This window comes from Rhizobium sp. YJ-22 (assembly GCF_029601685.1).
GTDB lineage: Bacteria > Pseudomonadota > Alphaproteobacteria > Rhizobiales > Rhizobiaceae > Metarhizobium.
In genome coordinates this window covers 1-43,191 of the sequence record NZ_JARRIR010000021.1, presented here as the reverse complement: position 1 = coordinate 43,191, position 43,191 = coordinate 1, and the positions used below count along the sequence as shown (strand labels likewise).

37 protein-coding genes are annotated in these 43,191 nt (G+C 60.5%); 15 read left to right on the top strand and 22 right to left on the bottom strand.

All coding sequences use genetic code 11. The features are described from left to right. Nucleotides 1-53: 53 nt before the first annotated feature. From P7F60_RS27930 to P7F60_RS27910, 5 genes are all read right to left on the bottom strand, one after another. Nucleotides 54-263 carry a hypothetical protein gene (locus P7F60_RS27930; protein ID WP_277920874.1) on the bottom strand — a complete coding sequence of 70 codons (210 nt, stop codon included), beginning with the start codon at nt 261-263 and terminating at the stop codon, nt 54-56. 22 nt (nt 264-285) lie between these two features. Continuing rightward, entirely contained in the window at nt 286-546 is a 261-nt protein-coding gene (locus P7F60_RS27925; RefSeq protein ID WP_277920873.1) for a hypothetical protein, read from the bottom strand. A gap of 106 nt (nt 547-652) precedes the next feature. After that, the gene (locus tag P7F60_RS27920; RefSeq protein WP_277920872.1) at nt 653-844 is read right to left on the bottom strand and encodes a hypothetical protein; all 192 of its coding nucleotides are present in this window, start codon (nt 842-844) and stop codon (nt 653-655) included. An 84-nt stretch (nt 845-928) separates the two neighbouring features. Beyond that, a complete protein-coding gene (locus tag P7F60_RS27915) occupies nt 929-2,326 on the bottom strand; it encodes a hypothetical protein (RefSeq protein WP_277920871.1) in 1,398 nt (465 codons plus the stop codon). A 187-nt stretch (nt 2,327-2,513) separates the two neighbouring features. After that, the gene (locus tag P7F60_RS27910; RefSeq protein WP_277920870.1) at nt 2,514-3,425 is read right to left on the bottom strand and encodes a hypothetical protein; all 912 of its coding nucleotides are present in this window, start codon (nt 3,423-3,425) and stop codon (nt 2,514-2,516) included. 292 nt (nt 3,426-3,717) lie between these two features. On the opposite strand from P7F60_RS27910, the gene gmd reads away from it, so the two are divergent. From gmd to P7F60_RS27885, 5 genes are all read left to right on the top strand, one after another. After that, nucleotides 3,718-4,689 (top strand): GDP-mannose 4,6-dehydratase, encoded by a 972-nt coding sequence (gene gmd / locus P7F60_RS27905; protein WP_277920869.1) that lies wholly within the window; start codon nt 3,718-3,720, stop codon nt 4,687-4,689. A 62-nt stretch (nt 4,690-4,751) separates the two neighbouring features. Beyond that, nucleotides 4,752-5,687 (top strand): GDP-mannose 4,6-dehydratase, encoded by a 936-nt coding sequence (locus P7F60_RS27900; RefSeq protein WP_277920868.1) that lies wholly within the window; start codon nt 4,752-4,754, stop codon nt 5,685-5,687. A gap of 144 nt (nt 5,688-5,831) precedes the next feature. Then, nucleotides 5,832-7,310 carry a methyltransferase domain-containing protein gene (locus tag P7F60_RS27895; protein ID WP_277920867.1) on the top strand — a complete coding sequence of 493 codons (1,479 nt, stop codon included), beginning with the start codon at nt 5,832-5,834 and terminating at the stop codon, nt 7,308-7,310. Then, nucleotides 7,310-8,404: a glycosyltransferase family 4 protein gene (locus tag P7F60_RS27890; protein ID WP_277920866.1), complete on the top strand. Its 1,095-nt coding sequence runs from the start codon at nt 7,310-7,312 to the stop codon at nt 8,402-8,404. Before P7F60_RS27895 ends, P7F60_RS27890 begins: the two co-directional genes overlap by 1 nt. After that, nucleotides 8,401-10,809, top strand: coding sequence for a glycosyltransferase (locus P7F60_RS27885; protein WP_277920865.1), 2,409 nt, complete (start codon nt 8,401-8,403; stop codon nt 10,807-10,809). The genes P7F60_RS27890 and P7F60_RS27885 overlap by 4 nt, the downstream gene beginning before the upstream one ends. On the opposite strand, the gene P7F60_RS27880 is transcribed toward P7F60_RS27885, so the two are convergent. The 6 genes from P7F60_RS27880 to P7F60_RS27855 form a co-directional block, all read right to left on the bottom strand. Further along, the gene (locus tag P7F60_RS27880; RefSeq protein ID WP_277920864.1) at nt 10,810-12,042 is read right to left on the bottom strand and encodes an ABC transporter ATP-binding protein; all 1,233 of its coding nucleotides are present in this window, start codon (nt 12,040-12,042) and stop codon (nt 10,810-10,812) included. Continuing rightward, complete coding sequence (locus tag P7F60_RS27875) at nt 12,039-12,836, bottom strand: ABC transporter permease (RefSeq protein ID WP_277920863.1); 798 nt, start codon at nt 12,834-12,836, stop codon at nt 12,039-12,041. Before P7F60_RS27875 ends, P7F60_RS27880 begins: the two co-directional genes overlap by 4 nt. 41 nt (nt 12,837-12,877) lie before the next feature. After that, nucleotides 12,878-14,041 carry a glycosyltransferase family 1 protein gene (locus tag P7F60_RS27870; RefSeq protein ID WP_277920862.1) on the bottom strand — a complete coding sequence of 388 codons (1,164 nt, stop codon included), beginning with the start codon at nt 14,039-14,041 and terminating at the stop codon, nt 12,878-12,880. Between the two features lie 114 nt (nt 14,042-14,155). Next, a complete protein-coding gene (locus P7F60_RS27865; RefSeq protein ID WP_277920861.1) occupies nt 14,156-15,469 on the bottom strand; it encodes an HlyD family type I secretion periplasmic adaptor subunit in 1,314 nt (437 codons plus the stop codon). Between the two features lie 125 nt (nt 15,470-15,594). Then, nucleotides 15,595-17,325, bottom strand: coding sequence for a type I secretion system permease/ATPase (locus P7F60_RS27860; RefSeq protein ID WP_277920860.1), 1,731 nt, complete (start codon nt 17,323-17,325; stop codon nt 15,595-15,597). Between the two features lie 239 nt (nt 17,326-17,564). Then, complete coding sequence (locus tag P7F60_RS27855; protein ID WP_347276903.1) at nt 17,565-17,966, bottom strand: helix-turn-helix transcriptional regulator; 402 nt, start codon at nt 17,964-17,966, stop codon at nt 17,565-17,567. Nucleotides 17,967-18,304: 338 nt separating this feature from the next. On the opposite strand from P7F60_RS27855, the gene P7F60_RS27850 reads away from it, so the two are divergent. Continuing rightward, the gene (locus P7F60_RS27850) at nt 18,305-20,017 is read left to right on the top strand and encodes a DUF4214 domain-containing protein (protein ID WP_277920859.1); all 1,713 of its coding nucleotides are present in this window, start codon (nt 18,305-18,307) and stop codon (nt 20,015-20,017) included. 155 nt (nt 20,018-20,172) lie between these two features. Here the strand turns inward: P7F60_RS27850 and P7F60_RS27845 are convergent, their stop codons facing one another. After that, entirely contained in the window at nt 20,173-22,164 is a 1,992-nt protein-coding gene (locus tag P7F60_RS27845; RefSeq protein WP_277920858.1) for a DUF4214 domain-containing protein, read from the bottom strand. A 306-nt stretch (nt 22,165-22,470) separates the two neighbouring features. Between P7F60_RS27845 and P7F60_RS27840 the strand changes: the two genes are divergently transcribed. From P7F60_RS27840 to P7F60_RS27820, 5 genes are all read left to right on the top strand, one after another. Then, nucleotides 22,471-24,054: a M10 family metallopeptidase gene (locus P7F60_RS27840; protein WP_277920857.1), complete on the top strand. Its 1,584-nt coding sequence runs from the start codon at nt 22,471-22,473 to the stop codon at nt 24,052-24,054. Nucleotides 24,055-24,260: 206 nt separating this feature from the next. Continuing rightward, the gene (locus P7F60_RS27835) at nt 24,261-25,379 is read left to right on the top strand and encodes a helix-turn-helix transcriptional regulator (RefSeq protein ID WP_277920856.1); all 1,119 of its coding nucleotides are present in this window, start codon (nt 24,261-24,263) and stop codon (nt 25,377-25,379) included. A gap of 83 nt (nt 25,380-25,462) precedes the next feature. Then, nucleotides 25,463-26,542 carry a helix-turn-helix transcriptional regulator gene (locus P7F60_RS27830; RefSeq protein ID WP_277920855.1) on the top strand — a complete coding sequence of 360 codons (1,080 nt, stop codon included), beginning with the start codon at nt 25,463-25,465 and terminating at the stop codon, nt 26,540-26,542. A gap of 400 nt (nt 26,543-26,942) precedes the next feature. After that, nucleotides 26,943-28,052 carry a CsgG/HfaB family protein gene (locus P7F60_RS27825; protein ID WP_277920854.1) on the top strand — a complete coding sequence of 370 codons (1,110 nt, stop codon included), beginning with the start codon at nt 26,943-26,945 and terminating at the stop codon, nt 28,050-28,052. Beyond that, a complete protein-coding gene (locus P7F60_RS27820; protein WP_277920853.1) occupies nt 28,052-28,489 on the top strand; it encodes a curli assembly protein CsgF in 438 nt (145 codons plus the stop codon). Before P7F60_RS27825 ends, P7F60_RS27820 begins: the two co-directional genes overlap by 1 nt. 6 nt (nt 28,490-28,495) lie before the next feature. On the opposite strand, the gene P7F60_RS27815 is transcribed toward P7F60_RS27820, so the two are convergent. Then, nucleotides 28,496-29,029 (bottom strand): hypothetical protein, encoded by a 534-nt coding sequence (locus P7F60_RS27815; protein WP_277920852.1) that lies wholly within the window; start codon nt 29,027-29,029, stop codon nt 28,496-28,498. Nucleotides 29,030-29,053: 24 nt separating this feature from the next. Further along, nucleotides 29,054-30,007, bottom strand: a complete 954-nt coding sequence (locus tag P7F60_RS27810; protein WP_277920851.1) for a hypothetical protein — start codon at nt 30,005-30,007, stop codon at nt 29,054-29,056. A gap of 299 nt (nt 30,008-30,306) precedes the next feature. Here P7F60_RS27810 and P7F60_RS27805 point away from each other — a divergent pair, with 299 nt between their 5' ends. Then, nucleotides 30,307-31,392, top strand: coding sequence for a LuxR C-terminal-related transcriptional regulator (locus P7F60_RS27805; protein WP_277920850.1), 1,086 nt, complete (start codon nt 30,307-30,309; stop codon nt 31,390-31,392). 105 nt (nt 31,393-31,497) lie between these two features. Here P7F60_RS27805 and P7F60_RS27800 read toward each other — a convergent pair whose 3' ends face one another. Then, nucleotides 31,498-31,911 carry a hypothetical protein gene (locus P7F60_RS27800; protein WP_277920849.1) on the bottom strand — a complete coding sequence of 138 codons (414 nt, stop codon included), beginning with the start codon at nt 31,909-31,911 and terminating at the stop codon, nt 31,498-31,500. Between the two features lie 320 nt (nt 31,912-32,231). Here P7F60_RS27800 and P7F60_RS27795 point away from each other — a divergent pair, with 320 nt between their 5' ends. Beyond that, a complete protein-coding gene (locus tag P7F60_RS27795) occupies nt 32,232-33,458 on the top strand; it encodes an NAD(P)/FAD-dependent oxidoreductase (RefSeq protein WP_277920848.1) in 1,227 nt (408 codons plus the stop codon). Between the two features lie 52 nt (nt 33,459-33,510). On the opposite strand, the gene P7F60_RS27790 is transcribed toward P7F60_RS27795, so the two are convergent. Together P7F60_RS27790 and P7F60_RS27785 are read right to left on the bottom strand one after the other, a co-directional pair. Next, entirely contained in the window at nt 33,511-34,668 is a 1,158-nt protein-coding gene (locus P7F60_RS27790; RefSeq protein WP_277920847.1) for a GNAT family N-acetyltransferase, read from the bottom strand. 122 nt (nt 34,669-34,790) lie between these two features. Further along, nucleotides 34,791-35,897: a glycosyltransferase family 4 protein gene (locus tag P7F60_RS27785; RefSeq protein WP_277920875.1), complete on the bottom strand. Its 1,107-nt coding sequence runs from the start codon at nt 35,895-35,897 to the stop codon at nt 34,791-34,793. Between the two features lie 186 nt (nt 35,898-36,083). Between P7F60_RS27785 and P7F60_RS27780 the strand changes: the two genes are divergently transcribed. Continuing rightward, a complete protein-coding gene (locus tag P7F60_RS27780) occupies nt 36,084-37,241 on the top strand; it encodes a DUF4214 domain-containing protein (RefSeq protein WP_277920846.1) in 1,158 nt (385 codons plus the stop codon). Nucleotides 37,242-37,723: 482 nt separating this feature from the next. On the opposite strand, the gene P7F60_RS27775 is transcribed toward P7F60_RS27780, so the two are convergent. From P7F60_RS27775 to P7F60_RS27755, 5 genes are all read right to left on the bottom strand, one after another. Further along, nucleotides 37,724-38,725 (bottom strand): replication initiator protein A, encoded by a 1,002-nt coding sequence (locus P7F60_RS27775; RefSeq protein ID WP_277920845.1) that lies wholly within the window; start codon nt 38,723-38,725, stop codon nt 37,724-37,726. Then, a complete protein-coding gene (locus tag P7F60_RS27770) occupies nt 38,718-38,909 on the bottom strand; it encodes a hypothetical protein (protein ID WP_277920844.1) in 192 nt (63 codons plus the stop codon). The genes P7F60_RS27775 and P7F60_RS27770 overlap by 8 nt, the downstream gene beginning before the upstream one ends. Nucleotides 38,910-39,678: 769 nt before the next feature. After that, entirely contained in the window at nt 39,679-40,890 is a 1,212-nt protein-coding gene (locus tag P7F60_RS27765) for a replication initiator protein A (RefSeq protein ID WP_277920843.1), read from the bottom strand. Between the two features lie 149 nt (nt 40,891-41,039). Continuing rightward, the gene (locus P7F60_RS27760) at nt 41,040-41,324 is read right to left on the bottom strand and encodes a hypothetical protein (RefSeq protein ID WP_277920842.1); all 285 of its coding nucleotides are present in this window, start codon (nt 41,322-41,324) and stop codon (nt 41,040-41,042) included. Beyond that, on the bottom strand, nt 41,321-41,995 hold the full coding sequence (locus tag P7F60_RS27755) for a ParA family protein (protein WP_277920841.1): 675 nt from the start codon (nt 41,993-41,995) through the stop codon (nt 41,321-41,323). Before P7F60_RS27755 ends, P7F60_RS27760 begins: the two co-directional genes overlap by 4 nt. A 397-nt stretch (nt 41,996-42,392) precedes the next feature. On the opposite strand from P7F60_RS27755, the gene P7F60_RS27750 reads away from it, so the two are divergent. Continuing rightward, a complete protein-coding gene (locus P7F60_RS27750) occupies nt 42,393-42,986 on the top strand; it encodes a recombinase family protein (protein ID WP_277920840.1) in 594 nt (197 codons plus the stop codon). The last annotated feature ends 205 nt before the right edge of the window (nt 42,987-43,191 follow it).

The following is a 43,191-nucleotide window of genomic DNA, read 5'->3' as shown; positions in this document are numbered from 1 at the left end:
AAACATCCATCCTCGCAGCGTGATCACCATACGTTCTCAAAAGTCGGACAGATTCAACACTTTCGTGTCGTGACGCCTATATCGACCTTTCCGGCAAGTTTGGGATCGGTTGTCAGGACATCGATGACACGGCTCAAGTCATGTGGCCGTTCCCACAACTTCGCGGCCTGATCCGCATCCTTGTTAAAGGTCGTCGTCCCAGGATGGTCCGGAGCGGCCACAATATAGCCTTGCTGGGCAAGCTCGGTCGCAAGCCAGTTCAAGTTGCGCCAGCTCCCTCCATAACTATGCGAGAGAACCACCAGAGGATGGGTGCCGGCGTCGGGGGAGTGCTTCTTTTACGGCAGAAGTACCTTGAAAAACGCGGTTCTCGCCAATGGTTACGGCATTTGCCCCATCTTCAGTGGGGTACCAGAACGCAACATGGAGCGACCGGGCAGTGTCTTGGTCCAGCTTGGCCTCTCGAAAGCCGACACTCTCGGCAGAATAAGCAAGCGTTGTGATGGACAGCCATAATCCGGCAGTCAAAAAGGAAAACTTCAGCATGAAGGCCTCTCGGTTGATCGAACATGGCTCACATGCTGCAAAATCAGGTCACCGGAGACCTCGAACGCGATTCAGGACGTGCATATGATCGCTGTTGCCGGGGCAATTATGCCGGGCCTTGCCGGCCGGTCCAGATCGCGACGCCACCGATGATGGCGTGCTTGCGCGCGAGTTCCTTCCCGTGACGCACGGCGGATTCACCGAGGTCGTTTGCCTTCTCTGGAAGAGTTATCCCGCAGACGCGATAAAGGCCGATCGCGCGGCGGGGATATATGCCGATGCCACGCGGATCGCGCATGTGGGCAGGCATCTCCGCGTCAAGGGGCGGTTGACCTTGCCGGAGTTCGGCAATGGACGTGTTCCGCTCATCCAGGCGGGCGCACTACGAGAAGAATGTCAGCACGTCATCGATCAGGCTGGCATGGCCGATCACCGACAGGGTGCTGCCGTCGCCGAGCACATTTGTCCAGATGCCGACATCATGAACGGAGAGATTGGCGATGTTCTTTTCTTCGATGAGAACCTGGCCGCTTGCATAATCGAAGTCGTACTGACCCATGGCCTTGGCGAAATGTTCCATCAGGGCATACATCTTGGCCAGGTCGAGGTTGGTCTTCATGAAGAAGCCGACCTTATTGTCGAGCGTCGGCACGCTGGTCGCGGTGACGTTGCCGAGTTCAGTCGTCGTCTTGGTATCTGTCTTGGTGCTCGTCTTCTGGTCGATGGCCGCAGTCCGGCTGGCGTCCGTCTTCTTGAGGAACTCGTCCATAGCCTGCTTTGCATCGGTGCTATTGCTGCTGAGTTCGGCTGCCTGCTCCTGAGCGCGAGGGGAGGCAGCCTGAGCTTTCAAGGCCTCGTTGATGGTGATCTTCTGGCCAAAATCGAACTTGACGGCCAGTGGAGCTTCCTGGGGAACGCTCTTGATGGCAAAAACCTGCTGGGTAAAGGTGACGTCTTTGGCGAGGGAATCGTCCTTCGTCTTGACCTCGATCGGCACATCCGCCTTTTGCTGTGCCGCATGCTGCTCCTGCGTCGTCGAAACGACGACCTTCCGCTCCCCTTCCGACTGCAGATTCAGTTTCACGTCGTTGATGGGATCGAGATCGGCCGAGGGCAGCTTCTGCGAAGAAGATGTGTCATGAGCGGTTTCGGAGTGCAGGACCGAAAGCTCGCCGGCCAGGATGATGCTGGCAACGATGGCGGCACTGGCCGGTGCATCGACGGTTTCGAAGGCGCGCGCGAAAGCCGATTGCGCCCGCGCGATCGATGCGGTGGATTTTTCGGTCGGACGCACCGCGCCGCCATCGGTCTGGGGCAGCGGGCTTTTTTCCGACAGCGCCTTCGCATGGGCTTCGCTATTGCCAAGCTTGAACAACAGGAAGACCGCCGAGATGGACATGATGATGCGCGCGGCCGGATGCAGCACGACCTTGGAATTGCGCTCGGCACGAATCGAAAGATGACCCCGCACGCTGTTTTCGAAGCCGGCGATCAGCGCTTCGATGTTGGCGGCCGACAGCTTCAGGCCCAGCGTATCGCAGATCAGGTGGCAGACACCGTCGATGCGCGCCACATGCATGAAGACATCCTGGCTGGCGGTATCGAAGAACACCATCCACGGCTCGCCGATATCGCTGACGCCGCGGTCGATTCCGATCATGACGCCATTTTCCGCCAGCAGCCGGTGGGCGCGGTAGAAATCGGCAATTTCCTGCTGGGACCAGTCCTGGGCCTTGGCTTCGGTTTTCTTCAACTGGCTCGGAAAGGGAATGATCCGCATCTGCTACAGGCTTCCTCAGAGATCGAACGATCGGCAGGGCGCAACACGGAGAAAATGCGCCTGCAAGGCAGGGCGGCATGAGCCGCATCGGACAAATTAATATTCGACTTCCACGGCGAATGCAATGCGCCGCCGCCTGGAGCATCCTGCCGTCAGGCGGCTTCGCCTGACGGCAGGATAAGGCGCTTTAATCGATATTGGCGTGGCGGCCATGGCCGCGCATGCCGACGGCGCTGAAGCGTGGCGGTTGGTAATGGGCCTCGGCCGTGAACGGTGCCAGGAATTTCTCTTCCGAACACAGGTCGTCGCGCACGAAGAAGGCGTTGACGCCGAAGATATCGCAGCCCACCAGGCTGTAGCCGTTTTCGCGGCCGATCCGCTCCAGCGCCTTGAGGCTGGCCCCGAAACGGGTGGTGCCGACCCATTGCCCGTCCGCACGATAGGGAACCTCGTAATCGACGCTCGGAGGATAATGGCCGTTATATTCGACGCAGAGCAAACGCGGCTTCAGCGTCATCAGCCGACGCAGCACATGCGAGGTGTTGTAGTCGATATCGACAGAAATATAATCGGGTGCGAAATCGATCCGGCTCATCAGGACCTCGTCGAGGTTTTCCAGCGTGATCATGCGATCGACGAGAACGAGGCGCCCGCTCTCCAGCGGTTCGCGGGCGATATTGCGGATGCAATCGAGCTCCCTGTCGCCGGCCTCCACCCAGATGCCGCTCCAGCCGAGGTCGATCAGCAGACGGGTGGTGTTCTCGATGCCGTCGCCGGCGGCGATCTCGACGAATGTCTTCGTATCGGTGCCGATGCGGGCCAGGATCTCGGCGATGATCCCGTCCTCGTTGTTCTGGCTGTAGACCTGGCCGGGCGCGCAGGAAATGGCGCGCCTGTCCTTCGGCCCACCCATGCCGGCGATGATGTCGACATACATTTCGGACATCGTCCGGCGCAGCGCCTGGAGGTTGGCATTGGTCTGCGAGAAACCGCCGGCGAGATCACGCAACAGGGCTTCGGCCTGCGCGTCGTCGACGGGCGCACGGTCCGGTTCCGATGCAAGCTTGCGGAGGAGATCGGAAATGAGGGAATTGCTCATGGGGCGCGATACCGTTCGTTCCAGGGGTTCTATCCCGGGTCCACCGACCCGGATCGTCTGGTCCGACCCTTAAACGAAGAGCAAAAGACCGACCAGTGCCGAAAGACACGAAAATGCGGCAGTTTTTCCGGACAATGCTCAACTATAAAGCCGGCTTTCTTGGTTTATCCGGCGCGAAACTGCCCCTTTGCCTGCTTGAATCGCATGACTTCATCCGTTACAGGCATGGCGCAAAGGCTCTTGGCATCAGGCGAAGGGCGATGTCCGGCTTGCGAAAGATGAGGAGCGTCATATGACCAAGAGAGCGCTGATCACGGGGATTACGGGGCAGGACGGTGCCTATCTGGCCCAGCTTCTGTTGTCCAAGGGCTATGAAGTGTTCGGCATGGCGCGCCGCTCCAGCTCCTCCGACATCAATACCAGCCGCCTGAAGTGGCTCAAGATCGACCGGGACGTGCGCATCGTCGACGGCAACCTGCTGGATCTCTCCGGCCTCATCCGGCTCGTGCAGGACATCAAGCCGGACGAAGTCTACAACCTCGCCGCCCAGTCCTTCGTCGCTTCCTCCTGGCAGCAGCCGATCCTGACCAGCCAGGTGACGGCGCTCGGCGTCACCAACGTGCTCGAGGCCCTGCGCCTCGTCCGTCCGGAGGCGCGTTTCTATCAGGCGTCCTCCTCGGAAATGTACGGTCTCGTGCAGAACCCGATCCAGTCGGAAACGACGCCTTTCTATCCGCGCTCGCCCTATGCCGTCGCCAAGCTCTACGGCCACTGGATCACGGTCAACTACCGCGAAAGCTTTGGCCTGCACGCCTCCAGCGGCATCCTGTTCAACCATGAATCGCCGCTGCGCGGCATCGAATTCGTCACCCGCAAGGTGACGAACGGCGTGGCGCGCATCAAGCTCGGCCTCGAGCGAGAGCTGCGGCTCGGCAACATCACCGCCCAGCGCGACTGGGGCCATGCCAAGGATTACGTCCAGGCGATGTGGCTGATGCTGCAGCAGGACAAGCCGGACGATTACGTCGTCGCCACCGGCCGCACCAGCACGGTGCGCACCATGTGCGAAATCGCCTTCTCCCATGCCGGCCTCAACATCGACGAGCATCTCGTCATCGATCCGGCCTTCTTCCGCCCGGCCGAAGTCGAGCTGCTGCTCGGCGACCCCTCCAAGGCCAAGGCCAAGCTCGGCTGGGAGCCGACCACCTCGATGGAAGACATGATCCGCGAGATGGTCGACGCCGATCTCGAGCGCCTGAAGTAAGCAACACCGGATCGGCCCTGCGTGACCGCAGGGCTTCGTCCTGATCGCGAATGGTGGATGGCATGGCGAAACGTCGGCTCTTGGTGACGGGATCGAACGGCTTCGTGGGCGGGCATCTGCTGTCCGCCGCCGCTGGCGACCCGCAGGCGCGTTTCGAGCCGGTCGATTTCATCGATCCTGCGACGGGAACGCGGCCGGACTTGCGCAACGGTGAGGCCGTTGCCCGGGCGATCGCTGCCGCCGCCCCCGATGCGGTCGTGCATCTCGCCGCGATTGCCGCGCCGCGCGAGGCGCAAAAGGATCCCTCGCAGGCCTGGGCCGTCAACCTGACCGGCACGCTCAACCTGGCGCAGGCCATTCTCGCCCATGCCCCCTCCTGCCGGCTGATCTGGTCGGGCAGTTCCGAGGTCTATGGCGCCTCCTTCAACCGCGAAACGCTGCCCATCCGCGAAACCGCGGCGCTGGAGCCGTTGACCGCCTATGGCGCCACCAAGGCCGCCGGCGACATCCTTCTGCGCCAGATGGCCGAGGACGGGTTGCAGGTCGCGATCTTCCGGCCCTTCAACCATACCGGACCGGGCCAGGCGACCGACTATGTCGTGCCGGCCTTCGCCGCCCAGATCGCCGGGATCGAAAAGGGCGTTCAGGAGCCGGTGCTCAAGGTCGGCAATCTCGACGCAAGGCGCGATTTCCTCGACGTGCGCGACGTGGTGGCGGCCTATCTCGCCGCGGCCGCCGCGCCGGGGATCGTCCCAGGCGGGCGCTATAACCTGTCGACGGCGGATCCGGTCTCGATCCGGGATATTCTCGACCGGCTCATCGCCCTGTCGTCGGTCGAGGTCGAGGTGGTCGTCGATGCGGACCGCTACCGGCCCAACCATGTCGAGGTCGCATCCGGCGATAATGGTCGCGCCTTCGAAGCCTTCGGCTGGACCCCGCGCATCGCGCTCAACGACACCTTGCGCGACGTTCTGGACTTTCAGCGCAGCCTTCTTTGAGCGCCCGGGCGCTTGGTCTCTCCTGTTTATGCTTGCCTGCCCCAAGGCGCTTAATTAAAGCCTTTCGCTGAGCTCAAGAGCAATTCCCGGTGGTCGCCAGCGATTGACCGGTCGATGCCGCACTACACCCAGGAGGCCTGTTGCATGTCGCGCGACGCCAGCGATCCGACGATTGAGGAAATTCTGGCACGCGTGCGTGCCGAGACGGTGAGCGTCGAGACAGCCGCGCCCGTCGTTGCCGGACGACGGCAGGGGATCGGCACCATTCCGCTAGTGGCTGAGCCGGATGACGGCGACAAGATCGCCATCGGCCGGCCCTTCTACAGCATCGAGGAATTCGCCGCCCTCGATGACGAGGATTTCTTGCGCAATGCCTACCGGGTGGTCCTCGGCCGCGAGATCGACGGCGTCGGTCGCAGCTATTACCTGCCAGCCCTTCGACAAGGCCATATCGGCGTCGTCCGGATCCTGAGCGCCTTGTCGCGCTCGGCCGAGGGCAAGGCGCGCGGCGTCAAGATCCGCTGGCTGATGCCGGCCGCCGTGCTCGATCGTCTCGCCGGCCTGCCGGTCGTCGGCAAGTTCTTCGAACCCTTCATGCGCTTCCTGGTGCGCTCGACCACCAACCGGCGCCTGTCGGTCCTGTCCGAGCGCCATCACGACCTGATCGTCGAGGTCAATGCGGCGCTGTCGGCGGTGCGCAAGAACCAGGCCGGCCTCGACATGCGCATGACGCTGGCCGAACAGGATGCCGAACTGACCAAGCTGCGCATGGAAGAGGCCGTGGGGTCGGCCGCCAACGCGCTCTCGGAAATCCGCGCCATCCGCTATGAGATCGCCGGCGAGCGTGTCGCGCTTGGCCAACTCATCCAGTCCGCCCGCGATACGCTGCCGGCCGAGAAGCAGGCTGAAGTCGCGGCACTTGAGGATCCCTCGCTCGACAGTCTCTATGTCGCCTTCGAAAACCGCTTTCGCGGTTCGACGGCCGAGATCGGCCGCCGGTCGGAACGCTACCTGCCGATCTTCCGGCAGTCGCAACCGGTTGCCGCCGGCGCGCCCGTGCTCGATATCGGCTGCGGCCGCGGCGAATTCCTGTCGCTGCTCAAGCGCAACAACATCGCCACCCTCGGCGTCGATCTGAACGGCGCCATGGTCGAGGAGGCGCGCGGCCTCGGCCTCGATGTCACCGAAGGCGATGCGCTCGCCTATCTGCGGGCGCGGCCCGACAACAGCCTGGCGGCAATCACCGGTTTCCATATCGTCGAGCATATCGGCTTCAAGGATCTGGTGCGCCTGTTCGATGAGGCGCGGCGGGTGCTGATGCCCGGCGGTATCGTGCTTTTCGAAACGCCGAACCCGGAAAACCTCGTTGTCGGCGCCTGCACCTTCCATTACGACCCGACCCACAACAAGCCGCTGCCCCCGGATTACCTGCGTTTCGTCGCCGAGGCGCGCGGCTTCGATGCGACCCGCATCATCCGCATCGCCGAGGATTGCGACCTGTCGCAGCCGGAAAGCGGGTTTGCGCCCGCCGAAATCAACGACTGGTTCCGCCAGCCGCCGGATTACGCGCTCTATGCCCGCAAGCCGCTGGAAGATGGCCAGATCGAGATTGGTTTGGCCTGATGCGCGTCGGGATCGCGACGGTTCACACGCCCGGCATCCATGGCGGCGCCGAATTCCTGGTCGACGGGCTGGTGGAGGCCGTGCGCGCCGCCGGCCATAGCGTCCACAAGATCAGCGCGCCCTTCTTCTTCGAGCCGATCGACGCGGCCGGCCGCACCATGGACCAATGCGAGGCTGCGAATTTCCTGCCCTTCGGCGGCGGGCGCATCGACCGCATGATCTGCCTGAAATTTCCCGCCTATATGATCCGCCATCCCGACAAGCGGGTCTGGCTGCTGCACCAACACCGCTCGGCCTATGACCTCTATGGCACGCCGTTCGGCTGGCTGCCCGGCAAGCCGGAAACCGACGCGCTGCGCGCCCGGATCATGGCAGCTGACAAGGTCGGCCTCGATGGCGCCGCGGAGGGAAGCGCGCGTGCCGTCTATACCATCGCCGAACGGGTGTCGGCACGCCTGCGCAACTATAACGGCATCGAATCCAGGGCGCTCTACCATCCGCCCGCCAATGCCAATGAATTCCGTTGCGAGGAAGCGCTGCCCTATGTCTTCGTGCCCAGCCGGCTGGAGGGGCTGAAGCGTCAGGATCTGATGCTGAAGGCGCTGGCGGCCTGCAAGAGCCCGATCAAGGCCGTGTTTGCCGGATCGGGCGGCATGCGGCTGCATCTGGAGGCCATGGCCGAAAATCTCGGGCTTTCCGACCGCGTCCGCTTCGTCGGCGCCGTCAGCCGCGAAGATATGCTGAGCCTCTACGCCCATGCCGGCGCCGTCTTCTTCGGGCCGCTGGACGAGGATTACGGCTATGTGACGCTGGAGGCGATGCTGTCGGCCAAGCCCGTCATCACCTGCCGCGATTCCGGCGGGCCGCTGGAATTCGTGCGCGACGGGGAGACCGGTTTCGTAACCGAGCCGACGCCGGAGGCGATCGCCGCGGCGCTGGAGGCGGTCATGGGAGACAGCGCCGGCGCTCGCCAGCTGGGGCGCAACGGGCGCGAGCGCTACGAGGCCATGAACATCACCTGGGCGCATGTCGTCGAGACCCTGCTGGCCGATATCCCGGCAGGAGGCAGCCAGCACATGGAAGCACGCCCATGAAGATCGCGATCGTCACGCCGCATCCCACGCCGCTGGCGCTCGGCGGCGCCGAAAACCTGTGGTGGGGCCTGCAGGATCATTTCAACAGCAAGACCGACCATCGCGCCGACATCGTCTCGGTCATGGCGCCGGAAGGCAATTTCTGGGATCTGGTCAGCTCCTACGAGACCTTTTCCAAGCTCGATCTCTCGGCCTATGACTGCGTGATCTCGGGCAAGTATCCCGCCTGGATGGTCGCCCATCCCTATCACGTCTGCTACATGCTCCACCGCCTGCGCGGGCTCTACGACACCTATGGCGGCGCGGGCACTGATGCGCTGCTGGCCCAGCCGAAGCTGCGCAACCTGGCGGAATGGATGACCGAGGCCGGCCGCGATCCCGATCCGGAGCAGATCCCGGAACTGTTCGACCGGCTGCGGGCCTTACGCGACGGCGATCTGCCGGACACGGCCTTTGCCTTTCCCGGACCCTTCAGCCGCGCCGTCATTCACTTCCTCGACAATGCCGCCCTGTCGCCGCGCCGCATCAAGCGCTATGCAGCGATCTCGGCCACGGTTGCCCGGCGCAAGAGCTATTTCCCCGACGATGTCGCGGTCGACGTCCTCTATCCGCCGCCGCATCGCGACAACTACCGCTGCGGCGAGAGCCGTTATTTCTTCACCAGCAGCCGGCTCGACGGCCCGAAGCGGATCGGCCTGATCGTCGAGGCCATGCGGCACGTGCCCCAGGACATTCCGCTGCTGATCGCCGGAACCGGACCGGAAGAGGCGCGGCTGAAGGCGCTCGCCGGCGACGATCCTCGCATCCGTTTCCTCGGTTATGTCGCCGACGACGCCATGCCCGGCCTCTATGCCGATGCGCTGGCCGTCCCCTTCGTGCCGGCCGACGAGGATTACGGCCTGATCACCATCGAGGCGATGAAGAGCGGCAAGCCGGTGCTGACCGTTCCCGATAGCGGCGGCCCCTGCGAATTCGTGCGCGACGGCGAAACGGGTCTGGTCTGCGGCCTGTCGCCAGCCGCGATCGGCGCCGGCCTGTCGCGCCTGGCCGACGATGTCGCCGCCACCGAGGCCATGGGCCGGAAAGCCCTCGACAGCATGGCGGCGATCACCTGGGATCCGGTGGCCGAAGGCCTGCTGCAGCCGCCATCGTCCCTACCGTCGGCCCGCAAGACGGTGCGTCCGAAACTGACGGTCGCCACCACCTTCCGCGTCTATCCGCCGATGAATGGCGGCCAGGCCCGCGTCTTCCATCTCTATCGCAATCTCGCCCGCACCTTCGATATCGACATCGTCTCGCTGGGATCGACCACGAGCGGCCGTTCGGAAGTGGAAATCGCCCCCGGCGTCCTCGAAATCACCGTTCCGATGACCGACGTTCATGCCGAGGCCGAATATCACATCTCGAAACAGGTCGGGAACCGGCCGGTCAGCGATGTCGCCGCCAATGTCCTGCTAGGGCTGACACCAGCCTATGAGGAGGCGCTGGAGCTGTCGGCGCTGACCAGCATGGCCGTCATCGCCAGCCAGCCCTACATGATCGACATCCTGAGACGCGCCGCACCCGGAAAGCCCTTCTGGTACGAATGCCAGAATGTCGAGCTGACCCTGAAGGCCGATGTTTTCGGCAGCCTGCCGGAGGCAGCACCCCTCCTGGAGGAAGTGCGCAAGGCCGAGCGCGACTGCTGGATCAATGCCGAGCGGGTTTTTGCCTGCACGCGCCGCGATCTGGCGGAGCTGGCGCGGGTCTACGGCCCGACGCGCGCCCGGCAATACGAGGTGGCGAACGGCGTTTCGCTTGAGAACACGCCCTTTACCGGCCTTGCCGATCGCCGCCGGCTGCAGAAGGCCGCCGGCCTCGGCGCCCGACAACTGGCGATCTTCATCGGAAGCTGGCATGGCCCCAACCTCGAGGCTGTCGAAGACATTCTGGAGCTGGCCCCGCAACGGCCGCAGACGCGCTTCGTCGTCATGGGCAGCGTCTGCCTGCCGTTCAAGGACAGGGCGCTGCCGGCCAATGTCGATCTGCTCGGCGCCGTCGACATGGAAACCCGTGACCTGATGTTGTCGATCGCCGATGTCGCGCTGAACCCCATGCGCCTGGGCTCGGGGACCAACCTGAAGATGCTCGATTATATGGCCGCCGGCATTCCGGTCCTGTCCACGGGGTTCGGCGCCCGCGGGCTGGAGATCGAGCCGGAGAGGCATTTCGTCCTGGCGGAGAAGCCGGATTTCGCCGCAGCGCTCGAGCGCATGGCCGGCATGAGCGAGGCCGCGCTTGAAACGATGATCCTCGCCGCCCGGGCCGCCGTCGAGGCGACCTATTCCTGGCAGGTCATCGCCGATGCCTTCCTCGCCGAGTTGCAGGCCGACACGCAGGACGGCCGCTTCCTCGTGCGCGCATGATCAGACAGACTGACGCGACACGGAAATCTGCGGCGGCAGGAAGGCCTTGCCGTCGAAGGGCTGCTTGCTGAGATTGGCGACGCTGAAGATGATCGCCAGATCCCGCCATTCGTAGTTTTCGCCGATGTGGTTTTCGCCGCCCACCAGGGCAAGCGCGATCGAATAGGTGCCGACCCCCAGATCGGCGGGAAAGCTGACATGGAAGGCGAGGCGCTCGCCGGCCGCGACGTCCGTCAGGGCCTGGTCGCTGTAGAAGGTGTTGGTGCCGTAGATGGTCTGGCCGAAGCGGTCCTTGATCGCATAGCCGAGAACCAGCTGTTCCAGCGCCTCGTGGGCGGTCGCCTTGACATGCAGATGCACGATGTCGCCGACATCGACGGTATCGACCGGCTGGCCGGCCTCGTCGATCAGCACGGCATCGTCGACGGTCGCCTTGCGCGAGCCGGAAATCGTGCGGATGCGGCCGTCGCCCAGCGCTTCGGTGACGATCGTCTCGCCGGCCTTGTGGCCGAGCAAAGCGTTGTAATAGTCGAGCACGCTTTCCGGCTCGCCGTCGAGCGCCACGCGGCCCTCATGCAGCAGGATGGCGCGGTCGCACAGGCCCAGCATCGCCATGCGATCGTGGGAAACCAGGATCAGCGTCGTGCCGAGCTTGCGGAATTCGCGGATGCGATCGAAGCTCTTGTGCTGGAAATAGGCATCGCCCACCGACAGCGCCTCGTCGACGATCAAAATATCGGGCCGGAAGGCGGTGGCGACCGAAAAGGCAAGCCGCATGTGCATGCCGCTGGAATAGACGCGCAGCGGCTGGTCGAAGTAATCCCCGAGTTCCGAAAAGGCCTCGATATCGGCCAGCGCCGCCAGGATATCGGCATGCTGGTGGCCCATCAGGCCGAGCGAATGGAAGACGTTCTGGCGCCCGGTATAATCGGGATTGAAGCCCATGCCGAGCTCGAGGATGGCCGAGATGCGGCCGCTCAGGCTGACATGGCCGGTGCTGGGGCGCATGGTGCCGGTGATCAGCTTCAGGAGCGTGCTCTTGCCGGCGCCGTTGCGGCCGACGATCGCCAGCGCCTGGCCGCGCGGCACGGAAAACGAGATGTCGCGGAGAACCCATTTCTCCTCGGCCGCCGGCGCCCGGGCGGAAAACCATCTGACGATCCGGTAGAGCTCGTGGCTGTATCGGTAAAAGACCTTGCCGACATTATGCACCGACATCACAGGCGTCGTCATAGAACATCCACCATTTCAGAACTGGATTTCCTGAACAGGAACAGGGCAAGCGACAGGAGCGCCACCGAAAGCAGGGTGAGCGCGCCAAGGGCCGCATAATCGGGCGCCGTGCCGTAGACCAGGACCCGGTGATAGCTGTCGATGATCCAGAACAGCGGGTTGAGCATGACGATCTTCTGGAACAGGGGCGGCAGGATGTTGATCGTGTAGACGATCGGCGTCAGCCAGAACAGGAACTGGATGACGATGCCGCACATCTGCCCGACATCGCGGATGAAGACGTTGACCACCCCGCAGACCAGGCCGAGGCCGGTCGCGAACAGGATGTTGAGCAGGAAGAGGACCGGCAGCCAGACGAAACTGGTGCTGAAGCCGTAGCCGGTCGCAAGATAAACGGCGGCGACGATGACGAAGAAGATGACGTTGTTGATCGTCGAGGAGATGACGACCACGAAAGGCAGCGCCATGCGCGGAAAGGAGATCTTCTTCAGCACATTGGCATTGTCGATGAACAGCGTCAGGCAGCGGTTGAAGATATCCGTGAACAGATACCAGCCGAGGAAGCCGGCCAGCAGGTACAGCGAATAGGAAAAACGGTTGTCGATATTGGGCAGGCGCTGCGACATCAAGGACGACAGCACGAAGGCATAGATCAGCACCTGCGACAGCGGGGCGATGACCAGCCAGAGCAGGCCCAGCCGGCTGCGGGAAACGCGCCCGTTGAAATCGGCCCGGACGGAGGTGTAGATGAAGTAGCGGTATTGCCATACCGCCTTCACCAATGAGCTGAGCACGATCGCATCCTCGCTGGTTGTCGCATCGCTGCCTGACGAAATCAGGCGCCGCTTGCCGCCCTGTATAGGGCAACGGTTTCCTCGGCGCATCGGCGCCAGCTGAATTTTCCGGCCTGCGCCACGCCTTTTTCGATCATGTCGCGCCGCGTCTCCTCGTCGGTCAGGCAGCGCTCGTAAAGGGCGGTCAGGCCTTCGACGTCGCCAGGCGCGACATAGGCCGCCGCCTCGCCGCCGACTTCCGGCAACGAGGCCTGGTCCGAGGCGATCACCGGCACGCGCGAGGCCATGGCTTCGAGAACCGGCAGGCCAAAGCCTTCATAGAGGGAGGGGAAGGCAAACAGCCGCGCCCCGGAAAACAGGTGAGGAAGGTGGTCGTTGGGCACGTAGCCGAGATAGGTCAGCCAGCCCTCCGCCTGCGCACGGGCGATGCGCTCCATGATCGCCTCGTTGTTCCAGCCCTTGTAGCCGGCGAGCACGAGGGGATAGCGCCGGCGCAGTTCGGCCGGCAGCCGTCCATAGGCGTCGATCAGCGCGACGAGGTTCTTGCGCGGCTCGATCGTGCCGGTATAGAGCGCGTATCCGCCGGGCGAAAGCCCGTAGGTCTGGAGCACCGGCGCCAGCTCCTCGGCCGAGCGCGGCCGGAATTCGGACCCGCACGCCAGCTGTGCGACGCCGACCTTTTCTTCCGGAAAGCCGAAATAGGAGAGAACCTCGGCCCTGGTGTAGTGGGAATCGGTGACGATGCGCGTCGCGCGGCGCGCCGCGCTTTCGATTTCCTTGCCAAGATACAGGACGCGCTCGCGCGGATGGAATTGCGGCATAGTCAGGACCGAGAGATCGTGGACCGTCACCACCGTGCGGCCGGGGAATTTCGGCAGGTAGAAATTCGGGCCATGATAGAGATGGTCACCATAGCCCTTGAAGACATCCCGGTCCGTCTTGCTGCGCAGGAACCGATAGGCATCGACGATGAGCTTGCTCCTGGCGATGAAACGCTTGATCTCCTGAATGCGCGATGCGCGCGGGTCCGGCCGGTCGGTTCCTTCGAAGGATTGCGGAATCGTCTCGACGAAGCCGCCGTCGTTATGAAACTTCAGAGCCTCAATGCCGGCCACCTCGGGCAGATTTCTTGCCAGTTCGTACGTATATCGCCCGATCCCGGTCAGGGGATACTTGATGGATTGTACGGACAGGATGACTTTCATCGGGACCTTCTGGCGCAATTCATGACTGGAGCCCAAGACCGTTCGGCCCCGGGCTCCAAAAATGGCTGAAAACTGTGAAATAGCGAGCGATCGGCTCCGCTAGAGCTGGCTGACTTATTTTTCCTTCAGGCTTTTGTGGAAGGAATCGACCAGCGGCTTGACGATATACTGGGCAAAGGTCCGCTCGCCGGTGGAGATGACCACTTCCGCCGGCATGCCGGCGATGAGGCGGCCCTTCAGTTCCTGGGGAATGTCCTTGTCCTCGACCTTGACCAGAGCCAGGTAATAGGGCTGCTGGTTGGCGGCCGTCGGCTCGATGACGTCCTTGCTGAGCACGGTGATGTGGCCGAACATGGCCGGCGTCGTCTTGCTGGAGAAGGACGAGAAGCGGACTTCGACCCTGGCGTCGGTCTTGACGTTGTCGATGTCGATTGGCGACACCTGGGCGCGGATCATCAGGTCGTCGTCGAGGGGAACGATATCCATCAGCGGTTCGGCCGGGCGGACGACGCCGCCATCGGTATAGACCTTGACGTTCTGGACCATGCCGCGCACCGGCGCCGTCACCGTGGTGCGGCTCAAAATATCCTTGGTGACGCGGACCTTCTCGGCAACTTCGCTGAGCTGGTCCTGGGTGTCCTTGTGTTCGCTGACGGCGCGCTCGACGAATTCCTGACGCGTCTGGACGATCTGCAACTCGGCCTCGGAGATGGTTTCCCGGGTCTTGGCCATGTCGGCTTCGATCTCGCCGCGATTGCTCTGCAGGCTGAGGAAACCACGCGTCATCTGCGAATGCTGGTTGGCGGAAACGACGCCCTTGGTCATGCCCGAATCCAGCCGCTCCAGTTCGGCCGTCATGGAATCGATCTGCTTGTCGATGGCGTTCAACTGGTCCTGAAAACCCTTGGTCGCCTGCCTGAGCTGCTCGACGCGCGCATTCAGGATGGCGACCTTGCCATCGCGAGACTTCACACGGTCGTTGAACAGGCTCGTCTGCATCTTCATGGCGGCCTGGGCTTCCGGCAGGTCGCTCTTCAGCACGTTTTCCGGGAAGGTAATCTTGTCGGCGCCGGTGCTTTCGGCGATCAGTCGTGCCTCGGTCGCCTGAAGATACAGGAGCTTGGTGTTCCACAGCGCGTAGTTGCCGCGCGCCTGGGTCGGGTCGAGCTTGAGCAGGACGTCGCCGGCATTGACGATATCGCCTTCCTTGGCGACGATGTCGGACACGATGCCGCCTTCGAGATGCTGGATCGTCTTGCGGTTGCCTTCAAGCGAGACGACGCCCTTGCCGACGACGCCGCTCGCCAGCGGCGCGGTCGCCGCCCAGGTGCCGAAGATACCGAAGCCGAGAAAAACCGTCAGGTAACCCGCGACCATATAGGGGGCGGGGGAAAAGGAACGGCGTGCGTTCTTGTCCGTCTTGGTCATGTCCTGTCCTTTTCGAGGCAAACGGCTTTTCTGACGCTGGTCTGCCCGTTCAAACGCAAGAGCGGCCAAAACTTGTAAAAAGTTTCGAGGCCGCGTCTTTCCTGTCCGGTTCTCTCGCCGCCGCCTTAAATGGTGGCGCTGCGGTTCTGGTTGTAATCCGCGGCTTCCCCTTGCGGGGCGATCGTGGTGACGGCCGGCTTGGGCTGCAAGAGATCGCGGGTCGGGCCGAAGCCCTGCATTCTACCGCCCGCCACGACCAGCGTCTTGTCCGAGACGACGACGAGGCTCATCTTGTGGCTGACGAAGAGGACGCATTTTTCCTTTGCCTTCAACTCGGCGATGACCTGGTTGAGGGCTTCTTCGCCGTCGCTGTCGAGGTTGGCATTGGGTTCGTCGAGAACGATCACGGCCGGATTTTCATACAGCGCGCGGGCAAGGCCGACACGCTGGCGCTGGCCGCCGGAGAGGGAACGGCCGCCGACACCGATCTGGGTGTCGTAACCGTCCGGCATGTTCTGGATCATTTCATGCACGCGGGCGAGCTTGGCGGCCTCGATGATCTTTTCCGGCGTCGCATCGTCGCGGAAGCGGGAAATGTTTTCCGCGATCGTGCCGGCGAACAGCTCTACGGATTGCGGCAGGTAACCAAGATGCTTGCCGAGTTCGTCGGCATCCCAGTGCTGCAACTCCGAGCCGTCGAGACGGATGGAGCCGGCCGCGGTCGGCCAGACGCCGACGAGGGCGCGCACCAGACTGGATTTGCCGGCGCCGCTCGGACCGACGATGGCGAGCGCCTCACCGGGCCGAACCTCGAAGTTGACGCCCTGGATGAGGGGAGCCTTGCCGCCGGGAGCGACGACGGCGACCTGCTCGACGGCCAGGCTGCTCTTCGGGGTGGGCAGCTTCAGCCGGTCGTCTTCCTCCGGCATGTCGATGAAGATCTTGTTGAGGCGGGCATAGGCCTGGCGGGCGCCGATGAACTGCTTCCACTGGCCGACGACCTGGTCGACCGGCTGCAGGGCGCGGCCCATCATGATCGAGGCGGCGATGATGGAACCTGGCGAGATCTGGGCTTCGAGGGCGAGATAGGCGCCGGCGCCGAGGATGATGGTCTGCAGGCCCATGCGCACGAACTTGGAGAGCGACAGCAGTGCGCCCGAACGGTCGCTGGCCAGCGCCTGGCTTTCCAGCATCTTGCGATGCATCTCGTCCCAGCGCTCGCGCAGGCTGCCTTCCATGCCGAGCGCGCGGATGACCTCGACGTTCTGCAGGGTGGAGTTGGAGAAGTGGATCGCCTGCTGGCCGAAGGTGGTCGCCTGCGACAGGTGCTTCTTGGTGGCGAATTCGTTGGCGATCGCCAGCAGGAAGATGATGACGGCGCCACCGACCGAAATCCAGCCGATGAGCGGATGGAAGAAGAAGCAGACGGCGATGAAGATCGGCATCCACGGCAGGTCGCAAAGCGCGATCAGGCCGGAGCCGGTCAGGAATTCGCGCAGCCGGTCGATATCCATCAGCGCGAATTCGGAGCGCGACTGCGGCGACTTCAGCGACGAGGTGATGACGCGGCTGAAGACGTTCTTGGCGATCATCTCGTCGAAGCGCATGCCGGCGCGCACGAGGACGCGCGAACGGATCCATTCGAGCAGGCCGTAGATGCCGAGCATGGCCAGCGCGATCAGCGTCAGCATCATCAGGGTCATTTCGCTGCGGCTGTGCAGCACGCGATCGTAAACCTGAAGCATGTAGAGCGGACTGACGAACATCAGGATGTTGATCGCCACGCTGAACGTTATCGTCGCGACGATGATCGTCCGGTATGTGGTCAATGCCTGCTGGAATGGATTGATTTTCATAAAGCCGTCTTTCGCTTCCGATTAACGCTCGACGAATGCCCGCATTCCCAGAACGTCCTGCAGATTGCCCATCTTCTTAAAATTGGGCAAACATATGTTAAGAGGTGGCTAATTTCTTCTTCTCATAGCGAAGTTTGCCACAAACGCAATGCTTGCACACGTCGACGCCCGCCAGGAAACCCGGCAGGCGCTCTCCATATATCCCGAAACCGTTGCGGCCTTGCGACGCAGGCGGCGCGTCACTCGTTGCCGAGCTTGGATTCCAGCCGGGCGAGGCGGGCGGCGAGATTGGCGATGAAGCTCTTCTCCTCGCCCTTGTCGGCGGGCGCGGCGGCGCTAGCTGTCTGCGGGAACAGGAGGCGATAGGTATGCGGCTCATGGAACTTCAGCATCGTCATCGCGAAGTCGCGCGGCTCGATTCCGAGGGCAAGAGCATAGGATTCATAGCGATCCGGCGGCACGCGGCCGCGGCCGGCCTCGATCTGGGAGATGAAGGTGTAATGCTCCAGCCCCACCCTGTTGGCGAGGTCGCGCTGGCTGAGGCCGGCGGCCTCCCGCTTGCCGCGAACCCATAGACCGGCCTCACGGCGCAGGGCGGCGATATCGTCCTTGTTCGGGCTGGTGTTCGCTGCGGACAGCATTGCTCTTACCCCAATAATCTTACGTGATTCGGCCCCTGCGGCGGTGGATCGTCGGGCCGTGTTGAGTTGTCGCTATATAGAAGTAAATGCTTTACGGTGTAAAGAGCTGTGGCAAAAAAATGACATCACAAACGCGTTTTCCGCCTAATCCCCGCCATTTCAACGAGATTTTCCGTCCTTCCGCATCCCCCAAACAGGGGAGAACGCACCAAATGCGTGCGGTTTGACGAAAAAACATCACTTTCCGTAAAGCTGGTTCTTGACCTTCGCCGGATCCGGGTATAGCTATCCTCCCCGACCGACACATCTGGTCGTTCCAATCGAGAGGAATTTTCACAATGGCTACCATTCAAGGCGTATACGTCGCCCTGTTCGGCCGTCCGGCTGACCCGACGGGCCTCGCTTACTTCAACAGCGTCACCAAGAACGGTGCTGACCTCAACGGTATCGGCGATCTGGCTTCGACCCAGGAATACAAGGACCGCTTCGCCGGCCAGAACAACACGCAGATCGTCAACTCGATCTACCAGTCGCTGTTCGGCCGCGACGCCGAAGCTGCTGGCCTGACCTTCTTCGTCAACGCCCTGAACAACGGCACGCTCAACATCAAGAACATCGCAATCGCGATTCTCGATGGCGCCCAGGGTTCGGACAAGACGGTTGTCACCAACAAGGTTGCCGCTGCTGACCTCTACACGAAGGCTCTGGACACCGGTCCGGAAATCGTAGCCTACTCGGGCAACGCTGCTGCCGCTCAGGGCCGCACCTTCCTGTCGACCGTCAAGGACACTGTCCCGACGGCTGCTGCTGTTGACACGGCTGTTGCTGCTATGGTCACCGCTTCTAACGGTGGCGGCACGGGCACGACGGGTGTAACGCTCACGCTTACCAACGTGGCTGATTTCGTATCCCCGGATCAGGCAAACTCCGCATTCAAGACGACCGCTGGTAACGACACCATCCGCGCTCTGGCGGCTGCTGACTTTGCTTCGGCCGACTCGATTGATGGTGGGGCTGGTACCGATACGCTTAACGCTGTTTTTGTTGCTAACGGTTCGGTTAACCCGATCCTTAAGAGCGTTGAAGTTGTGAACCTGGTTGGCCCGGGTGTTGGCGCTGGTGTTACGCTTACGGCTGGTGCAGGCGCTGCTGGTCAGAGCTATACGTTTGACTCTGCCGCCTCTGTTGGCATTCAGCAGCTCAACCTGTCGTCCGTAAACCTGACGGCTGCCGCTACTGCTGCCGGCATCAATCAGGGTGCGTCGCTCAACGCTAACAATATCGACAAGTCGGTTACTGTTTCGTTCAAGGATGTTGTTGTTCTCGCCGGCGCTGCCCCGACCGATCACGCTGACTTGAACGTAAACTTTGCTGCTGTTACCGGTGGTAACGACAGCGCAACTGTCAGCGTTAACAACGTTAACTCCGTTGTTAACGGCGTTGCTACCCTTAACGTTGCTGGTATCGAAAACCTGACCCTGAACTCCACGGGCGCAGCAAGCTCTCTGACCGTTAAGGATGCTCAGCTTCAGAAGCTCGTTATCACTGGCGACAAGGACATCGCTGTCCTGAACGATGCTGGAAACGCTGTCCTTAAGACGGTTGATGCATCGGCATTCACTGGTACCTTCACATACACCGCTACCGGCAATGGCGAAACGATTACCGGTTCGGCTAAGGCTGACGTGATTACTCTCGGCGCGGGTAACGACACGGTTGTTTACAATAAGGCCGGCGTATCGGTAGTTGGCGCGATCGACGTAATCAAGGGCTTTGCCGCTGGTACGTCCTCGACCTCCGTTGACAAGATCGACCTGAAGGCATTTGCTCTCGGTGCTGACACGACCATCAAGACGATCACCACCACCCCGACTGCTGACGTTGCTGGTTTCTTCGATACCACGAACCGTCTCGCATTCAACGACACTGACAAGCTGCTGTACGTTGACGTCAACAAGGACGGCAACTTCAACGCCGCTACAGACTTGGTTATCAAGCTCGATCTGGTTGGTGTTGCCAACCTCGACAAGGGCGACTTCATCCTCGCTTAATCTTTCCTCTCGGAAAGGAAGAACCCCCGGCTTCGGCTGGGGGTTTTTTTATGCGTTTTGTTTTGATTGCGCAGGTTTGGGCCATCTGCAGAAGCCGCCAAAAAAGGCGGCGCTCAAGGCGCCGCCTACATTTCATTATCAGTAGGTTTCGATCTTCAAACTATAGGAGAAAGGGGATCGACATTGACTCGGATATGGTTTTCCGCGAGCAGGTTGTTATTCGTATCGAATGCTTCCAGCTTGATATCGAAGTTGCCGCCGTTAAAGTTATACGGCTGAACGCCAGCAGCGACCGGGTCGGTATCGATCTGGTCGAGAATCGCCTTGAAACCGATGTTCACGCTGTTCTGCGAAAGTTTCACATTCAAACCGTCATCGTCATTGATGACCACCGTTCCGTTCGACAGCACCCAGGGTGTGGAGCCGCCGCCATTGTCCTTGAGATCCAGGACAACCCATTTGCTGGTGCCGGAGGAAGGATCGACGTCAATGGAAAGCTTGAACTTGTAGTCCCCAAGCGTCTTGCTGGCATTCTGGGTGTTCAGGCCTGTCGCAACGGAAAAATCGAACGACCAGTCTGCGGCCTTCTTATCGCCCCAGGTAACAGTCTGATACCCTGCATTCACATGATCATATGCAATCGTGCCTTTGCCGTTCGGATCCGTCGGCTGATAATCGGCGCCGCCTCGCACCTTTGCCTTGAGCGCAAGCTCGATCCCTTCGCCTTCATGACGGACGACGTTGAAATTATTGGCTGAGTTGCCGCCACCGACGTAGAGCTTTCCATTGGTGGAAGCGGAGGCATCGACGGACGCTTTCGCATTCTGGTCGATATAATCCGGCCGGCTCCAGTGCCTTGCATAGTCGAAGGCACGCACGCCGTCATGTTCAGCCCCGCCGACAGACCCCTTGTTGCCGTCATAAACCGGCCGCGTTTCATAAGCATCGGGGACCAGGGCAAGCAACGCATCCTTGACGTCCGTGGGGAAATTGCGGCTCTCGATCGAAACCTTGTTGAGATTGCCGAGCAGGTTGTCATGCATACTCTGGCTGCGGTCGTTCAAAGCTTTGACCGTGAAATCGCTGAAGGGCGTTCCGCCGCTCTCAAGGTAATTCACATACCGCATGCCCAGTTCGACGAAGGCCTTGTTGGTATCGTTGTTGTTGTACCCCTGAACGCCATAGCGGTCATCGAGCACATCCCAGATCGCCTTGATCGTATCCGCCTCGTTGCCGTTGACGCTGAATTTGGCAGTGGTCAGGCCATAGATGGCGTCAAGTGAAGGGTTCGGCTCGAACACGCCTCCCGGTGCAGTCTTGGTCAAGGTGACACCCGTCACGTCAAGCGTGCCCGTGCCGGAAACGTTTGTAATCCCGCTCAATGCGGACGCCGCTGTGTGAAGAACGGAGCCACTGCCGATGACGATCTTCTCAACGCCCGTCGCAGAGGTGCCGCTGAAACCATTGGCACTTATCTGAAGGCTGTTTCCGGAAACAGCCACTGCCGCGCTGGCGTTGGCGGCAATTGCTAGGATCTTCGTTGCGCTGTCATAGGATGCGACAGAAGGAGCAGGCGTCGAACTATCACCGCCTCCGCCACCACCACCTTCGCTCGGCCCCTGACCGCCGGAAGGCGTCACCACGCCGGCAACGGCCTTGTCGACATCCGTCTGGCTCGGAATGGTGGTCTTGTCGTCCGTGACCTTGGTGAGGAAGGCCCGGCCGAGATCGGCGGCGCCATTGCCCTTGTAGGCGTCGATTTCCGACTGGGTATCCAGGCTCTTGGTGAACAGGTCGGCGGCGGCCGTCTTGTTGTCGATGATCGACTTGTCGGAGCCCTGCGCGCCGTCGAGAATGTTGATCGCCAGCGTTTCGAGCTTCAGCGTGCCGTTGGCCAGCCCCTTGGTGAAGAAATCGAGACCGGTCGCATCCGGCGCGCGGCCGAACAGCGACTGGTAGATCGTCGTGACGATCTCGGCATTGGTCTTGCCCTTGAAACGGTCGAGATATTCCTGCGAGGCCGTCAGCTGGCCGATGAGCTTCGACAGATCCGAACCGTTATTGGTGACGCCGTTCCAATACGCCAACCCGCCGGGATCGGCCGGACGGCCGAAAAGCGCGACGTAAATTCCCTGAATAGTTGCCATGTCATCCTCTCCTTTCACTCGCGTCATGCGGGTTTGGGAGGAGTAAAAACCATCCAAAGGTATTAATCAATTACTAATATTAACAGTTGGTTAACGCACAACCCCTAATACGAAATCTGACCCAAATGGGGGATTGACACGGTTTTCCTTGCGAAAACGTTCAATCTTTTCCCGGGCGGCCGGGCTTGGGCTGCCGGTTAACAAAGCTTTGCCGCAATCCGTAAAATTGCTCTAATTCATTGAAATATATATCAAATTTTATCCTGTACTGTCCCTTTTACAAACAAAAAAGGGACAGGCAGGGACATGGCAAGCATCATTTCGAACAGCGCGACCGGATCGACCCTCATCGACAGCCTGCTGGCATCGGCGCGCTGGGGCGACGGCGCCGTCACCTTCGGTTTCACCGCCTCCAGCACGCAATACGGCTCCGCTTACGGTATCGGCGAGGCGGCCAAGGGCTACCAGCCGCTTTCCGCCTCCCAGATGTCCGCCGTGCGCGACGCGCTGGCCTCCTGGGGCGAACTCATCAATCTGAAGATCGTCGAAACCACCGGCGCCGACGCCGACCTGCGCATCGCCTCCTCCTCCGCCCCCACGACCGCCTGGGCCTATACCCCCGGCAGCAGCGCCGAGGCCGGCGACGTCTGGTTCGGCACCGCCAAGGGCTATTACAGCAATCCCACCGACGGCAATTACGCCAAGCTGACCTTCATTCACGAGCTCGGCCATGCGCTTGGCCTCGGCCACCCCCATCAAAGCGTCTTCGGCGCCGGCGGCGGAAATTTCGTCGCCGACAGCGGCGCCGACCAGGCGCTCTGCCCCTGCTGCGGCGGCGCCGTACACGGCGCGCCGGTTCATGAAGGCGCGCAGGCCGCCACCGTCCATGCCGGCGCCGCCGAACTCGCCTCCGGAAACCCGGCCTATTTCGGCGCCGACGTTTCCACGAGCGCCGTCGACGCCATGGCCTATTCCGTGATGAGCTATTCCTCCTATGCCGGCGACGGCCACACAGGCTACACCAACGGCACCTGGGACTATGCCCAGAGCCCGATGGTGCGCGACATCGCCGCGATCCAGAGCCTCTACGGCGCCAATTATGCGACGCGCGGCGACGACACCGTCTATTCCTGGAACGCGACGACCGGCGAGAAGATCATCAACGGCATCGGCCAGGGCGCGCCCGGCGGCAACAAGGTGTTCGAAACCATCTGGGACGGCGGCGGCCGCGACACCATCGACCTCTCCGCCTATACCAGCAACCTGAAGATCGACCTCGCGCCCGGCGGCTGGATCGATTTCGGCAACAGCCAGCTCGCCAATCTCGGCGCCGGCCATTCCGCTCCCGGCAATGTCGCCATGTCGCTGCTTTACGAAGGCGACACCCGCTCGCTGATCGAAAATGCCGTCGGCGGCAGCGGCAACGATCTCATCAAGGGCAATGCCGGCGACAATTTCCTGATCGGCGGCGCCGGCGACGACCGGATCGAAGGCGGCGACGGCAACGACATCCTGGCCGGCGGAACGATCGGCAACGAGCTTTCCTTCCTCGGCATCGACCGTTCGGCCCTGATCAAGGTCATCCCTCAGATTAACGGCGCCGACGGCAACGACATCCTCATCGGCGGCAATGGCAACGACCTCTTCATCGCCGGCAAGGGCCACGACACCGTCGACGGCGGCAACGGCATCGATACGCTGATCATCGACAGCGCTCTCTCGGCCATCCAGTTCGTGGCAAACGGCGCGGAGCTGATCTTCAACTACCTCGGCAACACCACGACGGCGACCAACATCGAATACCTCGCAACCCAGGACGGCATCTTCGCCATCCACGGCGCAACCCTCGTGGGTGTCTCGCAGCAGCAGTGGTATGAAGCTTCGGCATGAGCCCATGCGCGATTTCACCATCAAACCGTCGTCAAACTGCACATCTGGTCCAGTTTGGTGATAGCCGATGAGTTGCATTATCGGTCACTGGATGTAAATCTTCCAGGAAATCCCATAGCGGAGCAGTCCATTGGAGGACTATGCGGCACGAGCACGCACCGTCCAAAGTGCGCCGCGCCATATTCATTGAGTTCTCAAGAGGGGCCATGAGGATTTCCAGCAATGACATGCCAGTTGCCGATCTCTTCTATGAAGCGGCGATCATTCCGGAATTCTGGCCTAAGGCATGTGAGGCATTCGCTTCTGAAGTCGGCGCCGCAACCGCCACCATCTTTGCGATTGATCATCTCGGAACGCATCGCTTCGTCTGCACGCCGAATGTCCGTGACGATATCGAGCGCTTCTCCACCGATCCGCGCCGCCTGGAAAACATCCGCCCTGCCCGCGCCCTGGAGCAATTTCCATTCACTTTCGCCCGGGAACGCGACTTCATGACCGAGGAGGAACTCGCGGCCGACATGGTCCTCAACGAATTCATCAAGCCGATCGGCATGCACTGGTCGGCGGGATGTGTATTTCAGGAGCCGACCGGCCACATTTTCATGGTCGATCTGCTCCGGCGCCAGGGTATGGATCACTACTCGAACGACGAGCTTGCCCATCTCAACGCGATCAAGCCCGACCTGGCCCGTTCGATCTATCTGGCCTCCCGTCTTGCATTCAGCGAGGCCAAGACTGCGACAACGACTCTTTCCCTCCTCGGGCTTCCGGCCGTTGCCATCGACGCCACGCAGCAAGTGCTCGCCGCCAACCCGGAGTTCCAGAGGCTCTCTCCAAGGGTGCAAACCACCGCGCGGGACCGCCTGTATCTCGACAATCAAGCATCCCGAGATTTGGTAAGCGATGCGCTGGCGAGGATGCAGAAAGGCGCTGAAGGAAGTGTGCAGTCGATTCCCATGGTTTCAGACGGCACGGCACCGCCACTGATCCTGCATCTGCTACCCGTGCGACGGGCCGCGCTTGACATCTTTGCGCGCGGCCTCGCCATACTCGTTTTCACCGAAGTGGGGACAGTCGGGCCACCAGACATGCGCGTCCTCGCCGGCTTGTTCGACATGACACCCGCCGAGGTTCGAATTGCACGGGGCATAACATCCGGGAAATCGGTAGAGCAGTTGGCGGAATTGAACAAATGCACCGTCGAAACGGTCAGATCCCATCTCAAACGGGTCATGTTCAAGACGGGCACCAGGCGGCAGGGTGAATTGATCGCGCTTCTGCTGGGTCTCTCCGCACCATTCCCAGCACAAGGCAATGCCAAGTGATGCGATCAACGCTTCAAAAGGCGAAGGCGCCGCATCCCACCTGTCGCAACAACGCGAGGCAATGAAAACTGCGGACACCCTTCATGTCTCATCAACGCTCAATCATCGATCAGATTTATGAGGCTGCCGTTCTGCCGGAGCTTTGGTCAGCGGTCATCGAAGAAATAGCCAATCACACCGGCTGTCATGGCGGCGCATTCTTCTCGCTGAGCGAACACGGCCCCTTGATGGTCGCGTCGAAGACCTGCGAACAGCATCTGAACGTGATGATGGAAGAGGGATGGGCTGCGCAAAACATCCGTGCTCAACGGGTCATATCGATGGCGCCGATCGGTTTTGTGACGGATCATGATGTCTGCAGCGAGGATGAGATTGCCAATCATCCCATTTATACGGACTTTCTACGGCCGCGTGGTCTGGGCTGGAGCACGGCGACCCATGTCACCGGCGCCAATGACGACGTTGCGGTTTTTTCCATCGATCAACTCTACGACAGGGGACCCATCTCGGAAGAGGTCCGCGGCTTCCTCAATGCATTGCGTCCCCATCTGGCCCGCGCCGCCATGCTCGCAACTCAGTTCGGCATCGAGAGGATCAGAGGCGTTCTCGCAAGTTTCGAGCAGCTCAGCATTGCCGCAGCGGCCATCGACCGCCATGGAAAAGTCAGGCTGGTGAATGACCGATTCACCTCGGTGACACCGAAGGTCACCATCGGAGCATTCGACAGGCTCGACATTCTGGACGACGGCGCCAGGATACTCCTTCGGCAGGCCCTGTCGACATTGGATTTCGATCACGCGCCGCGGTCCATCCCGGTTCTGGGCCAGGCCGCGCCGTTTGTGGTTCACATCATTCCTGTTCAACGCCAGGCACGCGATATCTTCACTGCGGCCGACGCTATCGCAGCGATCGTGCCTTTGAATTTTCCAGGCCTTCCCTTCAGGACAATCGTTCGCAAGCTCTACGATGTGACGGAGGCCGAGGCGCGGGTTACCGAAGCGCTTCTGTCGGGCTTGACGGTGCAGGCCATCGCCGAAAGGCAAGGCGTGAGCACCCAAACGATCCGCACCCACCTGAAAAGCGTGTTCGCAAAGACAGGGGTCACTCGGCAAGCCGATCTTATTCTCAAGTTCTCTCCTTTCAACGCGACCGCGCAGGAGTAAAGCCGAAGCACATCCCGCGAAACGGGATCGCCTGGAGGCGGCGCAGCATCGATGGGAAATCAAAAAATGGTGCGACCGTGATAATTTTTCCTGCGGCGGCGCCGGCCCTGCAGGTGGCGAAATTAACCTTTTCGTCTCCCCCAAATGGGTGAAATTCGGGCGCATCTCGAGGGCTGTGCTATTGAAATCATTGAGAATTTTCGATGCATTTCTGGTCCGGCTTCCGACATTTCCATGCGCTGTTAATAGTTTACGCCAAAGCAACCAAAAAGGATTTATTAACCATGTTTGGCTACCAAGGGTTAACTAAAGAGTTTCCGAGGATGCCATGCTTGAAAAACCGGTTTTATTCGCGCTATCGGCTTTATTACTGGCAAGTTGCGCGACACAGAACAAAGACATGACCGCGGAAACATCCACGGCTGCCAAGAAATATTATGCCGAGACGCTGACGGCAGGAACGCGCGATGCCGATCGCCTGAAATATCTGGAAGGCCTGCCGGCGCGCAAGAAGCCCATTCGCGTCGCGGTTTACGAGATACCGGACCAGACAGGGAAGAACCGGCCGAACGAGAATTATGCCGATTACTCCCGCGCCGTGACGCAAGGGGCGGAAGCCCTGGTCATCCAGGCCTTGACCGATGCCGGCAAGGGACATTGGTTCGATGTCGTCGAGCGGCGCTTCGTCGAGCGCGTCCTCAACGAGCGGACATTGGTGGAGCGCTCCTACCTCGATGCGCAGCAGCGCCGCTTCAGCGCCCGTCAGGATGCCCAACAGGACAGGTTCGAGCAGGCGCTGCGGGCCAAGCAGCGCGAGGTCGATCTTCTGGAGGACGATTATCGCCGCAACGACATGGCGCGCACGACGGCGGTCTCTGCCGCCAAGGGCAAGATGGCGACCCTCAACCGCGCGATAGAGGAAGCGCAGCAGAAGGGTGACAATGCCCGCCTGCAGCAGATCACCGCCGAACAGCGCCTGTTCGGCTCCGAGGCCGATGCCTCGATCGCAAAATACGATACGGCCCTTTCCAAGGCCAAGGATCGCTTCGAAGCCGCCCAGCGGGATCTGGCACGGCTGAAGGAGCAGGCGCCCCGCGAGGAAGCGTTCACGGCGGCCTCCGCGCCGGCGGCGCTGCCCTATGTCAACACCGCCAACTATATCATTACCGGCAGCATCGTCGACTACACCTCGAATGTCGAGACAGGCGGCGCGGGGATCGGGCTTCTGAACGTGCGCGCCCAGGACGAGGTGCGGCGCGACATGGTGACCATCAGCCTGCGGCTGGTCGATACGCGCACCAGCCGCATTCTCTCGACCTCGACGGTCAGCAAGTCCATCTTCTCGAAACGCTCGCAGATCGGCGGCGCGGGCTATGTGACGCTGCATGCGGTTCTGGAAGGCGAGGCCGGCGTCGCCGTCAACGAACCCGGCGTTTTCGCGCTCAACAGGGCGATCAACCTGGCGCTGGCCAATATCATCGAAGATGCAACCAAGAAAGGAATCTGGTGATGCGCCCGTCTTTCAAGCTGATCGCCGCAAGCATCGCCGGCCTTGGTGTCTATACGGCCGCGCAGGCATCCGAACTGAAGTTCGGATTCCAGAATCCCGGTTTCGGCGGCAATCCGCTGGCTTCCAACTATTATCTCGGCATGCTGGAAAACCAGAAACTGGTGAAAGAGAAGAAAGAGGACAAGCTGTCCTCCAGCCAGGATCTGGTGGGCACCTTCGCGGAAGGCCTGAAATCCCGCATCCTGTCGGCGATCGCTTCGAAGATCACCCAGGATATCTTCGGGTCCGATTCCGTGCAGGGCACGTTCTCCATCGACAACATGCTGCTGGATTATCAGCTCGTCGGCGACAAGGTGGTCATCAACCTGACGGACGGCATCACCAACACCACGATCGAAGTGCCGCGCTTCGAGGTCGACAAGGCCGCCGGCTCATAAACGCGGTTAGTATCCCCCCTGCGTGATGCTGATGGCCTGGCCGGGGCCGGTCTGCTGCACGGTCACGCTTTCATTGGCGCCGCGCTGGGTGACGGAAATATCCGCGCTGCCGCCCTCGGCCACGACGCCGGCGCGATGGCCGATGCCGCTCTGATCGACCGTCACCCGCGCCCCGTCCGAATCCGCGATCACGCCCGCCGAATGGCCGGAGCCGCTCTGGAGAATGGTGATCGCATTATCGTTGCCATCCGTCGCACTGAAGGCGAAGTTGCCGGAACCGCCTTGCTGGACGATGGTCGCTGTATTCCCACTGCCAGCCTGCCGGATATGAGCGCCGGCGCCAGTGAATTCGTTGAGCAGGTCTTCGTTGAGCGACGATGGAGATGTCGCCTCATCGGCACCAGCCGGATATGTTCCGGCAAGCCCTGGTATAATTAGACCGAATACAAGTCGGGCCAGAACGGTAATCCAATTTTTCATTCCTGAAACCTCCTGACGAACCCGCATCACAGCATATATAGGAAATACGGCGCGGTTCATGCCGCGCCGTATCGAGGTAACCGCTTATTGCTGGGCAATGGTCGCGGTGTTGTTTTCACCGGCTTGGATGATGGTAGCAATATCACTGTTGCCAACCTGGGAAATCACGGCGGCATTGTTCCAGCCAGACTGATCGACCGTTGCCTGATTTCCGTCGCCGATCTGCGTGACGGTGATGTTACCGTACTGACCGTTCTGAGTCAGCCAAGCCTTGTTGTTGCTACCATCTTGCCAGACGGTAGCCCTGACATCATTTGCGGTCTGCTTCAGAGAAACAAGATTGCTGTAGCCTTGTTGGGTGATGCTCGCCCAATCGTTGAGGCCGCTCTGGATAACATAGCTTTCGTTCCAGCCGCCTTCCTGTTGGGTGATGGTTGCCTCTCCGCCGGAACCGATCTGTTCGAGAAAGGCGGTGTTCGATTCCCCTTTCTGGTTGATCGTACCTTTTGAGTTATCAGCGACACCGGTACCAGCGTTGAAGCTTCTTCCCTGAAGAAGGTAAGCCCTGTTGTTGTTGCCGCCCCACTGGTTAATGGTAGCTTCGGTCCTGCTGCTCTGGGTATCGGCGAACGCCGTGCTTGCACCATCCTGATAAATGGTCTGCTTGCTATAAATAGCGCTCCATTGCCGGGCCTCGGCCGTGCCGCCATTCAACTGCGTGATGGTCTGTTGGCCTCCTAAGACGGAGCTCTGAGATGCTCTTGCGGTACCGCCCGTACCATACTGATCGATCGTGACTGTGCTCGGGAGCCAGCCGTCTGCCTTCGCGACATCGCCATCGCCCCGGCCGCCAAAGTCATAGCCCTGCTTTATTTCGGCATTTCCCCAGGAACCATGCTGACGGATCGTAGCATTGCTATCCCAGACATGCGACGCCTGATTGATAGTCGCTGTATTGTTGTCTGCACCGGCCAGCGCAGCGCCGGCCATGGCCAAAAATGCCAGGGCGGAGACGGAATGGAAGAGTGTGTTGCGCATTGGTGTTTAACCCCCTGTTTACAAAACTTGCCGCACGCAGAGAGTGTTAACAACTTATTAACCCCCCTCCATCACCCAGATGGGGGATACAGGGGGATCGGGCAGGTCAAACGGGCATTCCGCCTGGCATTACGGTTAACCGCGCCGGCGCGGGCCGTCTTTTGTGCCAAAATGGGACGATTGCAGCCTCCATGAGCTGCATGAAAATGGCGCAAATCCCGATTTAGGACACCTCAATCGGTTGCGCCGCGGCGTGTCGCAGTTATGCTGTGTCCGGTTGCATAACATCCAAGAGGCTCATGACCGATCTACCCGCCATTCTCGACCAGATTTACGAGGCGGCCTTCCTGCCCCAGACATGGTACGCGATCCTTGACCACATGGCCCTGCGCACCGGCGCGCAAGGCACTTCGCTCGTCAATACCAGCGCGCCGGACACGAAATGGCTGGCCTCCGATGCGCTCGACGACATGAAGCGGAAGATGATCGACGAGGGCTGGTATCGCTACAACACCCGAACCGACAAGCTGTTGACCATCGAGCATCGCGGCTTCATCGACGAGTCCGACTATTTTACCGAGGAGGACTACAACACCCTGCCGATCTATACCGGCATGATGCAACCGCTCGGCTACGGTTTCGGCGCCTCGACCTTCATCGAGACGCCGAGCGGCGACAAGATCATCGTCGCGGTGGAGAAGAAGCGGGCGACTGGCCCGGTCGAGCGCTCGGCCATCGCCTATCTGGATGCCTTGCGGCCGCATCTGGCGCGGGCGGCGATGATGTCCAGCCGCCTCGAATTCGAGCGGATCGCGGCCGCCGTCGAGGCCTTGAAGATGACCGGCCTGCCCTCCGCTGTGCTGCGCCGCGACGGCCGCGTGCTCGCCTGCAACGATCTGCTGGAAACCCTGTCGCCGCAGATCAGGATCGCGGCGCGCGACGTCGTGAATTTCCAATACGGGCCGGCCAACCGGCGGCTGGCGGATGCAATCGAGGCGGCGCGCGGGCTGGGAAGTCTCGCCGGCTGCTCCTTTCCCCTGCCGCAGGCCGATCGCACCCCGCCCGCCGTGGTGCATCTGGTTCCCTTCAAGGGCAATGCCTGCGATATTTTCGTCAGCGCCGCCTTTTTCCTGATCGTCACCCCCATCGACCGCTCACGCGTTCCCAATGCGGAAACGCTGCAGGGCCTCTTCGACCTGACGCCGACCGAAGCCCGCGTCGCGCGCTTCCTGGCCGGGGGAACCGATATCGCCGGCGCGGCAAACGAAATGGCGGTAAGCAAGGAAACCGTGCGCTCCCACGTCAAGTCGATCCTGTCGAAATCGGGCATGACCCGCCAGACCGATTTCGTCGCCGCGGTCGCCACGTTGCGGACGATTGACTGACGCATATTGACTGCTTCAGCGGAGGATTGCGCGGCATCGCGCTGTCCAAGGCTTGGGCAATGTGCAGCCGGCTATGACGTCAGTCCGGATGGCCTGGACCGACCATCATTGCGGAACGCCCATTGCTTCCATCTCCGGACATTGCGGTTGGTCAGCCGTTTCTATCCGTTCCCGTTCCAGGTGCCCGACACAGTGCGCCATGATGTTCAATTGCATCGAACTGGTCTGGGATACGAGCACCGGCAGCAGGGTTCCGCGGTCATCCATGAATTGTAGAACGGCTTCGCCGTTTTCCCTCGGAAAGACACGGACATCCGATGCAGGAAAAGCCGGCAGGTCGATCGGCGGCGTCAAACACCTGCCGGTGACAAGAAAGAGCCCGGCCATCGTCGCGAGCGTTTCATAGGAAAATTCAAGGGCAACCGTTTGTCCCGTGGCATCCGCCACCAGCACATTCAGGCTGTTCAGCCCGGTGCTGAGTTCGAAATCGACCACCTCCGAAACATTCATCCGCTGCATTTTTTCCTCCGCAAGGCATTTTTCCAGGTGTCGGGCAACCGATCTGTCCCGTTGCTCCTCTCCAGCAGGGCGCAAAACCTGCTTCACGTCACAATTACAAGACGGTATCAACTATGAAGTTGTCTGCCATCACCCGATTGGGTTAGCCTGGCCTCAACGCATGGGCTGGTCGCCAGCGGAAAGCATTTCATTGTGGTGCTCCTGTCGCGGGCACCGACGAAATCGACTCGATCGAGAAGCCGGTCTTTGTGTAAACAAGGATATCCTGGCAGTATCCGACACCGATCCCTGCGCCTTTCTTCGCTCTTGAGGTATTCTCAATGACAGTTGGACATCCGCCACGCCTACTGCCGGCGGGAATCGATACGGAGATCGCCATTGTCGGTGGCGGCTTGTCTGGAACGTTGGCCGCGATCCTTCTCGGGCGGCAGGGCTATCGGATCACGCTGATCGACCGTTACCCGGTTTTTCCCCGCGAGTTCCGTGTCGAGAAAATCGCCGGCGACCAGATCGAGACATTGCGTCGGATCGGCCTTCTGGACAGTCTTTCCGCAGCCGCGGCACCTTTCGACGAGATCGTCAATATTCGCGGAGGCAGCGTGCTCGATCGCACGCATGCGCTCCATTATGGCATTTTCTACGACGACCTCGTCGGTACGATGCGCGCCGAACTACCCGAGAGCGTGCGCTTCATCGCCGGCCGGGTCGGCGCCCTCGAGGCCGGGCCGGACCGCCAGCGCATATCGATCGTCGGCCAGCAAGACGTGACGGCGCGCTTGCTCGTGCTGGCCACCGGCATGGGCGACATCCTGCGGCGCGATCTCGGCATCGAGCGCCGCTTCGTCCATCGGCGCCAGTCGATGACCTTTGGTTTCAATATCCGGCCGGTCGGCGCAGGCGCCTTCAAGCATGCGGCGCTGACCTGTTACGGCGACCGGGTTTGCGATGGCATCGATTATCTGAGCCTGTTTCCCGCAGGCGGCGTCACCCGCGCCAATCTCTTTGTGTTCCGCGAGCATGACGATCCCTGGGTCAAGGCTTTGCGCGGCCGGCCGCGCGAAACGCTTGTCGAAACGCTTCCCGGGCTGGTCGAAACATTCGGCGATTTCGAGGTCATGGATCGCGTGTCGAGCTGGCTGACCGACATCACGGTCGCCGAAAATTGCAGGCGCGACGGCGCCGTGCTCATTGGAGACGCCTACCAGACGTCCTGCCCTGCAGCCGGAACCGGCGTCAGCCGGCTGCTCACCGATGTCGAACGGTTATGCAGGGTGCATGTGCCGCAATGGATGGCCTCCCCCGGCATGCCGGCGGCAAAGATCGCGACATTCTACGACGATTCGGTCAAGCAGGCGGTGGATGAACATGGGCTCGCCCAGGCGCGCTTCCGTCGCAGCCTGACCATCGAGACCGGCCTGCGATGGCGTGCGCGCCGGCAGGTTCACTTCAGCCAACGCCGTATCCTGCACGGGATCGATAGGCTGAGTCCGAACCTTGCTGCCCGGCTGTGCAATCTCAGGCGGCCGAATACCGAAGCCGCCGGCTGATCACGCTTGCAGCCCGGCAGAAGCGTTCCTGCCGACGGTACTTAAGCCGGGATCAGGAGGATTCGGTGTTCTGACCTGATGTCGGCGGCACGACGGCGCCAGACGCTTCGACCTTCTTGCCGCGCCCGCCGCCCAGGACATGCCGCGCCAGTTGCTTGGCGGCCGGAAATTTTTCGACGGCCAGATGCGCAGCATAGCCGAGCAGGCTGCCGGCGCGATGGATCTGCCACATAGGTGAAGGCTGGCCGCCGAAAATGCGTTTGTAGGGCTCGTCGCCAATGGTGAAATCGAGATGCAGGTCGCCGCGCCCGATGCAGTCCCGGGCGATCTGCTCGAACATCAGGCTGCCGATCGATTGTTTCCTGTAGCCGGCCTCGTCGAAACCACCGAGAATGACGAGAAACGAGCCCCGATGCGCGAGCCCGAGCGCGCCGGCGATCGGCCGGTCATTCATCCACATCGCATAGGTGCGTGCAAATCCACCGCATCCTTCATTGGCCACCGCCAGATAGAAACCGAAATAGGACGCCTGCTGCAAGAGGTCGGCAGGGCCGTCGCTGCCATCGAAGCGGTTGCCGCGATAGAACTTGAGCGCATCGAATATCGTGCGGATGGCGGCCGGGCCGTCCGCGCATTCGAAGCGCGCCTTTCCCATGCGATTGAGTTGCCGCGTCTTCTTGTCGAGTTCCTTGCGATAGGACCGATCCAACTGATGCGCGCGCCATTCGGCGAAGCTCGGCTCCAGCTTGCTGCAATAGGCACTCATTCCCATGTCGTCACGCTTGCCGATGCCAAAGAGGCGTTCCATCGCCAGCGAGCGGTCCGTAAGCTTGCCGATGCGCAGGAGATCATAGGGCCGCAGATATGTGCGGATGGCAGCGCATGTCTGGCTGTCGGCCAGAATGCAGGAAAACGTTTTTTCGTCCACGACCGGCGATACATAGTCGGAAACCCGCATATCCGCGAATTCAATGGCCTTCAGCAGCATGTATCTGCGTCGCACCAGCGGCAGGACCATCGCAAGCTTTCCGCTTGAGCGCACACGGACGACGATGATCAGCGGCGTTGCCGCGCCTTGCGGCACAAGCTTCTCATACAGTTGCGCAAGCCATATGGGATGCTGGAATGCGGTCGCCGCCGAACCGTTGAACAGTTCGGCATATTCCTGCGAACGGAAATCGAACGTATCCTCGGCGATGACTTCGAACATGGGATCCAAACCGGTGGGACGGTGATCTATCGACGATGTTTTGCGCGACGGGTCAAGCTCGATCTCCGAATTGACCTAGGGGCGGCAGAACAGCGTTTCATGACCACCCGTGCCGCACCGCGTCACCTCAGGCGCCGATAGAGATCCGCATAGGCTTTCGCCATTTTTTCGGCCGTGAACATCGCTTCATAACGCAGCCGGGCAGCGCGGCCGAACCGGCTGCATTCTTCCTCGCTTTTCCAGAGCCGCCGCATGGCCCGCGCCAGATTTCCAGGGTCGTCGGGCGGGATCACAAGGCCGGTTTCCTCGTCCAGGTTCACGAAACTCGTGCCTGTGCCGATTTCGCATGAAATCATCGGTTTGCCGGCCATGGCGGCTTCCACCAGGGAAAGTCCGAAAGCTTCGGACCGCAAATGCGATGGAAAGACCAGCGCCCGGCAAAGAGAAAGCAGAGCCGACTTGTCCGCATCGGCAAGAGGCCCGAGCAGATGGACCTGGGACAGGCCTTCCGCCTCGGCGCGCGCCTTCAACTCACTTTCAAGCCCGCCGCCACCGATGATGACCACCGGCAGGCCCGTGCTTCGGGCGGCCTCGAACAGGATATGGATCCCCTTGTAATAGCGCAGCACGCCGACGAAGAGAAAGAAGCCGTCCGGGAAACGGTCCTGCCAATACGCAATGCGCTGGGGGTCGGGTGCCGGATAATCGGCCTCGTCGAGACCAAGCGGAATGACCTCCACCTTGTCGCGATAAAGCGGCAGCACCGGACTGGAAGACAGATAGTTCGGCGAAGTCGCGACGATCCGGTCGGCGCCGCGCAGGAAGTGATGCATCAGTGGACTGTAAAGGCGCAGCAGCAGTTTCTGCTTCACGATGTCCGAGTGATAGGTGACCACCACGGGTTTTCGATGCGGCGTGACGAGATCGACCAGATCCATGAACGGCCAGGGAAAATGGAAATGCACCACGTCGGCCTGGCGGCTGAGATCGCGAAACGCCCTGAAAGCGGCGCGTGAAAATCCGGTCGAGGCGATATCGAGATCCTGCTTCACCTGGATCACGCGATGCCCGTCGAAAACAAAGGGTTCGGACGCGGGCTTGGGGCTGAGCGCCAGCACGTCAGCCTCCATGCCATAGGCGCGGCAGCCTTTGGCGATGGCGTGAATGGTGCGCTCCACGCCTCCAAACGTATCGGGCCAATAGGTTTTGAAAAAATGGAGAACACGCATACGGAAGTCTTTATCCCGGCTGGACATCTGCACGCTACGCACATCGTCTGCTTTCGGAAAGTCCCTAGCCTTAGTCGCTGCCAAAGCAAAACGGTTTTCTGGCACATTAACCAAGCGCGGCGTTAACATTTGATTAATAAATGCTTTTAAGTTTCTGTCAGCCTTGCTGAAACGGGGCACGGACCGATGACCAACCTGCAGGAAATATACATCGCGTTTTTCGGACGGCCGGCAGATCCGGAAGGCCTGCGCTATTGGAACCAGCAGATCGATGCCGGAACATCTCTTGCGGGGGTCGCGACACGGATGTCCGCCCAGGCCGAATTCCAGAAGGTTTTTGATGGTGTTTCGAGCAGCGACGTGATCGAGACCGTCTTCCAGAACCTTTTCGGCCGCAACTCCGATTCCGCGGCTCTTCACGTCTATGAGGAGGAACTGGCTCACGGCCGGGCGACGATGCAGACGGTTGCGATGCATATCATCGATGCCGCCTCCGGTCCGGATCGAAACGCACTCGACCTGAAGGTCGCCGCGGCCGATCTGTATACGCGCCATCTCGACACCAAAGCCGAGATCGAAGCCTATCGGGGAGAGAGCGCCGCCAGCCTTGCACGCCTGTTCCTCAAAACGGTCGATGGCCAAGTCCCTGCAACGGCCGAAATTGTGGATAAGGCAATTGCGGCATTGCCCGGCTCCAGTGGCGGAGCCCAGTTTCCCGCTCCGGACGGCGGCATGATCGAAGGTGTCACCTACGCTCTCGATGCGGCGATCACGCCATACAGGCTCGACGGCAATGACAAGATCCTGCTGATCGGAAAAGGTTCGGCCGAAGGCTTTGCGATCGCCACCAGCAACAGCGCCCATCTGGAACTCGGGCTCAGCCTGCGCGATGCGGCGGGCACGCCCCTGCATAGCAAGGGCTATGTCGAAGGCCATACCGCCGGTTTCGATCATGTGACGGCCGGCAGCTCGATCGCTTTGTCAGTCGCATCGCTCGGACAGCGCGAATTGACCGATTTTTCCTTCAAACTGAGCATCGACACCGATCCAACGGCCGGGGTCGCGTGGAAGCATTATCTGCTCCAGGGTGATGCCGATCACGGTTATGCCTGGGCGCTCGATGCCGATGATGACGGGGTGGCCGACAGCCCGAAGGATCCGACCCATGCAACGCTCGCCGTCGATGGCGGCCAGGGGCATTTCATGCTCCTGGATATGCTGGACCTGCCGGCGCATGAAGGCCTGTTCGATATCCGGCTGGATGCCTATCATGGCGGAGTGCTCGTCGCAGAAACGGCAGTTCGCATGGATATCGTCGGGATCGCTGCACAGGATATCCACTGACGATAACCTGTCTGTCCCAGCGTTCTGTTTATGCGGCATTGTCCGACACGAAAGCGGGATCGTTTCGCCTGGAAATTCTCTCGGCATGGCTTCCGTTAAGGACTCTGTTAAAGACGTTAAAGCGCGCGCGCGTGTTACGTGTTCGTTATGCTTTTGTTTTCATTTCCGAAAACCTTGCAGATTATCGGTAGAGTGACGAACGCGGCCATCCCCGGAGTGACGAATCCTCATCCGTGGAGTACCGAGTCAAACATCCCTAGAGTGACGAAGACGCATCCCCGGAGTGACGAGTGAACATCTCCAGAGTGACGAATGCCGCCTACACCCGATGGAATGGGGTTCAAACCGAAATCTGAAGCTCCAAGGCATCGGACTTCCGTGGGGCCATTCCTGCGCCCTGTGTTCCCGAAGAGAGATTTATTCATTCATATCAAGAAATTACCTGAAAACATCCGTAGAGTGACGAGTCCAAGCGCCGTGTTTCAAGAAGCGTTGTCAGACCCGCGGATGGTTTTCCGGCGTGAGCGCATCGCCGGTGTCCTGGTGACGGCATCCATCTGCATGGCGTTGAGCCCGGCATCGTTGCGCCCGTAAAAGACAACGGAATCATCAGTGTGCAGAAAAACGATGTGATAGCCCGGCAGGGTGTTGGCTTCGCTGATGGCGCGCACGGCCGCCCGGAACTTGAAGAGCGGCTGGCGGGATCCGACCTTCTTTTGCAGGAGATCGAGGCCGATCTTCCAGCGTCCCTGGTCACCGCAATGCTTGCGGGCCAGTTCGTAAAGCCGTTTTTCCGTTCCCTTGCGCAGCTTGAAATAATCCGGATCGATGCTCAGCACTTCGAGCGCCAGGGTCGCATCGAAAGTGAATTCGCTGAGCGTGATGCGCAGTTCTTCCAGGCGGTTTTCCGGCCCGCGTGTCACCGCCTCATAGGCATCGATCAGGCCGAAGGCCTTGGTGCGTCGCCGCGCAGGCTTGCCGGTGGCGATCGATGTCTTGATACGGGTGCCGGCAAGCCTGTCCAGGGCCTGCTCCAGGAGATAATAGCCGCGGCCGGAGGTGCTGCGGTTGGTGAATTTCAGGAGGTCGTGGGCGGTGATGCTGACGGTCCGCGACACCGCCTGGCCGTGATTGATGGCATCGACGAGCTTCGAGACGCAGCAGAGCACAATGTCCTTGTCATGGATGGTTGCCCTGCCCTTCACTGATGGCGTGACTTCCAGCGTCTGGCCGTTATGTTCGTAGGACAGGATCCGCTGGTCGCCATCCTCGATCGCATAGACCGGATGTTCCATGGTCGCCAGTTCATCCTTGGGAGAGGCGGCCCGGCCGGTGGCGATGAAGAGATCCAACTGCGGGCTGGTCAGCAGCTCCGATATATCCTGCGGCTCGGCCTTCTCCTTCGATTTCGCTTTCATCGATGCCTCCAGACGCTCCAAGGCCTTGCCGATCGGGCCGGACACCGTCTTTGCCGGATCAGTCATTCCGCTCTCCCTTGATGCCGGTAAAGCCCGCTTCGAGGCCCTGGAAAATGCAGGTATTGATCCAGGCGGCGCGGCTGAGCCCCATGCGGGCCGCTCTTTCATCGACGCGATCGAGGATGTCGGGGGCAATGATGATCGTCACCTGTTCCCTGCGGCCCTTGCGGATGCCGCGACCCGTTGGCATGGGTTTTTCCGGAGAAGAGGAAGAGGACATGAGTTTCCATCCAGATGATGACGGGATGGAAACGTCCTATCATCATTCCCTCATGAGGATATCGGTTTCATATGAAAGAAAGGGGAAACGGTGGAAAGCCTGATCGGCATTCCCGTTGCGGCCCGCATTTTTGTCAAAAGATGTCGGAATGAAATACGAGATTTTTGTCATTCGAGACGGATCGTTGTACAGGATTTTTGACAATGATCGCAGCGGTCTTCGTTTCTCATTATTTCGACGAGCTGAAATATAGTGATTCGCCAAAATTTGGGAGTTTCCATCTGAGCTAGAGGATATCAGAGGTAATTCCTCAATATATCTTCGATGGATGCATTGGTTATTGCCAATTTTTCCGAAAAATTCAACAGGAAAAATTTTTGTCATGCCTGAAGTTTTTGAATCTAGTTTTTGTAGTTTTTGTCTTAGTTTTAGGCTGGAGATTCATTTACTGAATCATGCACTTAAACCACCCTTGTGGCACTGATGTACGAATTTGACGGATTGATGTACGGTTCTGACAGAATGATGTACGAATCCAGTGGCACTGATGTACGATTATTTTTGTCATCTCAGATCGTCTGTTTCGGACCCCGAAGGACAAAACCGATTCCCGATTCTCCAGAAGGGAAGGAATCGTGATTCTTTTCAGGGGCTTGGCCCGGGGAGAATTTTGTCAGAAATGCCGGATCGAAATACGGATCTTTTGACAAACAGGGCGGACTGAAACACGCAGTTTTTGTCAGAGCTCAAGAGCGATCTGCTCAGTCGATGTCGGGACAAGCCGCTTGCGCATGTAAAGGACGGTTCCTTCGCGCCCTTCGCGCAGTTCCAGATCGTAATCCGGAAGCGGGTCGGCGACCGTGCTCTTCACCACTTCCTCGACGGTCTGGCGGAATTTCCGCAAGGGGAGCTGCGAGCCGCTGCGATAATGCAGATCCTGCATCTTGTAGAAGGCTTCCGTCTGGCCGGCCGCCTTGCGGGCAAGACGGTAGATGAAGCGGGCGATCGGCTTGGTGATAAGGAAGTAGTCGGGATTGAGCGTCAATATGCTCGGCTTGCCGAAGGGCTGGACGACGCCGTCATAGACCCAGTTCGGGATTTCGATCTCCACCTGGTCGATATTGTCCTGGGCCGTGCGGCTGACGACCTTGTAGCGGCCGATGAAGGGAAAGCTTTCGGCGTCCCGGCGCTTGCCGTCACCGAGATTGACGATCTTGATGCGGGTTGCCTGCAGACGATCGAGGGCGCGTTCGAGTTCGAGATACTGCTTCCCACCCTGTCCGCGCCGGCAGAATTTCAGGATCTGAGCGGCCGTCGGCCGATAGATGCGGCCCGGCAGGCTGGGACGCAGGTGTTTTTTCTCGCTGGCGACATAGCGGCGCGTTTCCTCGGCCAGGTAGGACACCATGTTGAGGAAGATGTCGTAATCATAGGCATTGGCAATACCGACTTCGGCGCCGCCCTCGACGGTGATGATGCTGTCGCCGAGCTCGTAGCGGATGATGCCGTCGCGCTTGGTCTTACTGAGCGAGAAGGGCGCCACGTCCATCAGGTTGATTTCGTCCTTCAGGGGGGCGTCGTGGACGCTCGGCACAAAGAACATCAACTGGTCGTCATCGATCGGCGGCGCGCGCTTCAGCGGTGCGGCACTCGGCGGGATCTCGCTTTCGATCACCCGCTTCAGTTCCTTGCCGTGGATCGCCTCGCCGAGCCTCGCCAGCGCATCGCGCATCAGGTCGTCCTCGACCTGTTCGAGCTTGAGGTCGGCAAAGCTGCGCCGCAGATAGAAGCGGCGCAGGCGGCTGAGCGCATCCTTGGTGAGCGGCACGTAATCCTGCTTCTTCGCCTCCATATAGGCCTGCGTCACCTGCTGCAGATAGGCGTTCTTGTCATGCAGCGACAGTTTTGAGAATTCGCTGCGCGGCATGAAGGACAGGGTCGTGCGTTTCATGGCGAATCTCCTGCGAGGCCTTTACAGGCGTTTTTAGCAGGTTCCGCCAGCATTCGGATAGGATGGATGCAAACGGAGGCACCGCAGAAGGTAACGTTACAGCGTCATAAAGAACGTTGATTGACGTGCGTTGACGCAAATGCGTTAAGTCAGATGCGGGCGCGATCCATCAATTCCTTCAGGGCCTCGGGATAGCTCATCCGGTTTTCCATCGCCCAGGCGACGAAGCGGTTATAGGTGGAAACCGGCGGGCGGATATTGAGATTGGCCGAGGGTTCGGCCTCTTTCCGCCGGGTGATTTTCTGGATGGGCTCGCGCGACACGAATCCGTGCCTCTCGGCGACCGCGTCGATCTTGTGGTCCGGCACCTCCGGTTCGAGTTCGCTATCGGGCTTGATGGTCTTGAGGCGATCGCCAAAACCCAGGTCCTTCATTCCGCTGCTTCCTTCTGCATGACGAGATTGATCAGTTCCTCGGTGAGGGCGAGCGCATTTTCACGCGCCTGCGGCAGGCCGTTGACCTCGCCCGCATCCAGTTCGTTGAGATCGAGCTGGTGGTAGAACATCGCCTTGTAGGCCGCGCGCTCGTTGAGGTGATGTGTGAAGCGCGGGATGTCCCCACCTTCCAGCTGGGTGATGATCGCCTTCTCGATCTTCGTCTTGATTTGCGGGGAGGTGCGAGTGAACAGCACGCGATAGGGAATGAGCTTGTCGAAGGAGTCGCCCTCGTCCTTGATCAGGTGGATGGCCTTCGCCGCCAGTTCCGCATCGGTCGGGCTCGCCTGGATCGGAATGATGACGAGGTGGGCGCGAAACAGGGCGCGTGACATCAACCGGTTTGCCGTTCCCTCGAGATCGACGAAAACGAACTGGCGTTGCCTGCGGTGAAGATCGAGCTTTTCCTTGAAGCTCTCTTCATTGGCGGCGCTATCGACGATCACGGGGTTTTTCGATCCCCCTCCCCTCCATCCGACGATGGGCTGGTTTCGATCGCAATCGAGAATGGTGACGCTGGCGCCCTGACTGGCAAGGGTGGTGGCGAGGACGAGCGTCGTCGTCGACTTGCCCGCTCCGCCCTTCGGATTGGCAACGGCTATGACCGGCATGGATTTCCCTCTTTGCTGCACGCTGTTGCATCAAGATGCGTCACAAAGCTTTCAGAAGCGTTAAGGCGCTTTATCATGCGTCAGCATCAACGCGCGTCAACGTTGACGCATTAGCGTTATTCTCACGATTGCGGCAGAATGGTTTTTGGCGAGTAACACGCAAATACAAAGCTGGATGGTGAAGCCCAGCTTGTAGTGACCTTGTCAAAACCGGCCTTTGCACCGTTCCTTGCGGCGGGGTCGGCGCGAGTGACCCGAACCTGACAAAAGCTTAAGCGACCCTGTCCGGAAACGAGCGATTGCGTACAGGGGTAAAACACCCTGTCCACAAATTATCTTGACCGTCTTATGAACAGAGGCGATATTTTGGACAGCCTATTCGGACAAAGTTACCCTCATGCCACGCACCTTCGCCTATGTCCGCGTATCCACGACCGGCCAGACGACCGAGAACCAGCTTCAGGAAATCGAAGCCGCCGGCTTCCAGGTCGAACTGCGCCGGATCGTCACCGAGACGGTTTCCGGCAGCACCGCCATCGCGCAACGCCGCGGCTTTTCCCGGCTCATGGACAAGCTGGAGTCCGGCGACATTCTGATCGTGACAAAGCTCGACCGCCTCGGCCGTGATGCGATCGACGTCAGCACCACCGTCAGAACGCTGGCCGAAATGGGCGTGCGCGTCTATTGCCTCGCGCTCGGCGGCGCCGACCTCACCAGCTCGGCCGGCACCATGACCATGAACGTGCTCAATGCCGTCGCCCAATTCGAGCGGGATTTGCTGATCGAGCGGACGCAATCCGGTCTCAAGCGCGCCAAGTCGGAAGGCAAGACCCTCGGACGACCCTTCACGCTCAGCAATGAACAGAAGCAGGGTGTCCGCAACGATCTCGCGACGGGCATGAGTGTTTCGGCGATAGCAAGGAAATTCGCGACCAGCCGGCAGACCATTATGCGGGTTCGCGACGAGGATTCACGATCCGTTCGACCTTAGCGTGTCCGGGGGAACAAATCTTGTTCTGCCCCCCTTTGCAAATCGGATGGTCTCGAAGAGGGCGCCCGCAAGTGCGGTTACGGTCCATCCGCCTAACGAATGCCCGATCGCGGCGATTTGCCGTATATGGCGTCACGACACGAAAGTGGAGAATCTGTCCGACTTTTAAGAACGTATCCGGAATTCAGGTTGGTTTAACCGTGGA

Bases quoted from the DNA above. Each gene is read 5' to 3' on its own strand.
- P7F60_RS27755 (WP_277920841.1), bottom strand. From the start codon at position 41,995: ATGCCGGTCATAGCCGTTGCCAATCCGAAGGGCGGAGCGGGCAAGTCG.
- P7F60_RS27910 (WP_277920870.1), bottom strand. From the start codon at position 3,425: ATGAGCAATTCCCTCATTTCCGATCTCCTCCGCAAGCTTGCATCGGAA.
- P7F60_RS27865 (WP_277920861.1), bottom strand. From the start codon at position 15,469: ATGACCAAGACGGACAAGAACGCACGCCGTTCCTTTTCCCCCGCCCCC.
- P7F60_RS27880 (WP_277920864.1), bottom strand. From the start codon at position 12,042: ATGACGACGCCTGTGATGTCGGTGCATAATGTCGGCAAGGTCTTTTAC.
- P7F60_RS27770 (WP_277920844.1), bottom strand. From the start codon at position 38,909: ATGCCAACGGGTCGCGGCATCCGCAAGGGCCGCAGGGAACAGGTGACG.
- P7F60_RS27820 (WP_277920853.1), top strand. From the start codon at position 28,052: ATGCGCCCGTCTTTCAAGCTGATCGCCGCAAGCATCGCCGGCCTTGGT.
- P7F60_RS27900 (WP_277920868.1), top strand. From the start codon at position 4,752: ATGGCGAAACGTCGGCTCTTGGTGACGGGATCGAACGGCTTCGTGGGC.
- P7F60_RS27815 (WP_277920852.1), bottom strand. From the start codon at position 29,029: ATGAACCGCGCCGTATTTCCTATATATGCTGTGATGCGGGTTCGTCAG.
- P7F60_RS27800 (WP_277920849.1), bottom strand. From the start codon at position 31,911: ATGCAGCGGATGAATGTTTCGGAGGTGGTCGATTTCGAACTCAGCACC.
- P7F60_RS27835 (WP_277920856.1), top strand. From the start codon at position 24,261: ATGAGGATTTCCAGCAATGACATGCCAGTTGCCGATCTCTTCTATGAA.
- P7F60_RS27845 (WP_277920858.1), bottom strand. From the start codon at position 22,164: ATGGCAACTATTCAGGGAATTTACGTCGCGCTTTTCGGCCGTCCGGCC.
- P7F60_RS27765 (WP_277920843.1), bottom strand. From the start codon at position 40,890: ATGAAACGCACGACCCTGTCCTTCATGCCGCGCAGCGAATTCTCAAAA.
- P7F60_RS27780 (WP_277920846.1), top strand. From the start codon at position 36,084: ATGACCAACCTGCAGGAAATATACATCGCGTTTTTCGGACGGCCGGCA.
- P7F60_RS27810 (WP_277920851.1), bottom strand. From the start codon at position 30,007: ATGCGCAACACACTCTTCCATTCCGTCTCCGCCCTGGCATTTTTGGCC.
- P7F60_RS27760 (WP_277920842.1), bottom strand. From the start codon at position 41,324: ATGAAGGACCTGGGTTTTGGCGATCGCCTCAAGACCATCAAGCCCGAT.
- P7F60_RS27795 (WP_277920848.1), top strand. From the start codon at position 32,232: ATGACAGTTGGACATCCGCCACGCCTACTGCCGGCGGGAATCGATACG.
- P7F60_RS27750 (WP_277920840.1), top strand. From the start codon at position 42,393: ATGCCACGCACCTTCGCCTATGTCCGCGTATCCACGACCGGCCAGACG.
- P7F60_RS27790 (WP_277920847.1), bottom strand. From the start codon at position 34,668: ATGTTCGAAGTCATCGCCGAGGATACGTTCGATTTCCGTTCGCAGGAA.
- P7F60_RS27860 (WP_277920860.1), bottom strand. From the start codon at position 17,325: ATGAAAATCAATCCATTCCAGCAGGCATTGACCACATACCGGACGATC.
- P7F60_RS27825 (WP_277920854.1), top strand. From the start codon at position 26,943: ATGACCGCGGAAACATCCACGGCTGCCAAGAAATATTATGCCGAGACG.
- gmd (WP_277920869.1), top strand. From the start codon at position 3,718: ATGACCAAGAGAGCGCTGATCACGGGGATTACGGGGCAGGACGGTGCC.
- P7F60_RS27775 (WP_277920845.1), bottom strand. From the start codon at position 38,725: ATGACTGATCCGGCAAAGACGGTGTCCGGCCCGATCGGCAAGGCCTTG.
- P7F60_RS27895 (WP_277920867.1), top strand. From the start codon at position 5,832: ATGTCGCGCGACGCCAGCGATCCGACGATTGAGGAAATTCTGGCACGC.
- P7F60_RS27785 (WP_277920875.1), bottom strand. From the start codon at position 35,897: ATGCGTGTTCTCCATTTTTTCAAAACCTATTGGCCCGATACGTTTGGA.
- P7F60_RS27925 (WP_277920873.1), bottom strand. From the start codon at position 546: ATGCTGAAGTTTTCCTTTTTGACTGCCGGATTATGGCTGTCCATCACA.
- P7F60_RS27850 (WP_277920859.1), top strand. From the start codon at position 18,305: ATGGCTACCATTCAAGGCGTATACGTCGCCCTGTTCGGCCGTCCGGCT.
- P7F60_RS27870 (WP_277920862.1), bottom strand. From the start codon at position 14,041: ATGAAAGTCATCCTGTCCGTACAATCCATCAAGTATCCCCTGACCGGG.
- P7F60_RS27920 (WP_277920872.1), bottom strand. From the start codon at position 844: ATGCGCGATCCGCGTGGCATCGGCATATATCCCCGCCGCGCGATCGGC.
- P7F60_RS27840 (WP_277920857.1), top strand. From the start codon at position 22,471: ATGGCAAGCATCATTTCGAACAGCGCGACCGGATCGACCCTCATCGAC.
- P7F60_RS27830 (WP_277920855.1), top strand. From the start codon at position 25,463: ATGTCTCATCAACGCTCAATCATCGATCAGATTTATGAGGCTGCCGTT.
- P7F60_RS27805 (WP_277920850.1), top strand. From the start codon at position 30,307: ATGACCGATCTACCCGCCATTCTCGACCAGATTTACGAGGCGGCCTTC.
- P7F60_RS27885 (WP_277920865.1), top strand. From the start codon at position 8,401: ATGAAGATCGCGATCGTCACGCCGCATCCCACGCCGCTGGCGCTCGGC.
- P7F60_RS27890 (WP_277920866.1), top strand. From the start codon at position 7,310: ATGCGCGTCGGGATCGCGACGGTTCACACGCCCGGCATCCATGGCGGC.
- P7F60_RS27855 (WP_347276903.1), bottom strand. From the start codon at position 17,966: ATGCTGTCCGCAGCGAACACCAGCCCGAACAAGGACGATATCGCCGCC.
- P7F60_RS27915 (WP_277920871.1), bottom strand. From the start codon at position 2,326: ATGCGGATCATTCCCTTTCCGAGCCAGTTGAAGAAAACCGAAGCCAAG.